The sequence below is a fragment of the Allorhizobium undicola ORS 992 = ATCC 700741 genome (assembly GCF_000621665.1).
Classification (GTDB): domain Bacteria; phylum Pseudomonadota; class Alphaproteobacteria; order Rhizobiales; family Rhizobiaceae; genus Allorhizobium; species Allorhizobium undicola.
The window spans coordinates 172,022-228,900 of the sequence record NZ_JHXQ01000002.1; the positions used below are offsets into that span (position 1 = coordinate 172,022).

Here is a 56,879-nt window from a genome sequence, read left to right on the forward strand (position 1 = left end):
GATTGCCTGCCGAGCGCCATACCTTCCATAATCGAACCCGCCTTGCCTGCAATGACGAGTGCGGCGGCTGCATTGCAGAGCGAGACATCGCGATAAGCGTTTTGCGCGCCATCGAGAACCGCCCGCAGCGCCCTGGCGTTATATTCGCCGTCACCACCCTTGAGGGCGGAAAGGTCAACTTGCTCGACGCCAAAATCGGCGGGCTGCAACGCGAACTGACGGATGGTTCCGTTTTCAAGTGCCGCCACCTGCGTCGTGCCGGTCGTGGTGATTTCATCAAGGCCATTGCCATGCACCACCCAAACCGTTTCGCTACCGAGATCGCGCAGGGTTTCCGCCAGCGGCAGCACCCATTCCGGCGCATAGACGCCAAGAAGCTGTCTCTTGACCCCCGCCGGATTGGCCAGCGGGCCAAGCAGATTGAAGATGGTGCGTGTTCCAAGCTCGACGCGGGCAGGGCCTACATGGCGCATGGCGGAATGATGCAACTGCGCGAACATGAAGCCCACGCCCGCTTCGCGAATGCAACGGGCAATGGTGGCGGGATCGATATCGAGCTTGACCCCAAGCGCGGTCAGGCTGTCGGCCGCGCCGGATTTGGAGCTGAGCGCCTTGTTGCCGTGCTTGGCAACCGTTACCCCGGCGCCCGCGACGATCAGCGAGGCGAGCGTGGAGATATTATAGGTGCCGGTGCCATCGCCGCCTGTGCCCACAATGTCCACGGCATTGGCGGGCGCATCCACCGGCAGCATTTTTGCGCGCATCACGCTGACGGCGCCGACAATTTCCGGCACGATTTCGCCGCGCATCCGCAATGCCATGAGAAAGCCGCCGATCTGCGCGGGCGTTGCCTCGCCCGACATCAGGATTTCGAAGGCCGCAGCCGCTTCATCGCGGCTCAGCGCCTCGCGATTGGCGACCTTGGCGATGAATGGCTTCAACCCGTTCATGAGTGTCTCCTCAGCGCACCATGGCTTGCTGCGCAAGGGTCTGGTTGATCGTCACGCCGTAATTGGCCTGCAACTGGCTGACCATCTGGTCCAGAATATCGTCGCCAGCGGCATTTGCCAGTGCCGTGATCTGCCGGTCGTCCTCGCTCAGCACGTCGGTGGAGGTGGGCTGGGTCTGCACATCCGTTACCTTCATGAGGATCTGGGTCATGGGGTCGGCACCGGTGGAAACGGCCACGAGACCGGCTGGCCCCTTGAAGGCCGCTATAACGCCCGTTTGCCCGAGAATCGGGTCATCTGCCTCACGCTTCAGGCCCGTCTTGGTTTCGACGCTGATCGACAGCGCCTTGGCGATGTCCTGAAGGCTCTTGCCGCCTTCCGCATCCTTTTTCAGCAATTCCGCCTTGGCGCCCAGCGCCTGCTTCTGCTGTTCGCCGGTCCAGTCCTTCAGCGCCTTGTCTTTCACCTCTGCAAGCGTGCGGTCGCGGGCCTGTTCGATATTGGTCACGTCCAGCCACACATAGCCGTTGGTGCCGATCGTGAGGGGCAGGGCCTCGCCACCCACATCGGTGTCGAAGACCGTTTTCAGCAAGTCGGCCTTCTGCGGCAGGTTGGCAATTTCATTGCCCGCCTTGTCATTGCCCTGCCGGTCGGCGCCATCCACCTTGACGAGCTTCAGATTGAGTTTTCCGGCCACCTCCTCAAGGCTGGAGCCGGAAGCGCGCATATCCTCGAACTGGTCATGGACATTATTGAGATCCTGAAGTGCCGCGGAAGCAGCAAGATCGGCACGGATCTGGTCCTTCACCTCGTCAAGCGTCTTCAGCCGCTCGGGTTTGATATTGGTCACGCGCAGGAGAACCGGGCCGAAGGCGCCTTCGACCACCGGCGTCACGTCGCCATCCTTCGCAACAGCAAAGGCTGCATCGGCCACTTTCTGATCCGGCAACTCATCCTTCTTGAAGTCGCCCAGCAGCACGTCGGTGGCGCTCTTGCCCTGATCGGCAATGAGCTGATCGAAGGTCTTGCCGTTCTTCAGGCTCTGGGCGGCAGCTTCCGCCAGTTCGCGGGTCTGGAAGGTCAATTGTTCCAGCGTGCGGCTACCCGGTACGGCAAAGTGCGACTTTTTGGCCTCATATTCCTTGGCCACCTGATCGTCGGTGATTGCGGCGGTGTTGGCAATGTCCGAAGGCTCAAGCTTCACATAGGAAAAGGCGCGATATTCGGGCGCACGGTAGCGGCTCTTGACCCCTTCGAACCATTGCGCAAGGGCGGCATCGTCCGGCGCCTTCACAGGGTCGATATTGGCCGTGGTCAGGATGAGGTAATCGATGCTGCGGCTTTCCTGGCGGTAGAGCTTGAGGGCATCGACCAGTACTTTCGGAGCGGTAAATCCCTCGGCCGTCGCGTCAACGATCTGGCTGCGGACCGCCACGCGCGAGCGTTCGGTTATGTAGTCCTGCTCGCGAATGCCGGAATTGCGCAGGCGCGACGAGAAGAGCTGACGGTCGAACTGACCGTTCGTGTTCTTGAAGGCCGGGTCGTCGGCAATCAGCTTTGCGAGGCGATCCTGCGACAGGCCGAGCTTCATGTCGTCGGCAAGCTGGTCAAGTGCGGACCCGGCGACGAGCTGCGCATAGACCTGCGATTCGATGCCGAGAGAGCGAGCCTGTTCGCTGGTGAGCTGGGTTCCGAAACGGCGGCTGAGGTCGGAAACCTGCCGCTGATAGGCCAGCCGGAACTCGTTGACCTTCACGGATTGATTGCCGACCTTGATGACGGCATCGGACGTATCCTGGATGATGGAATGAGAAACGCCCCAGATGGCAAAGGACGCGACAAGGAGAAGAAGAAGCCCTTTGACGACCCATGTGTGGGCAGCTTTTCTCATATGAACCAGCATCGGAACAAAAACCTCTAGCAACATGCAAAATGGAGCCCTGCAAACTGGCGTTCGCAGGACGGATGCCGTTCCTTAAAGCAAAGTCTCGCCGAATTGAAGGCGTTATGCTGAAGCTTGCTGAAAATGACGCCTTTCATCGCCACACGATGGCGGCAACGCATCCTCATCGCTGGCAAGGGGCAGGACGAGGGGAATAAAAAAGCCCGGCGCGTTTGCCGGGCCGGGCTTTTCTGAAAAGTCTATGCCGAGCGAATCAGCGGCTGCCAACCGGAACGTAATCGCGCTTGGGCGCGCCGGTATAGAGCTGGCGCGGACGGCCGATGCGCTGCTGCGGGTCTTCGATCATTTCGTTCCACTGGGCAATCCAGCCGACGGTACGGGCCAGCGCGAACAGCACGGTGAACATTTCCGTGGGGAAGCCGAGCGCGCGCAGCGTGATACCGGAATAGAAGTCTACGTTGGGGTAAAGCTTCTTTTCCTTGAAATAGCTGTCGCTGAGGGCGATGCGTTCCAGTTCGAGCGCGACCTTCATCAGCGGGTCGTCCTGACGGCCGGTGGCTTCCAGAACCTCGTACATGGTCTTCTGCATGATCTTGGCGCGCGGGTCGTAATTCTTGTAGACGCGGTGGCCGAAGCCCATCAGGCGGAACGGATCGTTCTTGTCCTTGGCGCGGGCGATGTATTCCGGAATCCGATCCACGGAGCCGATTTCGGTCAGCATGTTCAGCGCGGCTTCATTGGCGCCGCCATGCGCGGGACCCCACAGGCAGGCAATACCGGCGGCAATGCAGGCGAAGGGGTTGGCGCCGGAGGAACCGGCCAGACGAACCGTGGACGTGGAAGCGTTCTGCTCGTGATCGGCGTGCAGAATGAAGATGCGGTCCATTGCGCGGGAAAGAACAGGATTGACCTTGTAATCCTCGCAGGGAACGGCAAAGCACATGTGCAGGAAGTTGGAGGCGTAATCCAGATTGTTCTTCGGATAAACGAAGGGCTGGCCAATGTGATATTTATAGGCCATTGCCGCAATGGTCGGCATCTTGGCGATCATGCGCAGGCTGGCCACCATGCGCTGATGCGGATCAGTAATGTCCGTGGAGTCGTGGTAGAAAGCCGAAAGCGCGCCAACCGTGCCGACCATGACAGCCATGGGGTGGGCGTCGCGGCGATAGCCGGAGAAGAACTTGCTCATCTGCTCATGCACCATGGTGTGATGCGTGACGCGATAATCGAAATCCTTCTTCTGTGCAGCGGTGGGCAGTTCGCCGTAAAGCAGGAGATAGCATACTTCGAGGAAGTCGCCCTTTTCGGCCAGTTGCTCGATCGGGTAGCCGCGATGCAGCAGCACGCCTTCGTCGCCGTCGATATAGGTGATCTTCGATTCGCAGGATGCCGTGGAGGTGAAGCCCGGATCGTAGGTGAACTTTCCGGTGTGCTTGTACAGCGCGGCAATATCGATGACGTCAGGGCCGATTGTACCGGATCGGACGGCAAGCTCGGCTGCCGTTTCTCCAATCTTCAGATTTGCGCTTTGGTCCGTCATGCTGATCCTCCGGATATAAGGCGGGAAGACGTGGCATTTCGCCTCGTCTCGGTTTTTTCTGTTGGAATAGCTATATGATGCAGAAGTTAATGCCAAGCTATCCGCACGATAAAGTGTGCATTGCAATATTTCCTCACTTGCACATCTGACATGCAGAAAAACATGAACTGGATGCCAAATTCGGCATGGCGCCTGCATCCATGGATTGTTAAGGGTTTTTCCGTGGGAAGCGTCAAGCGGGAATGACGGGCCGGGATCATGCGGGAAAAGCTGGAGTGGGTGCCCTTTTTTCCTGATGATGCAGGCGGCACTCCCGATGGCGCCACCAGAGGGGAGATACCCTCTAAAGTAGATATGCCTGAATTTAAGGCATTTTCGCAGGATGAGGACGGCAATCCCGCCCCGGTACTACCGGACAGGCTGGCGTGGCTGGCCGGTGTGCGGCGCAATCTGGCCGCTCTGGTGGAAGACGAGCTGGCCCATGGGCGAGCCTTTCTGGCGGCGCCGGTTCTGATCGGTTCGGGGGCGGCGTTCTGGTTTTCACTTGCCACAGACCCGCCATTTCCATGGGTTCTGGGCCTTATGGCTGCTTTTGTCGGGCTCTGGCTGCTGGTCCGGCATCATTTTGTAATCGGGCCACTCATGGCGGGCGCCGCCCTTTTTCTGTGCGGCATGGGGCTGGCCGATGTTGAAACCACGAGACAGGCAACGATTCTTCTGGACCGTCCCGTGACCACCGAAATCAGCGGGCGCGTGGTTTCGGTGGAGCCAAACAAGCAGGGAAATCAAAGATATGTGATTGCGCTGGAGGGAACAAACAGGCCAATGCTTTCGCGTATGCCGCAGCAGGTGGCGCTTCTGGCGCGTGGCAAGGGTGAGCCGCTTTTACCGGGTGATGGCATAAGCGGGCGCGCGCGTCTCAGTCCGCCATCCGGGCCCGCCCTGCCGGGATTGAACGATTTTGCCTTTGCCTCCTTTTACGATGGCATCGGCGCGATAGGATATTTCTACACGCCGCCGCAACGCATCGCCGTGACGACACGTGCAAAAACACTGTTTGAAACAGCGTCGGACGCCTTCGGGGAGGCAACGGAGAACCTCCGGGATACGATCTCGAACCGTATTCGCGCCCTTGTGCCCGGCGATGCCGGTGCCTTTGCCGTGGCGATCGTCACCGGCGAACGGCGCGGGCTTTCCGATCAGGCCAATAGCGATCTTCGCGTTTCGGGGCTTGCGCATATCATTTCCATCTCAGGCCTGCATATGGCGCTGGCGGGCGGTCTTTGCTTCGTGGGCCTGCGTCGTGGCTTCAGCCTCGTGCCGGGGCTTGCCGAACGCATCGCGACCAAGAAGATCGCCGCCGCAGGCGCTATTTTGACCACCACGGCCTATTTTCTCATTTCAGGCTACGATGTCGCCGCCCAGCGATCCTATCTGATGATGGTCATCCTGCTGTCGGCGGCTCTGTTCGACAGGCCGGTTTTCAGCCTGCGCAATACGGCCTTCGCCGCGCTTCTCGTCATTTGCCTTTCGCCGTCACAGGTTCTGGGACCAAGCCTGCAAATGTCCTTTGCCGCGACCTTTGCGCTGATTGCCGGTTTCGATCTCTGGCGGCGGCGTCCGCCCATGCCGGGCTGGCTGGAAGGAATTGCCGTTCCGGGAGTTCTGAAGACCTTCGCCAAGGCCGTGGCGGCAAGCCTCATGACCTCGGCGCTGGGCGGTTTTTCAACGGCGATATTTTCCGCCGCCCATTTTCACCGCTTCGGCCTGCACGGGCTGGAGGCCAACCTCATGGCCGCGCCCATCATTTCCATGCTCGTCATGCCTGCTGGCATGATCGGCATGTTGCTTATGCCGTTGGGTCTGGATGCCTGGGCAATCCGGCTGATGGGGTGGGGGGTGCAGGCCGTTTTGTGGATTGGTCATCTGGTGGCGGGCTGGGGCAATGGCTTGAGCTTCGGGCGCTTCGACTGGTGGTTTCTTCCGGTGTCCACGGCGGGATTGCTGCTTCTGACCCTGCTGAAAACGCGGCTGCGGCTTTTGGGGGTGGTGCTGATGGTGGCCGCCATCACCCACGAGGCGACACGCCCGGCCGACCCGGAGCCTGATCTGCTGGTATCGGAAGATGGCCGCTTCGTCGCGCTGCTGGAGAGGCAGGTCACGGGGGAGTTGATTGCCATCGTCAACCGGCGCAAACCGCCCTCCTTTCTTTTCAATCAATGGAGTTCCGCGCTGGATATTGCCCATTCCGGGCAGCCGGTGATCGTGGAAAAGCAGGCGCGGTCCGAAGCGGATCGAAAAAGCCTGCCGCCTGAGCGCGCCGAGGCGGAAATGCGCAATGCCATTGTCAGCGCGAAGGCCAATCCCACGGTGTTTTATTGCCAGTTGGGCGAATTCTGCGCCATGGCTGTCCGTGACTGGCTGGTGGTTACGGTGGAGCGGCGCGACTTTCTCTCCGCCGCCTGCGCATCCGCCGGTCTGGTCATTGCCGCCGTTCCAAGGCCGCAGGCAGGGTGCGATACGCAAAGGCCGGTGATCGATCTGGAAAGCCTGCGCCGGGGCGGCTCCATGGAGATTACGCTCGGCGATGCGGATAAAGCGGATTTTCACCTGAAAGCCACCTTTTCCGGCGAAAATCGCCCGTGGATCCGCCATCGCTATTATGATTGGCGCAGCCGTAGCTTTACCTTGCCTGAAGCCCGGCAGGAACGCGCTTCCGACGCAGAAGATGAGGGTAATGACGACGATGGTTCCCTGTAGAGCATTTTCAGGAAAAGTGGAATCCGGTTTTCCGTCCGAAAATGCGTAAAAACAGATAGGTAGAAGGCGCAAGGACCGCTTGACGCCGGCCCGGATCAATCTTGCGCGCGGTTTATCAGCAGCACCGGAATGGCAAGGCGACGGGCCGCCTCTATCTTGCCATAGCCAGCAGCGCCGCCTGAATTGCGGCAAACCAGATGCGTAATGCCGTGACGCTGCATCAGCGCCATCTCACTATCCGGGTCCGGGCTGGGTTTGCCAATCGCAAGCTCGTATTTGGCAAAGGGCAGGGGTGCGAGCGGCGCATCGACCATGCGCAAAAGAAACCGGCAATCGCTGCGGCGGGAAAAAACATCGATATGCTGGCGGCCAAGGGCCAGGAAGGCCGTTGCGCCGGATGGCAGGGCGTTGACCGCTGCCTCAAGAGATTGGCAGGGGCGCCAGTCATCTCCCGGCTCCTGCTGCCAGACGGGTCGTTCCAGACGCATGAGAGGCAGGCGCAGTCGCGCGCAAGCCTCTGTGGCGTGGGCGGATATGGTGCGTGCGAAGGGATGGGTGGCGTCGTAAACCTGCGTGATTCCCTCTGCTTCGAAATAGGCGATCATGCCTTCGACACCGCCGAAGCCGCCTGTTCGAACCTCTCCCTCAAGCGAGGCAGGGTCTGCGGTGCGGCCCGCCAGCGAGGTAATCACCCGCAATCCGCCTTCACCCGCAAGGCGGGCGGCAAGGGCGGCGGCCTCTGCCGTGCCGCCGAGAATGAGGACGGTTTCACGCGCTGCGGGCAAGGATTACGCCCTTCCGGTCGGTAACGATGATTTCCACGGCAACGGGTGCGCCGCGCAGCGTCTCAAGCGCGGTTTCGCGGGCGCGCCTTGCAATGGGGCCTGCAAGGTCTATGCCCTGTTCATGCGCGATTTCAAACACTTCCAGCGCGGTGTTCGCGTTCAGGATGCGGTGTTCTAGCGTGGATGTGCGGGTGGGAAACAGGCTGGCGAGGAAGCTGTTGTCAATCTGGCTGCGGGCGGAATGGAGGTCGAGCGCGCCCTGGGCCAGCTTGGTCATCTTGGCAAAGCCGCCGGCAATCGTCAGGCGCGGCAGGGGATGGTGCCGCAGATATTTCAGCAGGCCACCGGCAAAGTCGCCCATGTCCAGCAGCGCTTCTTCCGGCAGGCCATAGAGCGCCTGCGCGGCCTTTTCCGATGTGGAGCCGGTTGCGCCGAGAACGTGCTCGAGCCCCATTGCCCGCGCCACATCGATGCCCCGGTGAATGGAATGGATCCAGGCGGCGCAGGAAAACGGATGCACAATGCCTGTGGTGCCAAGAATGGACAGGCCGCCGACAATGCCCAGACGCGGGTTCCAGGTGCGGGCAGCAATGGCTTCGCCGCCGGGAATGGAGATTTCCACCTCTATGTCGGCGATCCGACCCCGGCTTTCGGCGATTGCCGTCAGTTCGGCGCACATCATCTGCCGGGGTACGGGGTTGATTGCCGCCTCGCCAATGGCAAGCGGCAGTCCCGGACGGGTGACTGTGCCGACGCCTTGCCCGGCGGTGAAGCGAATGCCGCTGCCGGGCGGACCATGGCGCAGGCGGGCAATGACCGTGGCGCCATGGGTGACGTCCGGATCGTCGCCCGCATCCTTGATGATTCCGGCGCTGGCCTCGTCTGCCAGAAGCTTTTCCATCGCCAGCGCAAAGGCAGGCGCCTCACCGCCCGGCAGGCGAATGCTGACAGGATCGGGAAACTCCCCCGTCAGCAGCGCGATATAAGCGGCCTTGGCAGCGGCGGTTGCGCAAGCGCCTGTGGTCCAGCCGTTGCGCAGCGGACCTTTCGGCTTTCGCCCGCCTTGCGGGTCTGCTTTTTGCGGCATCTGCGTCGATGGATCGGTCATTGCAACCTTATAGAACATCTCCCGGAAAACTGCGTAGGGGTTTTCCATCGCCAAAGGTGTAAAAATGGAAATGCGGGGCATTTCCCCGTTTCCGTAGAGGCGGGAAACTGTCTATACAGCGAGGATCATGACAGGTGACGTCTTGCAGCATCTTCCTTCTCTTGAGCCGGGCCATGTCTGGCTGGCTGGCGCCGGGCCGGGCGATCCGGGCCTGTTGACGCTGCTTTCCCTCAGAGGGCTACAGCAGGCCGATGTCATCGTGCATGACGCCCTGGTGGACGATGCCTGCCTGTCATTCGCAAATCCGGCGGCGGTGCTGGAATATGCGGGCAAGCGCGGCGGCAAGCCTTCTGCCCGCCAGCGGGATATATCGCTCCGGCTGGTCGAGCTGGCGAAATCCGGCAAGCGCGTGCTGCGGCTGAAGGGGGGCGACCCCTTCGTGTTCGGCCGTGGCGGTGAGGAGGCGTTGATGCTGATCGAGCATCATGTGCCCTTCCGCATCATTCCCGGCATCACGGCGGGCATTGGCGGGCTTGCCTATGCGGGCATCCCCGCAACGCATCGTGACATCAACCACGCCGTGACATTCCTGACCGGCCATGATGCCTCCGGAAAAGTGCCGGACCGGCTGGATTGGGCTGCCATTGCCAAGGGTTCGCCGGTCATCGTCATGTATATGGCCATGAAGCATCTTTCGCATATCCGCCAGCAATTGCTGCTTGCGGGGCGTAGCGCGGCAGAGCCCTTGGCCTTCATTTGTGATGCCGCAACGCCGCGCCAGCGCGTGCTGGAAACGACGCTGGGCGATGCCGAAACCGCTCTTGCGCGTTCGGAGCTTGAGCCGCCCGCCATTATCGTGCTGGGCGAGGTGGTGCGTTTACGGCCGTCGCTGGACTGGCTGGGCGCGCTTGGCGGCAGAACGCTGCTGCCGGATCCCTTTGGCGCACAGCCGCAAGGAGCCAGCGCATGAGCGGGCTGATGATTGCAGCGCCTCATTCCGGCGCAGGCAAGACCACGGTAACACTGGGCCTGTTGCGCGCGCTCAGGCAGACGGGCATTCCGCTTGCGCCGGGCAAGGCCGGGCCGGATTATATAGACCCTGCGTTCCACGCTGCCGCCAGTGGCGAAACCTGCCTGAATTTCGATGCCTGGGCCATGCGTTCACCGCTGCTTCTGGCCAATGCCAGCCTGCATCGCGGCGGCGGCAGGTTGCTGGTTGTCGAGGCCATGATGGGGCTTTTCGACGGCGCTGCCGATGGCAGCGGATCGGCGGCGGATCTGGCGCAATTGCTCGGGCTTTCCGTTGTTCTCGTCGTCGATTGCGCCAGCATGTCGCATTCAGTGGCGGCACTGGTCAAGGGCTTTGCCGATTTTCGCCCCGGTCTTCTGGTGGCGGGCGTCATTCTCAACCGGGTTGGCAGCGCAAGGCATGAAGCCATGCTGCGACAGGCCCTCGATGCCATTGGCATGACCGTCTTCGGCGTTCTTGGCCGTGATGACGCGCTTGCCCTGCCGCGCCGTCATCTCGGTCTCGTACAGGCGGCGGAACATGCCGAACTGGAGCGCTTTATCGACCATGCTGCCGCAAAGGTTGCGGCGGGCTGCGATCTGCCGGAACTGGTCAAGGCGGCGAAACTCATGCCCGACCCCGCGGCCGAAGCGGATTTCCCGCGCTTGGCCCCGCCCGGACAGCAGGTGGCCGTGGCGCGGGATGGGGCCTTTGCCTTCTGCTACGATCATATGCTGATGGACTGGAAACGGCGCGGGGCAGAGATCACCGTGTTTTCGCCGCTTCGAAACGAGGCCCCGGCAGCCGATGCCGATGCCATTTACCTGCCCGGCGGCTATCCGGAGCTTCATGCGGAAACGCTTGCCCATGCCGAAAGCTTCAAGGCCGCCATGCGGGAGGCGGCTTCTCGCTCGAAGCGGATTTTCGGCGAATGCGGCGGCTATATGGTGCTGGGAGAAGCGCTGGTGGATGCCGCAGGGCAGGGGCATGAGATGCTTGGCCTTTTGCCGCTTGTCACCAGTTTCGCGGTTAAGAAGCGCCATCTCGGCTACCGGCGGCTTGCCCCTTTGCAGAGCGATTTTTTCCCGGCACCCATGACGGCCCACGAGTTTCATTACTCCACCGTCCAGTACGAAGGGCAGGCGGACAGGCTGTTCAGCGCAGAAGATGCGCTTGGGGAAAAACTCGGAAATGTAGGGCTGCGACGCGGTTCGGTTGCTGGCTCCTACATGCATCTCATCGATCTGGCGGGAGATGGCGCATGAGCGGCAGCGGCATTGCGCATGGTGGCGGGCTTGCCGCCGCCGCTCTCCTTCATGGAGGCCGGGTCGAGGATTGGCTGGATCTTTCAACGGGTATAAACCCCTGCCCACCCGCTCTTGGCGCAATCGATCCCCGCGCCTGGCACCGCTTGCCCGACCGCGAGCGGGAAGATGCCGCCCGCCATGCCGCCCGGAGCTTTTATGGTTGTGGGGCAAATATCCCGCTTCCGGTTCCCGGCACGCAGGCGGCTATCCAGCTTTTGCCGCAACTCCTGGAAAAGGGTGCCCGCGCCGCCATTCTCTCGCCAACCTATGGCGAATATGCCCGCTGCCTTGCGCGGGCAGGCCATGATGTCGATGCCGTGGCCGGGCTGGATGAGATTGGGCCAAAGCACGGCCTTGCCGTGATCGTCAATCCAAACAACCCGACGGGACGGAAAATCCCGGCCACCAGCCTGCTGGCCTTGGCTGAGCGCATGGCCGCGACCGGCGGTTTGCTGGTGGTGGATGAAGCCTTTGCCGATGCCGAGCCGGAATTTTCCCTGGCCAGCCACGCCGCAACACAGCCCAACCTCCTGATCTTTCGCTCCTTCGGCAAGTTTTTCGGACTTGCGGGGCTTCGTCTCGGATTTGTAATTGCAGGCCCTGCCATTGTGCAAGCCATGTCCGAAGCCTTGGGGCCGTGGCCGGTTTCCGGCCCGGCGCTCAGCGTGGCAATCGATCTGTTCGCTCGCGGTGGAAGCCTCGTTGCCGCAAGGATTGCCGAGAGGCGAAAAGCCCTTCAAGCCGTTCTCGACAGGCATGACATGACGGTGATCGGCGGCACGGCGCTTTTTGCGCTGGTGGAAGACGAAAGGGCGCAAGCTCTGCAAGAGCATCTCTGCCGCGCCCATATTCTTACGCGGGCCTTTGATTATGCGCCGCATTGGTTGCGGATCGGTCTTGCGCCGGACGAGGCGGGGGATGACCGGTTCGACGCTGCATTGGCGGCGTGGAAAGCCCTTGCATGACGGAGCAACTTCTCCTGCTTCTTGCCGCATTGCTGCTGGATCGGGCCGTGGGCGACCCACCCTGGCTCTGGGCCCGCCTGCCGCATCCGGTCGTGCTGTTTGGCAAGGCGATCAGCCTTTGCGATCGCCTGTGGAACAGGCCGATGACACTGTCCGACGGACACGAACATTCTCGGCGGCAAAGGCGGCGAAACACTTTGAGGGGCGTTTTCGCAATCACTGTTCTGCTTGCGTTGGCGCTGGCCGTCGGGGCGGTTCTGCATTGGGTCTTCAGGCTTGCCGGACCACCGGGCCTTGTGCTGGAAGTGGTGCTGACGGCTATTTTTCTTGCGCAGAAAAGCCTGCTGGATCATGTCTCGGCGGTGGCCGTGGCGCTGCGTCGGAACGGGATTTCGGGTGGGCGTTACGCGGTTTCCATGATTGTCGGGCGCGATACAAGTGCACTGGACGAGGCGGGAATTTGCCGCGCAGCCCTTGAGAGCCTTTCAGAGAATTTTGCCGATGGCGTCGTTGCGCCCGCCTTGTGGTATGGCCTTTTGGGGCTGCCCGGCATCATGGCTTACAAGATGCTGAACACGGCCGATTCAATGATCGGCCACAAGAATGAAAAGTACCAGGACTTCGGCTGGGCAGCGGCCCGGCTGGATGATCTGGCGAACTGGCCCGCAGCACGGCTTTCCGGCTGGCTGATCGTGCTCGCTGCCGCCGTAAACGATGGACGGCAGGCGGCGGCCCGAACGCTTGCCGTGATGCTGGCGGATCACGGCCTGCACCGCTCTCCCAATTCCGGCTGGCCGGAGGCTGCCTGCGCGGGCGCCCTTGATGTGGCGCTGGCCGGTCCGCGTGTCTACAATGGTGAGCGCGTGAACGAACCCATGATGAACGCCGCAGGCCGCCGAGACATTTCCGCCGGGCATGTCGTCCGTGGCCTGATGCTGATCGACCGGGCCTTTCAAGGCTTGATTGCCGCCACGCTGATTGCGGTCTTTCTGCTGGCCGCAGGTTGACTTCGCGCGCTTGCGCACCATTCTGCGCTCAAGAGACAATGCGTTGAGTCTGAGCGGGGGCATGATGAGTGAGATCGAGGAAGAGCTGCGCCCCAAGGACCAGACGGAAGACGAGCGCGACGACATTTATGACGAGGATGGCTCCGTTCGAAACGACTTCCTGTCGCTCGTCTGTGCCGCCATTGCCGATCGCGATGTGCTTTATCTGCGCAATCACGTTGCCAAGCTGCATGAATCCGAACTCGGCCATCTGATCCAAGCTATTCAGCCGGATCAGCGTCTTGCGCTGGTGCGTCTGCTGGGCGACGATTTCGACATGACGGCCCTGACCGAGGTGGATGAAGCCATCCGCCTCCAGATCGTCGAGCAGATGCCGAACGAGCAGATCGCGGCTGCCATCGGCGAACTCGATTCCGACGATGCCGTCTACATTCTCGAAGATCTGGACAAGGAAGACCGGGAAGAAATTCTCGCCCAGCTTCCCTTTACGGAGCGTGTGCGCCTGCGCCGGGCGCTGGATTATCCCGAAAGCTCGGCTGGCCGGCGTATGCAGACGGAATTCGTCGCCGTGCCACCCTTCTGGACTGTGGGCCAGACCATTGATTACATGCGCGACGAGGAGGAACTGCCGGAAAGTTTCACGCAGATTTTCGTCATCGATCCGACCTTCCGGCTGCTGGGCGCCGTTGATCTCGATCGCATTCTGCGCACCAAGCGCACGATGAAGATCGAAACCATCATGCGCGAAACCAACCACCCCATTCCGGCGCAAATGGACCAGGAAGAGGCCGCCCAGCTTTTCGAGCAATACGACCTTCTCTCCGCCGCCGTGGTGGACGAGAGCGACCGGCTGGTCGGGGTGCTGACCATCGACGATGTGGTGGACGTTATTCAGGAAGAGGCGGAAGAAGACATCATGCGCCTGGGCGGCGTGGGTGACGAAGAGCTTTCCGACACCATTCCGGAAACGTCGCGCTCGCGCGTGCCATGGCTTCTGGTCAATCTGCTGACCGCATTTCTGGCGGCTTCGGTCATCTCGCTGTTCGAGGCCACCATCGAGCAGATCGTGGCGCTGGCCGTTCTCATGCCCATTGTTGCAGGCATGGGCGGCAATGCCGGATCGCAAACCATGACCGTGACAGTGCGCGCGCTCGCCACCCGCAATCTCGACATTCACAACGCCTTTCGCGTGGTGCGCCGTGAGGTGGGGGTCGGCCTGCTCAACGGGTTGATCTTCGGCGTGTTGATCGGCGTTGTCGCCGGTCTGTGGTTTCACGACGCCAATATCGGCGGCATCATCGCCACCGCCATGCTGATCAACATGCTGGCTGCGGCGCTGGCGGGCATCATGATCCCGCTGCTGCTTGACCGGTTCAATATCGACCCGGCGGTTGCGTCTGCGGTTTTCGTCACGACCGTTACGGATATAACCGGATTCTTCTCCTTCCTCGGGCTGGCAACCTGGTGGTTCGCCATCTCCTGACGTGCTTGAGGTGCCCTGCCTTATCGGCAGAAAGCCGCCTCTGGCCGGCTTTCTTCCACGCTGTGCTGCTATCAAACTTCTCTTTTCATGCATTTGTGTATGGAAGGCCGATTTCGCAAATGGCGGGTCGAAATTGACTTTTACGTCAAGGTCAATAAAATAGCGAAAAACAGAGGCATTCCGGCATTGAAGAAGTTTTACAGCATCACGGAGCTTACGCGCGAATTTGGCGTCTCCACCCGCACCCTTCGGTTCTACGAGGATGAGGGGTTGCTGAATCCTGAGCGCCGCGGCCGCACCCGGCTTTACCGCGCGGCGGACCGGCGCCTGCTACAGGAAATATTGCGCGGACGGCGCATTGGCTTCACCATAGCCGAAATTCGCGAAATCGTCCATGTTTACAAGGAGCCGCCCGGAGAGATCGGTCAGCTGAAGCTGATGATGAAGCGCATCGATGAAAAACGCGAAGAGCTTCGCCAGAAGCGCAAGGACATTGAGGAAACCTTGAGTGAACTGGATCAGGCCGAGGAAGCCTGTCTTACGCGCCTTGTCGAGATTGGCGTGGGTAGCTAAAATATTTCGCGCAAAAGCGTGAAGCGGTTTTCCGTTCGCAACTGCGAAGATGCAAAGCATCAAGTCTTTCCGTACTCCACGGAAATACGGAAAGACCTTCAATAAAACAGGCATTTGCAAACGCAACCTTGCGCTCACCCTGCCATGCTTGCTGATCGATCAGATCCAGCGTCGGGTTCTGCGGCAATACCGTTCGAAATCGACGCCGAACCGCAACAGCAGATGCATCTCCTCCTTTCGGATGGCAATCGAGGTGGTGACAAGAGCCGTCAACGGGGCGGCAAGCAACATCCACTCATTGCCAAAAATCAAGGCGCCGCCAATCATCAGCAGCGTATAGCTTAGGTAAATCGGATTTCGGGTATAACGGTAAGGCCCCTCAGTCACCAGACGCCGCGCGCAGCGGTCCAGTCTCACCGGGGTATCGAGGCCAATCATCGTATTGACGGCCCAGAGATCCAGCGCCACCGCAAGCGTGGCGATCAGGCAGCCCGCAATCACGGGGAACAGCCCCTGCAATTGCAGCAGGGTGCCGGGTGCGATATATTGCTCCATAACGACGGACGCCATGCAGGCGCCGCCATAGACAAGCGGAAGCCATGGATATTTCAACGAGGGTCTTCGATAGGCGTTCATGGCAAATTGTCCCCAGCCCGGCCATGGTCGATGGCAGGGCACCCAATGGTCGATTGGCGCTTACGAACACAAACCACCGACAGTCTTCGAAAGCGCTGGCTTGCAAAGCGCAGCTTCAAGCAGAAAACCGCAGACACTTTTCCTGAAGGCGCTTTACTCGCTGGCGATTGTACATTCCCGCGCCAGCTTCAGGACCCTTTCATCTTGCGCTGGCAAGATTGCGCCAGACTGTAGCGGTGCAAGCAATTGCTGCTGCTGGAGTTTTTGCAGGGTACAGGCGCAAAATCGCGTGCAAAACGCTGCATCGGTTCCGCCAGCGACACAGGATCGTTCGCAACTATTGCCATAGCTGATGGCGGGATCCGGGGCAGGGGCAGGCGCGATGAGAGAGGCAAGATAGACGAGTGAAATCAGCACGGGCTGATGGATGAGATAAAAGGCCAGACTGTGGCGACCGGCCCATTGCAACAGGTTTGGACCGCCTGGAAACCTTGCAAGCTTATGCAACAGTCCGGTCGAAACCATAACCCTTGCCGCAGCCATGCCCAACAGCACGGGCGCGAACCACGGAATGAGCGGCACGTAATCATTCGAACGCGGCAGAGATTGGGAGAGGCCAAGCCACCACAGCCACGGCGGATCGAAAAGGCTGGAATGGCCGTAAGCGCCAAGCAACAGACAGGCGATTGCCGCAAGCACCGTGACCGCCACAGGCAACCTGAGGAAGGCAAGACCCAGAATGCTCATCAGCGCGATGGCGTGCAATATGCCAAAGAATATCCAGCCAGCACCCATGACAAAATAGGTTGCCAGCGAAATAAGCAGCGCCGCCGCCGCAATCTGCCCTAGCCGGACCCGGAAGGATTTCCATTTGATGCGGCTGCCATGCGCGAGAACAAGGCCGACGCCAACCAGAAAGAGAAATGTGGAGGCAATGGCGCGCGCGTAATATTTTAGTGGCCCGGAAACGGCAGTTCCTTCAGGCAGATACCCAAAGAACTCAAGATCCCAGGTGAAGTGATAGGATGCCATGGCCAGAAGGGCGAGGCCCCGCAGGCTATCCACTATCAAGATACGCGGGCGTTGCGCCGATGCATTTTCATCGCTCACTGAATGATGTCCTGTCTGGTTTCGTTATGGCCGCGGGATCGTCAAGGGGCCACGTCGCCAGCAGCAGCCCGCGCCTCGGAGAAGAATTGCCGATGAAGCAGCACGAGGAAGATGAAGCCCGTCATCAGCATGAACATGTAGGCGTTCAGGAACCAGCCGAGATAGCCGATCGACATGAAGATGGCGCGCAGCCCGGCATTGAAGTGCTTGCCCGCAATGATATTCATGGAGATCACACGCTCCGTTCTGCTTGCCGCTCCCTGCGGATCAAGCTCCACCTCTTGCGACATCGGCAATCCGCCAAAGAGAATGGTGCAGTAGTTGAACAGCCGGTAGGACCAGCCGAACTTGAAAAACGCATAGCCGAAAATGGCGATCAGCCCGCAAACCTTCAATTCAAAGGCGGCGCGGCCTCCCGTACCGATCAGTGGCAGGTCACGCAGAACGGCATCCACTTTTTCCGTCGCTCCCAGCATGGCGAAGCAGCCGCCAATGGCGATGATGGAGGTGGAGGCGAAAAAGGCGGTTCCGTTTTGCAGTCCAGCGAGAATTTGCGTGTCGATCATGCGCAGGTCGCGCTTCAGGGCATTGAACATCCAGGCGCGGCGGTGCTGCTGCATGACCCGGCTCAAGCTCACCCGGTTGCGAAAAAGATACCCGCCGCTGATCAGCGCGAAGCCGAACCAGCTGAACACGAAAAATGCCAAGGCAACGAAATCAAGGGGCGTGAGGGACGATAGGGTCACGGACGTCCTGTCTTTTCTGGCTCGCTTAGAGCGTTTCATTGTTTCACGGAAACCACAGTACACGACGCTACGGTTTTGCGTGTGGTTTACCCCCCTCTGTCCTGCCGGACATCTCCCCCTCAAGGGGGGAGATCGGCAAGATCAAGGCCCTGACTAAATTCCTGAAAAAGGCCGTCATCGCCAATACTCTTTGAAGGATGGCGCTTTGTCCGTATTGCAATCTCCCCCCTTGAGGGGGAGATGCCTGGCAAGGCAGAGGGGGGTAGGTAACGCCAAATTCCTCAGCGTCGTGTACTGTGCACGGAAACATTGAACCGCTCTGACTATTTGTTTTTAAGCATTTTCAGTCGGAAAACCGGCTTCCACTTTTCCTGAAAATGCCCCAAGGTTTTGGGACCGGCAACAGCCGCCACTCTTCAGAAGCAAACTGATTCCGGCAGCAAGAATACCTCATTTCTGCCTGTGGCGGGACGATCTTTTCTCACCCTGACAACGCTTTCATGACAAGGCACCGCTTGAGATGCGCCAGCGAATGTTTTATTGAGCTTGCAGTGCATATCGGGGGATATTGCACTGATCCGCAGGAATTTCCGGCGGGGGACGAGGCAGCGCGGCTTTTTGCTGCGCTGCCTTTTGTTTTCTCACTCCCTGCCCACGGCGACAGGCGGGAGGAGAGGAGGAGAATGTCGCACTCCGCGAAGACAATGGCGGTGGTTCGGCGGGCATAAGCAGCGTTTTGCGGCATTCTCCCTTGAGTGTGTCGCTCTGGCGCGGGACGGATTTTCATGTTTCTTTCTGTATTCGATGTTTTCAAGATCGGTATCGGCCCTTCGAGTTCGCACACCATGGGACCGATGACGGCGGCTGGGCGCTTCCTTTCGCTGATCCTGTCCGATGAATGGCCAAGGCCTGCTTCGGCGCGCGTGTTCCAGTTAAAGGTCAGCCTGCACGGCTCTCTGGCCTTCACCGGCGTCGGCCATGCAACCGATCGTGCCGTTATTCTGGGGCTGACCGGCGTCCTTCCCGATACAGTCGATCCTGACGGCATGGATGCCACGGTGGAGACGGTGATGAAAAGCGGAGAGGTCTGTCCCCCCGGCCATCCGGCCTATCGTTTCCAGCCCGCCACCGATCTCGTCCTCGACAAGAAAACGCCGCTTCCCGGCCACGCCAACGGGATGCGATTTTCCGCGCTGGACGCAGACGGCCGTGTCCTTCTGTCGCGTATCTATTATTCGATCGGCGGCGGCTTCGTCGTCACCGACACCGAGCTTGAGGCCATGCAGGCCAGGAAGAAAGCGGAACAGACGGCGTCGGTCAAAATACCCTATCCTTTCTCGACAGCCCGGCAAATGCTGGCCATGGCATCGGCGTCCGGCCTGTCCATTGCCCAGATGAAACGGGCGAATGAAGAGGCGGTGTTGAGCCGCGAGGCGCTGAATGCCGGTCTCGATCGCTTGTGGGAGGTGATGAGCGGCTGCATTGATCGGGGCTTGCGTGTCGAGGGTCAGTTGCCGGGCGGGCTCAAGGTCAAGCGACGCGCCAAGGCTATTCATGACAAGTTGCAGGAGGAGTGGCGCTCCAACCGCTTCAACCCCGTGCTGGCCAATGACTGGCTCTCGGTCTATGCCATGGCCGTCAATGAGGAAAACGCCGCCGGAGGGCGCGTGGTAACTGCGCCGACCAATGGCGCGGCGGGTGTGGTGCCGGCCAGCATTCGCTACTACCTGCATTTTCATCCGGATGCCGATCAGGACGGCGTTCGTGATTATCTGCTGACGGCTGCGGCAATCGGCGGCATTATCAAGCACAATGCATCGATTTCCGGAGCGGAGGTCGGCTGTCAGGGCGAGGTGGGCTCTGCCGCCGCCATGGCTGCTGCGGGGCTCGCCGCCGTGATGGGCGGGACGCCGGAACAGGTGGAAAATGCCGCTGAAATCGCCCTTGAACATCATCTCGGCATGACCTGCGACCCCATTGCCGGGCTTGTTCAGGTGCCCTGCATCGAGCGCAATGCCGTGGGCGCGGTCAAGGCGGTAACGGCGGCATCGCTGGCCATCAAGGGGGATGGCAGCCACTTCGTCCCACTCGACGCCTGCGTGGAAACCATGCGGCAGACAGGCAGCGACATGAGCGAGAAATACAAGGAAACCTCGCTGGGTGGTCTTGCGGTCAACGTGGTGGAATGTTGAAAAGGCGTTGACGGCAAGCCATCTTGACGCCAGCGCGCAAAGGTCTATCTCGTTTTTCCATGGCTCTTCATCTCATCAAACTCTGCGTCGGTGCAGACAGTCTCGACGATCTTCGCCAATGGGTGGCGGACCGTTCCATGGTGGCCATGGCAGCGGGCCTTCAGCCGCATAGTTCGCATGTGACGCGCATGGTGCCCAAGCGGCTGGAAGAACTGCTGGATGGCGGCTCGCTTTACTGGATCATCAAGGGACAGGTGACAGCCCGACAACGCCTGATGGATGTCGTGTCCTTTACCGGCGGAGATGGAATCACGCGCTGCGAACTCATTCTCGGCCCGGAGGTGATCGAAACCACGCCCGCCCCCCGCCGCCCATTCCAGGGCTGGCGATACCTCGAAGACAAGGATGCCCCGCGCGACCTTTCCGCCTCAGGCGCCAATCTTGAGACCATGCCCGATGATCTGAAGCGCGAACTGGCCGAACTGGGCTTGCTTTAAAGCATTTTCAGGAAAAGTGGGCACCGGTTTTCCGTCCGAAAATGCAGCAAGGTTGGACATCCGGCCTTGAATAAGCGGGATGCAAAAGACCAGATCAAAGAAGTCTGGCGTCGATTTTTATGACGGCCTTGCGGATTGGTTCGCTGCCATCGACCTCGCAACAGGGACGGTGGAATTCTCCGGGAAAAAACACGATGAATTCATTGGCGGCAAGCGTGACGAAGTTTTCGGACGCCTGACCCGGATAGAATGCGATGTCATGGTTCGTCAACCGGTCTTCGACCGGTTGCAGGTCGGGATTGGGGGAGGAAAAGCCGTAAGCCTCCCGGCCCTTGAGCAGAATCTGGATGTCGATATAGCGCCGGTGGGCTTCCGGGCGAAGGTCGTTTGCCGGTCTCGTGGGCATTTCCTGAATGAGGACGAATATGTCATCGCCCTCGATCGGATGGCGCCCGATTGCAAGAGAGTCGAGATCCAGCGTCAGTGTGCGCTCGATGGCGTGCCGCAGCGCCTCGGGCAGCGTTTTCCTGAACATGGGCCAATGGGCGAGCGAGCCGACAATCATGATAGATCCACACCAAGATAAAAATTATGCAGGCCGAATCCGTGCCCGAATGCCCATGAGCCGCGCGCGGGCGGCCCATGGGGGGAGAGGAAAGCCATCCTGCTTCCACATCATTGATTACAGGCTGGCGATCCGTTGGCGGAAGTGCTCCGTACCGGCGACGATTTTGTCGAGAACGGCATCCAGCGCCCAGAAACGTTCGCGAATGTCGTAATCGATGACGCGGCAGCGAATGCTGCCGAAGGTGCCGATGCGCTGATGGTAGAGCTTGGCGAGCGCCGGGTATCCAAGCGATTCCGATACCGCAGAAAGAACCAGAAACGTCGCAAGTTCTTCGGCCAGTTGCGGATGGTTTTTACCCTCACGCCAGAGCCAGTTGTAAAGATCGGGGTGGAAATTGGTGAAGACGCCGTTGAAACCGGGCACGCCCGCCTGCATGGCGTTCCAGGCGATTGCAGCGTTTGCATTGAGGATCTTCAGCGGGGTGCCTTCCGTCAGCTTCAAGCGGCGCTTTACGGTGTCCAGATCGCAGCTCACATCCTTCAGCATGATGAAGCGGCCGCTATTTGCGCAGTAAGACAGTTCCTCGTCGCTCAACAGGCGGCGGTACGGGGCAGGGCATTCATAAAGGCCGAGCGGCAGATCCTGCGGCAGGGCGGCAAGAATGGCGTCCAATGTCGCCTTGAAGGCGCCGGTTCCCTGATTCTTCGGATCGAGATGATTGGTCACGAGGATGAGGGCGTCGGCCCCGACACGGCTCATGGCGTGCAATTCCTCAAGCTGGGCGTCGAGATCGTCGCTGATATGGCCGGATACCACGACCGGGATGCGGCCTGCCGTCTTTTCGACAACGAAGCGCCCAAGCTGCACGCGCTCTTCCAGAGACAGGAACATCATCTCGCTGGATTGGCAGACGGCAAACAAGGCGCTCGATCCGTGGGCAATATACCACTCTATCAGGCGTTCCAGACCGGGATAGTCGATCTGCCCGTTGTCGAGAAAGGGGGTCAGCATGACGGGAATGACGCCCTGAATGGCGGGAGCTTGGCTGGTCATCATCAGTATCCGTTTTCGATTTGAGTATTGCCCTCCGGGCAAGCCCGGAAGGCTGCATATTTTTGTCGGGCTCAGGCCTGTTCCATCGGCTCACGCACCAGCAGGAAGTAGCTGGCGGCGCCGAGGAAGGCGATGGCCGCACCCGTCAGCAAGGCCGGGACGAAGGAAGAATATTGCGCGATGAAACCCGTTGCGATCGGCGCCAGAGAGCCGCCAAGGAAACCGCCGAAATTCTGGAGCGAGCCAAGCGAGGCCACGCGGTTTTTAGGCGCCACTGCTGTTACCAGTGCCCAGGAGCAGGCCGAAGCGGCATTGGTAAGGAAGATCACCACGGAAATGCAGAACACGGCAATGTTGTTATCCTGCACCAGTGCGGCTGGCACGGTAAAGGCGGCCATGCCCAACATGGCGATCACGACAGGCACACGGCGGCCGCGAACCGGAGATGCCTCGGTTCTCTTGATGATCTTGTCGGAAAGCCAGCCGGCAACCAGGCAGCCAATGAAACCGCAAAAGAACGGTACCGACGCCATGAAACCCGTGCGGGAAAGCGACATGTGCCGTTCATTGACCAGATAGGCAGGCAGCCAGCTCAGATAGACCCAGTTGAGATAGACATTGCCGAAATAGCCAATGATCATGCCCCAGGTGGCGCGATAGGAAAACAGCTTGCCCCAATCGCCCAACGTCACTTTCTGCTGGGCCTCTTCTGCCTCGGAGGTAAGGTAGGCCTTTTCCTCGGCGCTCAGCCCCATATTCGCAGGATCCTTGTAGAGCATGAACCAGAGGCAGGCCATGACCAGACCGGCAGCGCCGGTGATGATGAACACCCAGCGCCAGTCGAGGACGATCAGCAACTGGGTTAGAAGCAGGGGCGCAATAGCCGTGCCAAGCGGCGAGGCCGAATTGAAGATGCCCGTTGGAACACCGCGCTTGCTGACCGGAAACCAGTTGCTGACGACACGCGCTGCCGAGGGAAACTGCGGAGCCTCGCCAACGCCAAGCCCGATACGGCTCAGGACGAACTGGGCAAAAAACGTCACCAGACCACCGGCAGCCTGCGCCAGCGACCAGAAGACAAGGCCGTAGCCCAGCAACCGGCGTGGGCCGAACCGGTCCACCATGGCGCCGACCGGCAACTGTGCCAGCGCATAGCTCCAGGAGAAGGCGGAGAGGAGAAGGCCCATTTCGCCCAGTGACAGGCCCATGTCCTCGGCGATGCGATGATTGGCAACCGCCAATGTGCCGCGATCCATATAGTTGATGACACCGGCCACGACCAAAAGGCAAAGCGAGGTAATCTGCATTCGCCGGATGCGGGGTGGCGCCTTTGAGGGTTCCGCCGCTGCGGGCATGGTCTGCGAACTGGAAATGCTGCTCATCTATCTCCTCCGTAAACGTAATTACCGTCAGGAGCGTTCTGTCCCGACTTTTTATTGGGTCGGCAGAGGAGAGGCGCGCGCCCCGTGAAGGCAATCGCAAGCTCCTCCTTGCAACCGGTATGTAAGCGCTTACATGCTCTGCTTTGCCAAGAGTGTCAACGCAGAATCTCAGTCATGGGGCAATCTGACCCGCGCAATTTCGATGCTGGCTTTCCGTTTCCATGCCGCCCTCTTGCAGCATCGATATGTGTCCTTCACGCCGACGCACAGGCAGACATGCCGGAGTGACTTGTTCTTGCGGGGCATTTGCCGCAAAAAGCCCATCACTGCATCCGAGGTTTCGGCTGTAGCGTGACGTCTGGTTCTCTGAACGGAAATGACATGACGGAAAAACCTGATGAGCCTGCCACGCAGGCCCGGCGCGTGCGGGAAGGCAGCGGCAGGGCGCGGCTGGAGGAAGTTGCACGCCGTGCCGGCGTGTCCACCGCAACGGTGTCTCGCGCCTTCAATATGCCGGAGCGGGTTTCGCCGGAAACGCGGGACAGGATTTTTTCCACGGCGAAAGCCCTGGGCTGGGTTCCCAATGCTGCGGGCCGCGCGCTTGCCTCAAACCGCACTCATATCGCTGGTGTTATTATCCCGACGCTCGATAACGAAATTTTCTCGCATCAGGTCGGCGCGATGCAGCGCGTCTTTGCCGAACACGGACTGAACCTGTTGATCGCCTGTTCCAATTATGATCCGGACCTCAGCTTCAGGCAGGCCAAGGCGATGATAGAAACTGGTGTCGAGGCGCTGGCGCTGGCGGGAGAAACCCATCCGCAGGCACTTTATGACAAGCTGGACGCGCTGCGCATTCCCTATGTTCTGACCTATGCCTACCGGAAAGACGCCCCCCATGCCATGATCGGCTTTGACAATGAGGCAGCCTTCATCCAGATCACAGATTATCTTCTGAACCTCGGCCATCGGCGCTTTGCCGTCGTCATGCAGCCGAGCGACAATAATGATCGTGTTCTGGCCCGTTTGCGCGGCATCGATAGTGCGCTGTCGCGGGCCGGGCTGAAATTGGCGCAGCACCATTTCTTTACCGGCAAGGCCAGTCTGGATTTTGGAATAAGGGCGGCGCGTCAGCTTGCCGCAGAGGCGCCGGAAACACGTCCGACAGCCATTGTTTGCGGCAATGATACGCTGGCGTTGGGCGTGCATATTGGTCTGACGCAGGCAGGAGCGCGTATTCCGGGCGATTTTTCCATCACGGGCTTCGACGACATCGAACTCGCCTCCAAAATCTCCCCCGCCCTGACGACGATGTTTGTCGATAACAAGGAAATAGGCACCATTGCCGCCCGGCAGCTTGTGCTCTGTCTGGGCAAGGAAAATACGCGGCCCGCCTCTCACCAGATCATGGCCGCGTTGCGTGCGAGGCAGACCACCGACGGGCCAGCCTGACCCTTACCCCTGACCCAGGCATTTCACCAGGTTGGCGGCAAGGTTGCGCATGAGGGTTGGGTAAAGGTCGGGGCCGTCCTTGATGTCGGCGCCCAGCGGATCGAGGGTGCCGGTGCGGGCATCCGTGCCTTCGGCAACCACGGCGATGAGCTTGGGCGGAAATTGCGGTTCGGCGAAGATGCAGGCAGCGGAGAGGCTCTTCACCTTGCCGTGAACCTGGGCGACACGCTCTGCGCCGGGCGCCACATCCGGGCTGACCGTGATCGATCCGGCGACCGCCACCTGATAGTGATGCTCGAAATATTGATAGGCATCGTGGAAGACGATGAAGGGCTTGTCCTTTACCGGGCCAAGACTGGTCTTCAATTCGCTATCCAGCGCGTCCATGCGCTGCTCGAAACCCTTGAGGTTTTTGTCATAGAGGGCGGCATTGGCGGGATCCTTGGCCGCGAGCTTTGCCGCAACGGTCCGGGCGATGGCCCGCGCATTGTCCGGATCGAGCCAGAGATGCATGTCCATTCCTTCATGTTCATGTGCATCCTGATGGGCGTGCTCGTCATGGCCATGCGCGCCCGCATGGTCTTTATGGTCCCCGCCCTCATGGTCATGGTCGTGGGCATCGAATGCCCCGCCTTCTCGCAGCGGCAGACGTATCACGCCTTGTGCCGTAGAAAGCTCGACGACCTCTGCGTGGCCGGATAGCGCATCGAGCGGCTTTTCCAGAAAGCTTTCAAGTCCCGGTCCAACCCAGAAAACAAGGTCTGCCTTTTCCAGTTGCCGCGCCTTGGAGGGTTTGAGGCTGTAGGCGTGCGGAGAACCGGCGCCTTCCACCAGAAGATCGGGCGAGCCCGCCCCCTCCATGATGGCGGCGACAATGGAATGCACCGGCTTGACCGAGGCAACCACCTTGGGAGCCGCCACCCCTAGAGCCGGTGTGACGAGGCAGAGGAGACTGGCGAGAAGGGTGTGTTTCAAGGTCTTCATCCGGGCATGTCCTTCGCATTTGCAACACCGGCCACACATTCTTGCCTGCCCAGGGGCAACCTGTTCAGGAAAAAATGGCAACAGACCGTGCTGGCGGGGTCTGGTATAAGCGTGTAACGTTATTACATTAGTTGCGTAACCCTATAACGTGTGCCATAGGCTCATGCAAGCTCATTTCCTGAAAGGCCAGATCCACTTGTCGTCCCCAGTCCGCTCGCCCCTTGTGACGCTTCGCAATGCCGGCATCGAAAGGGATGGCCGATGGCTGGTGCGCGGTGTCGATCTCTCCGTTCATCGGGGTGAAATCATCACGCTCATCGGGCCCAACGGGTCTGGAAAATCCACCACGGCCAAGCTTGCCATCGGTATCCTGAAGGCGGACGAGGGCGCGGCTGAACGGCTTTCGGGGGTGCGGATCGGCTACGTTCCGCAAAAGCTGGCGATTGACCGCACGATGCCGCTGACCGTGCGGCGGATGATGCAGCTCACCGCACGGCTGGACGATGCGGCGATTGCCGATGCACTTGCGGCGGTCGGGGTGCCGCATCTTTCCGGGGCGGAGGTGCACAATCTTTCCGGCGGCGAATTCCAGCGTGCGCTTCTGGCCCGCGCCATTGCGCTCAAGCCTGACCTGCTGGTGCTGGATGAGCCGGTGCAAGGCGTGGATTTTGCCGGAGAGATCGCCCTTTACGAGTTGATTTCAAGGATACGCCGGGAAAGCGGCTGTGGTGTGCTGCTGATTTCCCATGATCTCCATCTGGTCATGGCCGAGACGGATACGGTGGTCTGTCTCAACGGACATGTCTGCTGTCGCGGCACGCCGCAAAGCGTCAGCGCCAGTGCCGAATATCAGCGCCTTTTTGGTGCGGCCGCCGCCAATATGCTCGCTGTCTACAATCATCGCCATGACCATACCCATCTGCCGGATGGCCGGGTTCTGCACAGTGACGGTTCGGTTACGGATCATTGCCATCCGGGCGATGGCCATCACCACCATGGCGACCCGCACGATCACCGCCACGACCATGCCGCCGGGCATGGGAACAAGGAGCATCGCCATGGATGATTTCTTCCTGAGGGCGCTTCTTGCGGGCATCGGGCTGGCGCTGACGGTCGGGCCGCTCGGCTGTTTCATCATCTGGCGGCGTATGGCCTATTTTGGCGACACCATGGCCCATTCGTCGCTTCTGGGTGTGGCGCTTGCGCTGATGTTTTCCATCAATATCACCGTCAGCGTCTTTGCCGTGGCGGCACTGGTGTCGGTGCTGCTGCTGGTGCTGCAACGGCGCAAGGGCCTTTCCGCCGATTCGCTTCTTGGCATTCTCAGCCATTCGACGCTTGCGATCGGCCTTGTTCTGGTCGCCTTCATGACATGGATTCGCATCGATCTCATGTCCTATCTGTTCGGCGACATTCTGGCCGTTACCTCGCAGGATGTTCTCGTGGTCTGGCTGGGCGGTGCCTTCGTCATTGCCGTTCTTTGCCTGTTGTGGCGCCCGCTTCTGGCGGCAACGGTCAGCGAAGATATTGCCGAAGCCGAAGGGCTGAAGCCGGAGCGCGCACGGTTTATTTTCATGTTGCTCCTGGCGCTGGTCATTGCCATTGCCATGAAGATCGTCGGCATTCTGCTGATGACGGCGCTGCTGATTATTCCGGCGGCAACAGCAAGGCGCTTTGCCGCAACGCCGGAAACCATGGCGCTTCTGGCCTCGGTGATCGGCGCGGGGGCCGTTATTGGCGGGCTTTACGGTTCGCTCAGCTATGATACACCATCGGGACCCTCCATCGTCGTCGCGGCGCTGGTCCTTTTCCTGCTCAGCCTGCTGCCGCTCCGGGGCAGCCGTGCCCTGAAAGGATGAAGATATGTCTACACAGCAACTTACCCGCAATCAGACACTCGTCTATCAGGCGCTGGAAAAGGCAGATGGGCCGCTTTCGGCCTATTCCATTCTTGATAAACTGCGTGACCATGGCTTTCGCGCACCGCTGCAAGTCTATCGCGCTCTCGAAAAGCTGCTGGAATTCGGGCTGGTGCATCGGCTGGAAAGCCTGAACGCCTTCGTGGCCTGCGCGCATCCGCAACATGATTGCTGCAACCACGGCACGGTCGCCTTTGCCATTTGCGAGCGATGCGGCCATGTGCGTGAATTTCATGATCACAGCATCGATCATCGTCTGGAGGACTGGGCAAAGGCACAGGGTTTCAAGGCGGAAAAAACCACCATCGAGATTCGCGGCCTATGTGCGCAATGCCGTGTCTGACGGGCCCGATAACGGGGCAGGGAATGTGCGCTTGAAAAATGCGCGGAATCGTTTTCAATTCCAATGATGTGATTTTCAAATCAATCTTATTATGTCCATAAAGCCCTGGCTCGAAAGCTGAAGACCAGAGCGATAAAAGGGCGCGCGGCGATTGCTTCGGTTTTACGGGAGTGGAAAGATGGGACGCACCCATCCGCAACCAGAGGAGTGTAAAGGGGAGAGTATGAAAAAGGTCTATGAGAACGCCCAGGCGGCGCTTGATGGAGTTTTATTCGACGGCATGTTTATTGCCGCAGGTGGCTTTGGCCTTTGCGGCATTCCCGAATTGCTGATTTCGGCCCTGCGGGACTCTGGTGTCAAGGAACTGACCATTGCCTCGAACAATTGCGGCGTCGATGATTTCGGCCTGGGCGTATTGCTCAAGACCCGCCAGATCAAGAAAATGATCTCTTCCTATGTCGGCGAAAACGCCGAATTCATGCGGCAATATCTCAGTGGCGAGCTGGAGCTGGAATTCAACCCGCAAGGCACGCTGGCTGAGCGTATGCGGGCAGGGGGTGCCGGTATTGCCGGCTTCTATACCCGCACCGGCGTCGGAACCGTTGTCGCGGAAGGCAAGGAGCTGAAGACCTTCAACGGCGAGACCTATGTGCTGGAAACGGGCATCGTTGCCGATCTTTCCATCGTCAAGGCGTGGAAGGCAGATACGACCGGCAATCTGATCTTCCGCAAGACGGCGCGCAACTTCAACCCGCCTGCCGCCACCTGCGGCAAGATCTGCGTGGCCGAGGTGGAGGAGATCGTTCCTGCCGGAAGTCTCGATCCGGATCACATTCACCTGCCCGGCATTTACGTGCATCGCCTCATTCAGGGCGAGCATGAAAAGCGCATCGAGCAGCGCACCACACGGGCAAAGGCATAAGGCGGGGAGAAACGGCATGGCTTGGGACAGAAACCAGATGGCAGCGCGTGCTGCCCGCGAACTTGAAGATGGAACCTATGTCAATCTTGGCATCGGCATTCCCACACTGGTTGCCAACTACATTCCCGAAGGCGTTCACGTCACGCTGCAATCGGAGAATGGTCTGCTCGGCATCGGACCCTTTCCCACCGAGGACGAGATCGATGCCGATCTCATCAATGCGGGCAAGCAGACGGTGACGGCACTGCCTCACTCGGCCTTTTTCGACTCCGCGCAGAGCTTTGCGATGATCCGCGGCGGCAAAATCGCCATGGCCATTCTGGGCGCCATGGAGGTTGCCGAAAACGGCGATCTGGCAAACTGGATGATTCCCGGCAAGCTGGTAAAAGGCATGGGCGGCGCCATGGATCTCGTGGCAGGCGTAAAGCGCGTGGTCGTCGTTATGGATCACACCAACAAGGCGGGCGAATCAAAGGTGTTGAAAGCCTGCACCCTGCCACTGACAGGCAAGGGCGTGGTGGATCGCATCATCACCAATCTCGGCGTTCTCGACGTGGTGGAGGGCGGCTTGAAGCTGATCGAGGTGGCGGAAGGCGTGTCGGAAGCCGAAATCCGCGCCGCCACCGAGGCGACAATCGTAAACTGAAGGCGTTTTGCGCCCTTTGATCCTGTCGCGTAATTAATATAGAAGGCCGGGAATAATCCCGGCCTTTGTCTTTGCTGAGGTATTGGCGCAGTGGCCGCGAGGCTTTCGGCAAGGCGGAAACAATTTGCCTTTCGAAACAGCAATCGAAAGCTAAACCATATCAAGAAAGAAGTGTCACAGATGACTGAAAAAAAAGAAAAATCTCATCTGTCCTTACCCGTCTTCGCCGTCGCCCCAATGATCGACTGGACGGATACGCATTGTCGCCGTTTTCACAGGCTGCTCAGCGGTCATGCCTTGCTCTATACGGAAATGGTGGTGGCCGACGCCATTATTCACGGCAAGCGGAACAAGCTGCTGGATTTTCACGAAAGCGAGCATCCGCTGGCGCTTCAGCTTGGCGGTTCGGATCCTGTGAAGCTGGTAGAGGCGGTGCGCATTGCGTCGGATTGGGGTTATGACGAAATCAACCTGAATGTCGGCTGCCCCTCTGACCGCGTTCAGGCCGGAACATTCGGCGCATGTCTCATGCGTGAACCGCAGACCGTGGAGGCCTGTGTGACGGCGATGAAGAAGGTTTCGCCGGTGCCAGTAACCGTCAAATGCCGGATTGGCGTGGACGAGCAGGAGCCGGAAGCCGTGCTTCCCGATTTTATCGACCGCATGGTTGGCGCTGGCGTGGATGGCATATGGATCCATGCGCGCAAAGCGTGGCTTCAGGGATTGAGCCCCAAGGAAAACCGCGAAATTCCGCCGCTCGATTATCCGCTGGTTCATCGCATGAAAGCGCGTCATCCAAAGGTCTTCATGGGGATAAATGGCGGCATCACCACGCTGGAAGAGGCCAGGGCCCATCTGGCCGTCATGGATGGCGTGATGCTTGGGCGGGCGGCTTATCATAATGCCACGCTGCTGACCGGCGTCGATCATGCGATTTATGGAGATCCGGCTGAGGCTGTGGATTGGAGCACCATCTGCCAGGCGATGATGGAGCACGCGGCCCGCCATATCGCCGACGGCGGCAGGCTGGTGCATCTCACCCGCCACATGGTGGGGCTCTTTCAAGGTTTTGCCGGTGCTCGCCGCTTTCGCCAGATTTTGTCGGCGGATGCGACAAGGCCGGGCGCGGGGCCGGAAATTATTACCGCTGCTTTCGCTGAGGTCGATGTGGCGGCGGGGCCAGTTCGCGCGGCATAGACTGTTCGCTTGGAAAAAGGCAGGATCGGCTTTGTGTCCTGAAACCTGGCATAATGTAAAAAAGCGCCGATCTGAGAGAGTCAGATCGGCGCTTTTTATGTCTTACACGTCATTTCCCAAGCGCGCAGAGTGCCGGGAAGTGACGGTAAAATCAGGCGGCGCGGATGTTCACAGCCTTCGGGCCCTTGCCCATGCGATCCGGCTCGGTGTCGAACGTAACCTGCTGGCCGTCCTTGAGGGTCTGGAGGCCGGCAGCCTGAAGAGCGGAAATGTGGACGAATACGTCCTTAGCGCCGCCTTCCGGGGTGATGAAGCCGAAGCCCTTGTCCTGGTTGAAGAATTTTACGGTGCCTTTGGTGGCCATGGGATGAAGTCCTTCCCTTGAGTTTCATAAAGCGCGCCGCCCTGAGCGCAGCGCATGGATCGCCCGCAAAAAGGGGCGGATCGGAAGTCCGATAACGGGGAAAGAACATCTACACCCGGTGGTATAGCCACCATGACCACAGTCTTGCGGTCCTACACGATCAGTCCAGTCTCCGGGATCATAATGCCCGAACGCGGCGATTCATACAGGAAGAGGTTTGTTCCGGCAAGCGCAACATGCGATTTCACTGTGCCGAACTGCGACGCCGAAGAGCTTGAAGCGCTATCACAAGATGTTGAATAGGCTTCATCATTTCAAAATAACCAGAAAATCCGCCCTTGTGGGTGAAACCTGTCGCGAGGATGAACGTTACCCTCAGCGGAAATTCATGGAGCCGGATTTAAGCCGGTTTCAAGGTGAGGATGGTTGCGCGAATCGCGCAAGCACCTCTCCGGATGGTTGTTCCAGCAGCCGGGTGCGCAGTCCGCCGCCACGGCTGAAATCGAAACCACGAACCGAATACGGTTCAGGAGGAAACATGAAGAAGTTTATCGCTGCTTGCCTCATCGGTCTGGGCTGCATTGCCGCCACGGCCGCTCCCAGTGCCGCCCAGGGCGTGTCCGTGACGGTTTCGGATGGCCAGTATTATCGCCATGGTCCTGCCTACCGACATCATCACCATGAAGAGCGCCGCGCCTGGCGCCAAACCCGCACGCGTTGCTGGACCAAGACTGAACGCTACCGTCATCGTGGCGAGGTCGTCATTCGCAAGACCCGTGTCTGCCGCTAATCTGAACTCATCCTTGAAAGATTCCCCTGTCCATAGCAGGGGAATCGCATATTAGAATAAAATATTGATCGTATGGTGTAAATTGATCCATTGATCCCTGGAATGGAGGGTTCGTATCTTTGGCTCGATTCCGGATCCGCGTGCTATAAATATCTATTATCACTCAACAGTGTCGGTTCACTGCTGTGGGTTTGAGCGGACTCAGCAAGCGCAGTGACAAAGCCCCGTCCCTGCAACTGGTGAACATTTGGGCAGCGGATCAGCTCAAGACCATCGGAAAAGCACCTGAGCACTTCCGGTGAACACGGGTTCACTTGGAATGCTCTAACTCCTTGTTTCGGCGCATTTCCGGATGCAAAACCGACTACACTTTTGCCGGAAATGCATCAAGGGGAGATATCCGGCAGAGCAGAGAGGGGCAAACTGGCGCAAAGCCATTGCGTCGTATACTGCACCGTCTGTTTTAACGGGAACGATATCGTCAAACATCCTGCTGCTGTTCTAGCGCCTTGGCGTCTTGCCACAACTCTTCCATGCGTGCGAGTGTAGCGCCTTCGAGCGCTTCACCGTTTCGCTCAAGATTTTCTTCTATATGCCGGAATCGTCTGCGGAATTTTGTGTTCGTGCCGCGCAGCGCCTGTTCGGGATCCGCCTTGACATGGCGACCGATATTGACGAGTGCGAAAATCAGGTCTCCAAGCTCGTCCTTTATGCGCTCGTGCTTCTTTTCAGCCAGTGCCTCGCGCAATTCGGCGATTTCCTCTTCGATCTTGTCGAGAATAGGTTCCGCCGCATTCCAATCGAAGCCGACTTTTGCCGCTTGCTCCTGAAGTTTGAGTGCTTCGGTGAGGGCTGGAAAACTGCGCTGCACCTGGCCCAGCAGACCGTGCTTGTCATCGCGCGCAATGCCGCGCGCGGCGCGGCGGGCGGTGCGCTCGCGTTTTTCCTGCTGTTTGATCGCGTCCCATTGTGCCTTGACCGTTTCGGGCGTGTCGGCCTCGGAGCGGTCAAACACATGCGGATGGCGGCGGATCATCTTGGCTGTGATTGCCTCCACCACATCGCCAAAGCTGAACAGGCCCTGCTCCTCGGCCATTTGCGCATGGAACACCACTTGCAGCAGAAGATCGCCCAGTTCCTCGCAAAGATCGTCGGGATCGTTGCGCTCTATGGCATCGGCAACCTCATAGGCCTCCTCGATCGTGTAGGGCTTGATGCTCTCGAAGGTCTGTTGCACGTCCCAGGGGCAGCCGGTTTCGGGCTGGCGCAGCGCGGCCATGATTTCGATCAGCCGTCCAATATCTTTCGAAGGCTTCATTTGCCTTTCGCCCTTTCTCAATTGAGGGGTATGTCGTTGTCGCTCTTGCCGGATTGGTAGCGGGCGGAAAGATCGCCATATCGGGCACGAATGCGCTCTGCCTGCACCATCAACGCCTGTCTTTCACTGTCATCGGCCAGTTCGATCATGTCGTTGAGCCAGAAGCTGTGCCAGAAGGCGTTTTGCTTGCGATAGCCGCCGGGTTCCAACCCGAAAACCTCTTTCAGAATTTTCAGGTCATGAGGAATGGCAAAAGCATCCCGGCTGTCTTCATGGCTGAAGAAAAAGTAGAAATTATCGAAGCCTGCCCAGGTGATTGCCGACATGCACATGGTGCAAGGTTCATGGGTAGAGAGAAAAATCAGGTCGGAAGGCCTGGGGCGATCTGCCATTTCGTAGAATCGCTTCAGCGTATGCACTTCGCCGTGCCATAGCGGGTTTTCCAGCTCGTTGTTGGTTTCTGCCAGCACAAGAGACAGGTCCGACTTCCTGAGAAGCGCCGCACCGAAGATCTTGTTTCCGGCGGCGACACCCTGTTCCGTCAGGGGTATAATGTCCTTTTCCATGACCTCGAGAAGGCGGGCAGTCAGGCTTGTTTCGCTCACGGGGCGGGCTCCTTGTCGTGGATGTTTCTTTTAACCGCGCCAGTGGCCGGATTGCAAACGACGACGTTCAAAGGATGGGTGGCTTTTGCTCATTGGGGCGGTGTACGAGCAAAGAAATGCGCGCCATCGCCAGCCTTCGCATTTCTGTTTCTTTTAAAATCATGCTTTACTGACGATACTTATGTCAAAGAGGTGCGATTTGGTGTTGCAGGATCAGGACAAATTGTCGGTATTTCCGGCCTTCTTTCGCGTCGTGGGCGCGAAGGTTGCTGTGTTTGGCGATGGCGATGAGGCTTATGCCAAGGCGCGCCTGCTGCGCAATACCTGTGCCGAAATCACCGCTTTCGCCCCTGCGCCTGAGGCTGACTATGCCGCCTTCCTGTCGCGCGAGGCCATTGCAATCGATTCGCGGCCTTTCTGTCCCGAGCTGCTTGAGGGCTGCTCACTGGTCTTTGGTGCCACCGGCGACAATGCGAAGGATCGCGCCATCGTCGAAGCGGCACGGGCGTTGAAGATCCCGGCCAATGCCGTGGATCAGCCTGATTACTGCGATTTCTATACGCCAGCCCTGGTCAATCGTGCGCCTGTGGCTGTGGCCATCGGCACGGAAGGGGTGGGGCCGGTATTGGCCCAGATGATCCGCGCCGACGTTGATCGCCTCCTGCCGCCTTCGCTGGGCAGGCTTGGTCGGCTTGCCAATTCCTACCGGGCGGCGGTTGAAAAGCTGGTGCCACGCGGTGCCCCCCGCAGGCTTTATTGGCGGTCTTTTTTCAAGGGCAAGGTTGCCGATGCCGTGGAAGCGGGCGACGTAAGTGCTGCCCGCCGTGAAGCGACCCGGCTCTTGAAAGGCGTTGTCGCGGAAAAGCAGGAAGGCCGGATTTTTCTGGTGGGCGCTGGGCCGGGGGCCGAAGATTTGCTGACATTGCGGGCCCATCGCTTGATGATGGAAGCCGATGTCATCGTGTATGATGCTTTGGTGCCGCAGGCGGTTGTCGATATGGGGCGGCGTGATGCCGAGCGCATTTCTGTGGGCAAGCGCAAGGGCTGTCATTCCAAATCGCAAAGCGAGATCAATGCCCTTCTGGTCGAGTTGGGCCAGGCCGGCAAGCGGGTGGTGCGGCTGAAATCCGGTGATCCGCTGGTGTTCGGGCGGGCCGGTGAAGAGATGTCTGTGCTGCGCGATGCGGGCATTGCCTATGAGATCGTGCCGGGCATCACGTCGGCGCTCGCTGCGGCGGCGGATTTTGAATTGCCGCTGACGCTGCGCGGCGTTTCGTCCTCGCTGGTCTTCACCACCGGCCATGATCTGCATGGCGATGTTTTGCCGGATTGGGCGCGTCTTGCTCTTTCCGGCGCAACGGTTGCGGTTTATATGGGCCGCAGTGTCGCGGCGTCGGTGGCGGAGCGTTTGATGCAGGGCGGGCTTGCGCCCGATACCACGGTTGCCGTGGTGGAAAATGCCGGTCGCGCCAGCCGCACGCTGCTGCATGGCACGCTGGAGGAACTGCCGGGGCTCGAGCATCGCGAAGAGCTTAAAGGGCCCGTAATGGTCATTATCGGCGATGCGGTGGCGGGCGCGAATTTTGCCTTGTCGCAGCCGCTTCGCATGGCGGCGAATGCCGCCCAGGAAACAGTGAGGGTTTAACCATGGCTCAGAAAGTCTTGACTGCCAATCGCCTGCTCGATGGCATCGCCGTCTGGCTGGACGCCTCCGGCAACTGGACCGAAAATCTTCAGGACGCCTTCGTGGCCCGCCATGCGGAGGCCGTGGCGGCGCTGGAAGAGACCGGCAAGCGCGCCTTTGCCGACAATCTCGTGGTTGATGTGAATGTCGTGGATGTCGAGGAGAAGGATGGCAAGCTGTGGCCGCAGCGCCTGCGTGAACGCATCCGCGCCCTTGGCCCCACCATTGCCTATGCTGACGGATATGGCGCTGCCGATTCCGCTTTCGTTTCTGCCTGAGGATTAGCATGTATCGTTACGATGAGTTCGACCACGCCTTCGTTTCTGCCCGCGTGGAGCAGTTCCGCGATCAGGTAACGCGCCGTCTCGCCGGGGAGCTGGCTGAAGATGCCTTCAAGCCGCTGCGGTTGATGAATGGCGTTTACCTGCAATTGCACGCCTATATGCTGCGGGTGGCCATTCCCTATGGCACGCTGAACGCCCGGCAGATGCGGATGCTGGCGCATGTCGCGCGCAGATATGACCGTGGCTATGGCCACTTCACGACGCGCCAGAACATCCAGTATAACTGGCCAGCGCTGAAGGATACGCCGGATATTCTCGCCGATCTCGCAAGCGTTGAAATGCACGCGATCCAGACGTCGGGTAACTGTATTCGTAACGTTACGGCAGACCATTTTGCCGGTGCAGCCCGCGATGAAGCCGCCGATCCGCGCCCTTACGCGGAAATTCTGCGGCAATGGTCGTCCGTGCATCCGGAGTTTTCCTTCCTTCCGCGCAAGTTCAAGATTGCCGTGACGGGTGCGCCGCATGACCGCGCCGCCATTCAGGTGCATGACATCGGCCTGCAATTGAAAAAGGATGATGCCGGCAAGCTCGGCTTTGCGGTTTATGTTGGCGGCGGCCAGGGCCGCACGCCGATGATTGCCAAGAAGATTCGCGATTTCCTGCCGGAAGAGGATCTTCTGTCCTATGTCACCGCCATCGTCCGCGTTTATAACCTGCATGGCCGCCGCGACAACAAGTACAAGGCACGTATCAAGATCCTCGTGCATGAAACCGGCACGGAGGAACTGACGCGGCAGGTGGAAGCTGAATTTGCCGAGTTGAAGGACAGCGTGTTGAAGCTGCCCGATGCCGATATTCGCGCCATCGAAAGCTATTTCGCGCCGCCGGAACTTAGGGCACGGCCTGAAGGCTGGGAATTGCTGGCAAAGGCCAGGAAGGCTGATGCCGATTTTGCCACATGGGTAGATCAGAACGTCCAGCCGCACAAACACCCCGATTATGGCATGGTGACGATTTCGCTCAAGCCGATCGGCGGCATTCCGGGCGATGCGTCGGATGTGCAGATGGAACTCGTGGCGGATCTTGCCGAGCGTTATGCTTTCGATGAAATCCGGGTCAGCCACGAGCAGAACCTCATTCTGCCGCATGTCGCGATGGCCGATCTCTATGCGCTTTATGAAAACCTCAAGACCGCCAATCTGGTGACGGCCAATTCCAACCTGATCACGGACATCATTGCCTGTCCGGGGCTTGATTATTGCGCGCTGGCCAATGCCCGTTCCATTCCGGTGGCGCAGGCCATTTCGGAGCGCTTCGGTTCGCAGGCCCGTCAGGCGGAAATCGGTGAGCTGAAAATCAAGATTTCCGGCTGCATCAATGCCTGCGGCCATCACCATGTCGGCCATATCGGCCTGCTGGGTGTGGAAAAGAAGGGTGCGGAACTCTATCAGATCACGCTTGGCGGGTCGGGCGATGAAAACTCCTCCATCGGGGAAATCATCGGCCGTGGTTTCGAGCCGGAAAAGGTAACGGATGCCGTGGAGACGGTGGTCGATACCTATCTCGGCCTGCGCCTGAACCCGGAAGAAACCTTCCTGCAAGCCTATCGCCGCGTCGGGCCGAAGCCCTTCAAGGACGCGCTTTATGGCGCCGCTGCCGAAGCCGCCTGAGGACAAGAGAATGACCCGTATCTGGAAAGAAAGCGGCTTTGCCGGGGATGACAACTGGATTATCGAGACCGACGAGGTGAAGGCTGCCGAAGGGCAAAGGCCGCTTCTGCCACTCGATGAATTCCTGACCGCCGTGGCCGAAACCAATGAGGTCGGCCTCGGCGTTCTCATCAAGCCCGCCGATGACGTGACGAAACTTCATCCGCATCTCGACCGGATCGAACTGGTCGCAGTGCAGTTTCCTGCTTTTAACGATGGACGCGGCTTCAGCCATGCCTCGCTGCTGCGGGAGCGTCTCGGTTTTGCCGGTGAAGTGCGCGCCGTGGGCGACGTGCTGATCGATCAGGTGCCTTTGATGCTGCGCACCGGCTTCAGCAGTTTTGCCGTCACCAATGCGGTTGCGATCGAGCGGCTGGAAGAAGGCCGCCTGCCGGGTATTGCCAATCATTACCAGCCGACGGCGCGTGCGGCGGCGGAAGTGGAAGGCTATAGCTGGCGCCGCCGCACGGTGGCCGGATGAACATATTGATGTCCGTGGATCTCTGTCCGTAACGAAACGGGTTTTCGGCCCCGCGTTCGATATGTGCCGGTTGCGAGGCTGGCCTGTCGTGCACGGGGTTTTTCTCGGCGCTTGTTGGATATATAGCTGCCGGGGAAAAGTGGCCGAAGACCGATATGCAAGGTTAGAACTTCGATGAACGCTCCTGTGAAGACCGATCAAGCCGAACTCATCGTGCCGGAAGGCGTTTACGCCGAAACGGTGCTGAGCGTGACGCATTATACGGATCGCCTTTTCCGATTCCGCATGACCCGGCCGCAAGGTTTCCGCTTCCGCTCCGGCGAGTTTGCGATGATCGGCCTGATGGTCGAGGGAAAGCCGATTTACCGCGCCTATTCCATTGCCAGCCCCGCCTGGGACGAAGAGCTGGAATTTTTCTCCATCAAGGTGCCGAACGGGCCGCTGACCCAACATTTGCAGCGAATCCAACCCGGCGACAAGGTGCTGATGCGCAAAAAGCCCACCGGCACGCTGGTGCTGGATGCACTGGTGCCCGGCAGGCGCCTCTACATGTTCTCGACCGGCACGGGCATTGCGCCCTTCGCCAGCCTGATCCGCGATCCGGAAACCTATGAGAAGTTCGAGGAAGTCATCCTCACCCATACCTGCCGTGAGGTGTCCGAGCTGAAATACGGCTTCGATCTCGTTAACGAGATCAAGCAGGACGAGATGCTGAGCGAAATCGTTGGCGACAAGCTGAAGCATTACGCCACCGTGACGCGAGAGGATTACCCCTTCCAGGGCCGCATCACCGACCTGATGGCCAATGGCAAGCTTTACGCCGATCTCGGCGTGCCGCCGCTCGATCCGTCGATTGACCGTGGCATGATCTGCGGCTCGGCAGCCATGCTGAAGGACACCAAGGAACTGCTGGAAAAGGCCGGCCTGACCGAAGGCGCCAACAACAAACCGGCAGAATTCGTCATCGAACGTGCCTTCGTAGGCTGATCTGATTTTATACCAATAGAAAAAAGGCCCGGAACGCGATCGTTCCGGGCCTTTTCTTTTCAGTCGGTCAAAATCCTCAGGCCGGGCGGACCAGAATGTGCTTCTTCTTTCCAAGCGAGAGCTTGATGACGCCGTCTGCCGTCACGTCGCCTGTGCCAATCGTGGCCCGCTCGTCGGATATGGGCTTGTCGTTGATCTTTACGGCACCGCCCTGCACATGGCGGCGGGCTTCTCCGTTGGAGGCGGCAAGACCTGCGCGCACGATCAGCGCCAGAAGGCCGAGGCCTGCGTCAAGTTCGCCTGCGGCCACCTCGATGGACGGCAGGTTGTTTGCCAATGCGCCTTCCTCGAAGGTCTTGCGGGCGGTTTCGGCGGCTTGTTCGGCGGCGGCGCGGCCGTGCAGGATGGAGGTGACTTCCGTTGCGAGGATTTTCTTTGCCTCGTTGATTTCCGACCCGCCGAGTGCGGCAAGGCGGGCAATCTCGTCCATCGGCATTTTGGTGAAGAGCTTGAGGAAGCGCTCGACATCGGCGTCCTCGGTATTGCGCCAATATTGCCAGAAATCATAGACGGGCAGCAGGTCGGCGTTCAACCACACGGCGCCGGAGGCGCTTTTGCCCATTTTCTGGCCAGATGAGGTGGTCAGCAGCGGCGCGGTCAGCGCGTAAAGCTGCGGCGTTTCCATGCGATGGCCAAGGTCGATGCCGTTGATGATGTTGCCCCATTGGTCCGAGCCGCCCATTTGCAGGCGGCAGCCATAGCGCTTGTTCAACTCCACGAAGTCATAGGCCTGAAGGATCATGTAGTTGAATTCCAGGAAGGAAAGCGATTGTTCGCGATCCAGGCGCGTCTTGACGCTGTCGAAGGACAGCATCCGGTTGACCGAGAAAAAGCGGCCAACATCGCGCAGGAATTCCAGATAGTTGAGCGAACGCAGCCATTCCGCATTGTTCAGCATCAGGGCGCCGCCCTTGGGGCCGTTGTCATAATCGAGATAGTGCGAGAAGCAGCGCTTGATCGAGGCGATGTTTTCCTCGATGGTTTCGACGGTCATCAGCTTGCGGGCTTCTTCCTTGAAGGAGGGATCGCCAACCATGCCCGTGCCGCCGCCCATCAGCGAGATCGGCTGGTGGCCGGTCTGCTGGAACCAGTGCAACATCATGATCTGCATCAGGTGGCCGACATGCAGGCTGGAAGCCGTCGGGTCATAGCCGATATAGGCTGTCACGCTTTCCTTCGAGAGGAGGTCGTCAAGCCCGGTTTCATCGGACATCTGGTGAATGAACCCACGCTCGGAAAGAATGTTCAGGAAATCGGACTTGAACTTGGCCATGACGCACACGCCTTCTGGTATTTTGGATTTTCCGGGCGGCTTTAGCATTGTTTTTTCACTTGTGCATCCATTTCATGGCATGGCGCCGAACTTGCCGATGCGCAGGCATTTTCAATGCCCGTCGCAATCTGGCATCAATCGGCAGAGGCATTCTGGAGAATCGCATGACCGAACTTTTGCGCGCCATTGGCCTGATGAGCGGCACCTCGCTGGACGGGGTGGATGTGGCGCTTCTGGCAACGGATGGGCAGGCCAGCGTCACGCGAGGGCCATCCATGGCCTTTCCTTACGATAAGGCCATGCGGGAGGCGCTGAAACAGGGGCTTGCAGACGCAAAGGCCATTGAAAAACGGCATGAGCGTCCGGGGGGGCTTGCGGCGCTGGAGCGGGCGCAGACGCTTTTTCACGCCGCCGCCGTTGCCGCCTTTCTGAAGGAAACCGGCATATTGCCGCAGGATGTTCATGTCATCGGCTTTCATGGCCAGACGGTGCTGCACAGGCCGCACAAGGCGCTGACCGTGCAGATTGGCGATGGCCCGCTTCTGGCGCGGGAAACGGGTATCGACGTGGTCTATGACATGCGCGCCAATGACATGATGCATGGCGGGCAGGGTGCGCCATTGGTGCCGGTCTACCATGCGGCGCTGGCGGAATGGCTGGGAAGGGATGCCTTTCCTGTTTGCTTCGTCAATATTGGGGGCATTTCCAACCTGACGGCCATCGACAGGCACGGCGAAATCGCCGCCTATGACAGCGGTCCCGGCAATGCGCTGATCGATCAATGGGTGGAGGCCCATACGGGCGAGGCCTTCGACGCAGGCGGAGGGATTGCTGCGCGCGGCGCGGTGCGGGAAGCTTTGGTGGCGCGCTATCTGGGCCATCCCTTCTTCACCGCCAATCAGCGCCTGTCGCTGGATCGCAATGATTTTTCCCCGCCTGCGAAGGGTGAAGCAAGTCTGGAAGACGGGGCGCGCAGCCTTGCCCATGTGACGGCCGCGGCAATCTTCGCCTCCGCCCGGCATTTGCCGGAAAGGCCCCGCAGCTATGTGGTCTGTGGCGGCGGGCGGCACAATCGCGTCATCATGGCGGATATGGCCGGGCTTGCTGCAAAGGATGGCGCAACCGTCGTTAATGCCGACGATCTCGGGCTGAACGGCGATTCGATGGAGGCTGAAGCCTGGGCCTATCTGGCCGTGCGCTCGCTGAAGGGCCTGCCACTGACCTTTCCCGGAACGACCGGCGTGGTGAAGCCCATAAGCGGTGGTGTACTGGCGAAGGCGAAATAGAAAAAGCCGCCCGCAGGCGGCTTTGACATTGCTGAGAGCATAATCCGACCGAGTGAAACGAGGATCGACAAGATTATGCTTCAAAAATACGATGTTAGAGCGCCGATCTGATTCAGTCAGGTCGAAAAGCGTTCTAATCAGCGCAGCCGCTTTGCAGCGGGTTCTTGAGGACATGAGCACCGGGAGCGCAGAAAATTACGGTTTGCAGCCCGCTCAAGGGCGAATGTCCACACACCCTAATCAGCGCAGCCGCTTTGCGGCGGGTTCCGGCACAAGATCGCCGTCCAGACGACGGTCCAGATAGTCTTCGCATTCGGCCATCAACGTTTCCACCTGACCGTTGAAGAAGTGGTTTGCGCCGGGAATGGTCTTCTGGGTGATGAGAATGCCCTTTTGGGTCTTCAACTTGTCCACAAGGCCCTGAACATCCTTTTCGGGCGCAACCTTGTCGCTGTCGCCGTGAATGATGAGGCCGGAGGACGGGCAGGGCGCCAGGAAGGAGAAATCATAGGTGTTAGGCTGCGGCGCAATCGACATGAAGCCTTCGATTTCCGGACGGCGCATCAGAAGCTGCATTCCGATCCATGCGCCGAAGGAGTAGCCAGCCACCCAACAGCTCTTGGAATCAGGATGCAGGCTCTGAACCCAGTCCAGCGCGGAGGCCGCATCCGAAAGCTCGCCCGCGCCATGGTCGAATTCGCCCTGGCTGCGGCCAATGCCGCGGAAATTGAAGCGCAAGGTGGTGAAGCCACGCTTCTGGAACATGTAGAAGAGCTGGTAGACGATCTGGTTGTTCATCGTGCCGCCGAACTGCGGGTGCGGATGAAGAATGATCGCGATGGGGGCACTTTTCTCCTTGGAGGGCTGATAACGGCCTTCAAGACGACCCGCAGGTCCGTTGAAGATGACTTCGGGCATGGATACTCCGATCTTTACCTTCTTTTTGCCGATATGCGCGCCTGCCCAATAGAGATGACTTGACGGGTGCGCTCAGCTTTTCTACAAGTTTAGAACAATTCAAAATCGAGTGGCAGGCCACCCTGTGGTCCGTGTCATAGGGCATACGGGCCGGAAATTTCAAGAAAAATGCGCTTTTTCTTGAGGTTCGGGGCAAAACATTTCGGGATCGACACACATCATGGCCAGGAGCCGCATCTACCTTGACTGGAATGCGACGGCGCCTCTGCTGCAAGAGGCGCGCGATGCCGTGATGCTGGCGCTCGATAGTGTGGGCAATCCCTCGTCCGTTCATGCGGAAGGGCGCGCGGCGCGGGCCATGGTGGAAAAGGCCCGCCGTCAGGTGGCCTCGCTTGTGGGCGCGCAGCCCGCGCATGTGGTTTTCACGGGCTCTGCCACCGAGGCTGCCAATCTCGCTCTGTCGCCTTCCTATCGCATGGGGCGTTCGCCGCTCACCATCGGCCGGCTTTATGTATCGGCAATCGAGCATCCGGCGGTGCGGCTCGGCGGGCGCTTTGCGGCCGGGCAGGTCAGTGAAATTGCCGTAACGCCGTCCGGGCAAATTGATCTTGCCGCTCTTGAGGCAGCGCTTGCCGCCCATCCTGACGAGGACGGACTGCCGATGGTGGCAGTGATGCTGGCCAATAACGAGACCGGCATTATCCAGCCGGTGGCGGACGTTGCCAGACGGGTGCGGGCGAAGGGCGGCCTGCTGCTTGTGGATGCCGTGCAGGCGGTGGGCCGTATGCCGGTGAATATCGCCGCGCTGGACGCTGATTTTCTCATTCTATCCGGCCATAAGCTGGGTGGCCCGAAGGGCATAGGCGCCTTGGTGAGCCGAGGCGAAACGCTGATGCCTCAGCCTCTCATTCGCGGTGGCGGGCAGGAAAAGGGTCATCGTGGCGGCACCGAAAACCTTCCGGGCATCGTTGGGCTGGGCGCGGCCTGCGAATTTGCGGAAAAAGATTTGACTGAACGCAATTTTCGAATTGCCGCCTTGCGCGAAAAACTGGAAGAAGGCATTCGAAAAGCCGCGCCGGATGTGGTGATCCACGGGGCGGGTGTGGACAGAATAGCGAATACCAGTTTTTTCAGCCTGCCCGGACTGAAAGCGGAAACCGGACAGATTGCCTTCGACCTTGAGGGGATTGCGCTTTCGGCGGGGGCGGCCTGTTCGTCCGGCAAGGTCGGTCAAAGCCATGTGCTGACGGCGATGGGGCTGGATGCCGCGCTTGGCGGGCTGCGATTGTCGATCGGTGCGGCAACGACGGAAGAAGAAATCGGCCATGCCATCGAAGCCTTTGCGCGCATTGCGGCGCGGCGGCGGGTGGCAGGGCAGGCGGCGTGAAATTTATCCGCAAATCCCTCCAAATCGGGGGTGATCGGGGTGAATTTTCGGCCGGGGAAACTACATAAGGGGCAATCCCCAAGACAGATCATGCATTGCGGACAAAGTTTGCAATGCGGAGTTTACAAGCTGCCGGACCTTGGACCCGGCGAGATTGGAGAACGAGAATGGCTGCCGTACAGGAAACGATCGATCAGGTTCGCCAGATCGACGTCGATCAGTACAAATATGGTTTCGAGACGACCATCGAAGTCGATAAGGCTCCGAAGGGGCTTTCCGAAGAAATCGTCCGTTTCATTTCCGCCAAGAAGCGTGAGCCTGAATGGATGCTGGAATGGCGTCTGGACGCCTATCGCCGTTGGCTGACCATGGAAGAGCCGACCTGGGCGCGCGTCGATTATCCGAAGATCGACTTCAACGACATTTATTACTATGCCGCGCCGAAAACGGCGGAAGGCCCGAAGTCGCTGGATGACGTCGATCCGGAACTGCTCAAGGTTTACGAAAAGCTCGGCATTCCGCTGAAAGAGCAGGAAATCCTTGCCGGTGTGCAATCCTCCAAGATTGCCGTCGATGCGGTTTTCGATTCCGTTTCGGTCGTTACGACGTTCAAGGAGGAGCTGAAGAAGGCGGGCGTGATCTTCATGTCCATTTCCGAAGCCGTTCGCGAACATCCCGAACTGGTGCAGAAATATCTGGGTTCGGTGGTTCCGACCACGGACAATTATTACGCCACGCTGAACTCCGCAGTATTTACCGATGGGTCTTTCGTGTTCGTACCCAAGGGCGTTCGCTGCCCCATGGAATTGTCCACCTATTTCCGCATCAATGAGAAGAATACCGGCCAGTTCGAGCGCACGCTGATCATCGCGGAAGAGGGCGCTTACGTTTCCTATCTGGAAGGCTGCACCGCGCCCCAGCGCGACGAGAACCAGCTTCACGCCGCCGTTGTCGAGCTGGTGGCGCTGGACGATGCGGAAATCAAATATTCCACCGTGCAGAACTGGTATCCGGGCGACAAGGAAGGCAAGGGCGGCATTTACAATTTTGTCACCAAGCGTGGCGATTGCCGTGGCGCCCGCTCGAAGATTTCCTGGACGCAGGTCGAAACCGGTTCCGCCATCACCTGGAAATATCCGTCCTGCATTCTGCGCGGCGATGACAGCCGTGGCGAATTCTACTCGATCGCCGTTTCCAACGGTCATCAGCAGGTGGATAGTGGCACCAAGATGATCCATCTCGGCAAGAACACGTCGAGCCGCATTATCTCCAAGGGGATTTCGGCAGGTGTTTCGCAAAACACCTATCGCGGTCAGGTTTCCATGCATCGCAAGGCGGCCAATGCGCGCAACTTCACCAATTGCGACTCGTTGCTGATCGGCGACAAGTGCGGCGCCCATACCGTGCCCTATATCGAAGTGAAGAACTCGACCGCCAAGGTGGAACACGAGGCCACGACCTCGAAGATTTCCGAGGACCAGAAGTTCTACGCCATGCAGCGCGGCATTCCGGAAGAGGAAGCCATCGCACTCATCGTCAACGGCTTCGTGCGCGACGTTATCCAGCAATTGCCGATGGAATTTGCCGTTGAAGCGCAGAAGCTGATCAATATCAGCCTCGAGGGCTCGGTCGGCTGATTTCAGGCCGACCTTACCAATTCAATTTCGCGCTGCGGCGCTGACCCATTCGTCCGAAAGGATTGTCACATGCTTGAAATCAAGAACCTGCACGCCCGGATCGCCGAAGACGGCACCGAGATCATTCGCGGCCTGAACCTCACCGTCAAGGCGGGCGAAGTTGCCGCCATCATGGGGCCGAACGGCTCCGGTAAATCGACGCTTTCCTACATTCTCTCCGGCCGGGAAGATTATGAGGTTACGGAAGGCGAGATCCTTTTCAACGGCGAAAACATTCTGGAGCTTGATCCGGCAGAACGCGCGGCAAAGGGCGTGTTTCTGGCCTTCCAGTATCCCGTGGAAATTCCCGGCGTTGCCACCATGCAGTTCCTGAAGGTGGCCATGAACGAGCAGCGCAAGGCGCGCGGTGAGGAAGAGCTTTCCACGCCGGACTTCATGCGCCGTGTGAAGGAAGCAGCTGGCGAGCTGAAGATCAACCCGGACATGCTGAAGCGGCCGCTGAATGTCGGCTTTTCTGGCGGTGAAAAGAAGCGCGCTGAAATTCTGCAAATGGCGCTGCTGGAGCCGAAGCTCTGCATTCTCGACGAGACCGATTCCGGCCTCGACATCGATGCGCTCAAGATCGTTGCCGATGGCGTGAATGCCTTGAAGCGTCCGGATCGGGCCACCATCGTCATCACCCACTACCAGCGCCTGCTGGATTACATCGTGCCGGATACGGTTCACGTTCTCTATAAGGGGCAGATCGTCAAGACCGGCGACAAGAACCTTGCGCTGGAACTGGAAGCCAATGGCTATGCCGACATCACTGGCCAGGCGGCCTGAGCGCGGCAGGGACAAGGAGCTTTGACATGAACATGCAAGCGGCCAATCGGTCCACTGCGGCCGAGGCGCAGCTCATCGAGGCCTATGAAGCGCAGCTTGGCGAATTGCCGGGCGATGGCGCGGTTCTCGGTGCGCGCGACATTCTTTTCGATAATTTGAAAAAGACCGGACTGCCCTCCCGTCGTATCGAAAGCTGGCATTACACCGATCTGCGCACCCTGCTGAAAGCCATTCCCGCCTCCGTTCAAAAGGATGCAAAGGGCGGCGCGCCGCTCATCGAGGGCGGCAAGGTGATCGAGTTGCGTCAGGGCGTCTCCATCGAGCGCGAGGGGCCGGAAGGCGTCAGCATTCGCCGGTATCAGGACAGCCTGCTGGACGGTTCTGCTGCGCCGGGTCTTGTGGCGCGCGGCGCTGATGACGCCATTGGCCGGTTGAACGGAAGCTTTGTTCGCGACGGCTATTCGATCGACGTGCAGGCTGCGACGGAAATGGAAAGTCCGATCGAAATCCAGGCGGTTCACGCCGGTGGACAGTCACACATCCGCCTGCCGGCCCGTTTTGGGGCTGGATCCAGGGCTGCCATCATCGAGCGTCATGTCAATGTCGCCGAGGCTGACGGGCTTGTGTCCAGTGTCAGCGAACTGACTCTGGAAGACGATGCCGACGTTTTGTGGATCATCGTGCAGCAGCAGGGCAAGGGCGATACCCATCTGGCCCAGGTCAAGGCCAGCCTTGGCGCGAATTCACGGCTCAAGCTGTTCATCGTCAATGCCGGCGGCAAGCTGGTGCGTCAGGAAATCCACGTGGTGACGGCGGGTGAGGGTGCAGATTTCACCCTTCGCGGCGTGAACCTTCTGGGCGGCGACAGCCATACCGACATCACCATGACACTCGGCCATGACGTGCCGCACACCACCTCGACGGAAATCATCCGCAACGTGGTGTTCGACAAGGCGCGCGGCGTGTTCCAGGGTCAGATCCGCGTGGCCCCCGATGCGCAGAAGACCGATGCCCGCATGGCCTGCAACACGCTGCTGATGTCCGACGACGCGGAATTTTCAGTGAAGCCGGAGCTCGAGATCTTTGCCGACGACGTACAATGCGCCCATGGCGCAACCGTTGCCGATATTTTGAAAACCCACCTCTATTATCTCATGTCGCGCGGCATTCCGGAAAAGAAGGCGCGTGGCCTGCTGATCAACGCCTTCGTGGCCGAGATTGTCGAGGAACTGGAAGACGAGGCGCTGGTTGAAGCTCTGGAAGGGGTGATCTCCAACTGGCTTGAGCATCATGGCTGATCAGGCAAAGTCCCGTGGCGGATATGATGTGGAGGCGGTGCGGCGGGATTTTCCCATCCTGTCGCGCAGCGTCCATGGCAATAAGCCGTTGATCTATCTGGATAACGGAGCGTCCGCGCAGAAGCCGCAGGTGGTGATCGATGCCGTGAGCCACGCCTATTCGCATGAATATGCGAATGTCCATCGCGGTCTGCATTTCCTCTCCAATGCCGCGACGGACGCTTATGAGGCGGCGCGTGAAAAGGTGCGGCGATTTCTCAACGCTCCCTCCGTCGATGAGGTGGTGTTTACCAAGTCCTCCACCGAAGCCATCAATACCGTGGCCTATGGTTATGGCATGAAGGAGATCGGCGAGGGGGACGAGATCCTCCTCACCATCATGGAACACCACTCCAATATCGTGCCCTGGCATTTTATCCGTGAGCGCAAGGGCGCGAAACTGGTCTGGGTGCCGGTGGACGACAATGGTGTTTTCCATGTCGAGGAGTTCGAGAAGCGCCTGAGCGATCGCACGAAGCTGATTGCGATAACGCATATGTCCAATGCGCTCGGCACCGTGGTTCCGGTAAAAGAAATTTGCCGCATCGCGCGGGAACGTGGCATTCCCGTGCTGGTCGATGGCAGCCAGGGCGCCGTGCATATGCCGGTGGATGTGCGCGACATTGGCTGCGACTGGTATGTCATGACCGGCCACAAGCTCTATGGCCCGTCGGGCATTGGCGTGCTTTACGGGCGCATGGATCGGCTGCGCGAGATGCAGCCCTTCATGGGCGGCGGCGAGATGATCGTGGATGTCACCGAAGACATGGTGACATATAACGACCCGCCGCATCGGTTTGAAGCGGGAACGCCGCCCATTGTCCAGGCAATCGGTCTTGGCTATGCTCTCGATTACATGGAAAAGCTGGGCCGCGATGCCATAGCCGCGCATGAGGCGGACCTTACGGCCTATGCCCGTGAAAGGTTGAGTGCGATCAACTCGCTGCGGATCATTGGCGATGCGCCGGGCAAGGGGGCTATCTTCTCCTTCGAGCTCATGGGTATCCATGCGCATGACATTTCCATGGTTATCGACCGGCGTGGCGTTGCCGTACGTGCCGGTACGCATTGCGCCCAACCCCTTCTGCACCGTTTTGGCGTGACATCCACTTGCCGCGCCTCGTTTGCCCTTTACAATACGCGCGAAGAAGTGGATGCGCTGGCAGAGGCGCTCGTCTATGCCAGAGACTTCTTCGGCTGAGGAAAGACCATGAGCGTGAGTGAAAACGAACAGAAGCCGGATGTCCGCGAGGGCATCGTGCAGTCCAGCATTCCGCAGGAGGAACTGGCGCGGCTTTCGGATGACATCGTGGCGGCTTTGAAAACCGTCTATGATCCGGAAATTCCTGCCGATATTTTTGAGCTTGGCCTGATCTACAAGATCGACATCGAAGATGACCGCATGGTCAAGATCGTCATGACGCTGACGGCGCCAGGCTGCCCCGTGGCCGGCGAAATGCCAAGTTGGGTGCAAAACGCGGTGGGAGCCGTCGAGGGCGTTTCCGGCGTTGACGTCGAAATGACCTTCGACCCGCCATGGACGCCTGACCGCATGTCGGAAGAGGCGCAGGTGGCCGTCGGCTGGTATTGACCGCAGGCCGCTTGCAGTCCCGATCACCGGGAATTACATATCCTGAAGAAAGCGCCGGACCTTGAACCCGGTGGCGAAAAGGAGACTGACATGGGATTCGCCGTGATGACCATGACCGACGTGGCCGCAAACCGCGTCAAGGAAATTGTCGAGGGTTCCGGTGCGGATGCCAAAGGCATTCGCGTTGGTGTGAAAAAAGGCGGCTGTGCGGGCATGGAATATACCATTGACCTCGTCACTGACCCCAACCCGAAGGACGACCATATCGAGCGGGACGGCGCGCATGTGTGGATCGATCCGGCCGCCATTCTCTATCTGCTCGGCACGCAAATCGATTTTGAAACCACGACCTTGCGCTCCGGCTTCACCTTCCGCAACCCCAACCAGACATCGGCCTGCGGTTGCGGCGAGTCGGTGGAGTTGAAGGCCGCCGACCTCGCCGAACTGGCAAAGGCCAAAGAGATAGCGGCCAATTGAGGCGCTTGCAGCGCGCATCTGCCTAGAGCATTTCCAGCAAAAGTGTAGTCGGTTTTGCGTCCGGAATTGCTCTAATTGAGGGCGAATTTCCACATACCTGCTGTAAATTTTCGTTTTTACGCATTTCCTGATGGAATAGCCGTATCCATTTTTCTCCGGACGGCTGAACGAAAGTCAGCCATCGCGGTCGATCCGTGATGTATGGCGGGTATCGGGCATGATGGCGTAGACGATCAGAGATATTGCAATGCAGCCGGACACATACCAGTAGAACCAGCTTTCATGGCCCGCTTGCTTGAACCACAGCGCCACATATTCGGCCGTGCCACCAAAAATCGAGACGGTGAGGGCGTAGGGCAGGCCGACGCCAAGCGCTCTTATGGAGGTGGGAAACAGTTCCGCTTTCACCACGGCATTGATCGCCGTATAGCCTGAGACAATGGCCAGCGCCAGAATGATGATGATTGCCGCCTCAAGCGCCGAAGCTGCATGGCTGAGAGTCGTCAAAAGAGGGACAGTGCAGAGCGTTCCCAACACCCCGAAGGCCAGCAAGACGGGGCGACGCCCGACCTTGTCGGAGATGGCGCCGACGACCGGTTGCAGGCACATATAGACGAAAAGCGCACCGGCGGACACCAGCGTCGAATCCGTCTTTGTCAGACCCACCGTGTTGACAAGGAATTTCTGCATATAGGTGGTGTAAGTGTAGAAGGCGACGGTTCCGCCAAGCGTCAGGCCGATGACGATCAGAACTTCCCTGGGATAATTCATCAATTCCCGTAGCGGGTTGATCCTCGCCTCGGTCGCGTTGCGGGTAAACTGCTCGGTTTCCACCATGCCTCTGCGCAAAAACAGTGCGATGATGGCAAGCGCGGCGCCAATGATAAAGGGGATGCGCCAGCCCCAGCTTTCCAGTTCCTGCGGCGTCAACAGCACCTGTTGCAGCAGAAGCAGCACGAGAATGGCCGAAAGCTGACCCATGATCAGCGTGACATATTGAAAGCTGGAATAGAAGCCGCGCCGTTCCCTCGTGGCCATTTCCGACAGATAGGTGGCGCTCGTTCCATATTCGCCGCCCAGGCTGAGGCCCTGCAACATGCGGGCAATCATAAGAATGACGGGCGCGGCATAGCCGATGGTCGCAAAGCCGGGTGTTATCGCCACCATCAACGAGCCAAAACACATGAGGAGGACGGATAGCGTCAAGGCCTCCTTGCGGCCACGCCGGTCGGCATAGGCGCCAAAAAACCAGCCGCCAATGGGCCGCATGATGAAGCCGACAGCAAATATACCGGCCGCATTCAAAAGCTGTGCCGTTGGGGAGGAATTCGGAAAGAAGCTTTGGGCGAAATAAAGCGAGAAGGCCGAATAAACGTAGAAATCATAATATTCGACGAGGTTGCCGATCGATCCGCTGAAAATCGATTTCAGGCGTTTGGCCATGTCGGCATAGGTCTCGCCGTCGTCTCTATGAATCTGTGGGGCCTTTGTCATGCTTCCTCCCTCGGACCATGCTGCGTGAGTCCGTTGAAGGTACAATCCAGAATTTTAGTGTGAATGGCAAACGAGAACGGGAAATTTTTGACGAACGTCTGTTGCGTCCTTAAAATATGCGGAATAAATTGATTAACGACGAATATATTGCTGAATTTTCCTCATTTTGCCGTAAGAAATGAAGTATGGACCAGATCGACAGACGGATTATCGAGATCCTGGTTGATGATTCGCGCCGCTCGCTTGCCGAAATCGGCGAGGGCGTCGGCCTGTCACCCTCCTCGGTCAACGACCGTGTGAAGCGGCTGGTGCAGCAGGGCGTGGTGAAGCGGTTTACCGTGGAGGTGGATCATGGAAAGCTCGGGCTTCCAATCACCGCCTTCATCTTCGTGCAATTGCATTCAGAGGCCTCGGAAGAGGGGTTTCGTGCCTTTTCGGGCAGCCATGCGGCGGTGGAGGAGTGCCACCATCTGACGGGTGGCTGGTCCTATCTGCTGAAGTTGCGGCTCAGGGATCTTCAGGAAATCGAAACCTTCCTGTTGGAAATCAAAAGCCATCGCTTTCTCGCAAGAAGTGAAACCATGATTTCCCTTTCCGCGATCGCGGAAAAAACCTGCACCGGAACGGAGACCCCATGATCCTGCTTCTGCTCGTTAAGGGTTTCCTGCTGGGCTTTGCAGTGGCTGCACCCATTGGACCCATTGGCACGCTCTGCATCAACCGAACCATGGAGCGTGGATTCTGGTATGGGGTGTCCGCAGGCCTTGGGGCGGCCATTGGCGATATGGTTTTTGCCGTCATCGCCGCTGCTGGTTTTGCCGCCACGCAGCATGTGCTGGAAACCATCTCGCTCCCGCTGAAAATCATCGGCGGACTGCTCATTCTGGTCATGGGTATCCGCATTTACAAGGTGCGTCCGGTGGTCGCCGCCGCACGTGTCGATGCCGCGGACCTGATCAAGACAACAATCTCGACCTTTCTGTTGACGATCACCAATCCGGCCACGATCTTTGGTTTTGCCGTTCTGTTTGCCGGGGCAGGGCTGGCGGAGACGAAAGGTGTCAGCCCCTTCTTTCTCGTGGCCGGCGTGTTTCTGGGCTCGCTTGCCTGGTGGTTCCTGTTATGCGGCACCGTAAGCTGGCTGCACCGGCGCCTGCCCGATCACTTCACGGCCTGGGTTTCACGTGTTTCGGCGGTCTTTCTCATCGGCTTTGGCCTTGTCACGCTGTCGCTGGCAGCCCGGCAATACTGGGCGTGATGAAGCATACCGTCCTGGAGAGATCAGTCGTCCTTCTTCATGGTCATCAGCACGTCCCATAGATCGGCGCCGGTTTCGAAAACCTTGGCATTGGCCTTGAAGCTGTTTTCAGCCGAAATCAGGTCCACCATTTCCATAGTCGGGTCCACCGTGGATTGGTCCGGGGTTGCCGGTTCTTCCGTGGTCTGAACCGTGGTGGCGGCCACGCCGGAAGGGGTGGAGGAAAGCGCGGTATCCAGCCGTTTATAGCCGGGCGTGTCGATATTGGCGATGTTCTGCGCGGTGTTGTACACGCGCTTTTGCTGCGCCAGCAGGCCCGAAGTTGCCGTATTCAAAATTGCCGAGATACTCATCCGCTCTCTCCCGTTCGAGAGCGGAGGAATATCAAGTTTGCCTTACGGAAGCCTGAAAAGTCAGGGTAAAGCAAGCACTTCAGGGGATGTGCGGCTGTCTCACGCTGAAACAGCCGCACACCACGTCATTCCGCAGCTTCGGCGTATTCGCTCATGGGCGGGCAGGTGCAAACCAGATTGCGGTCGCCATAGACATTGTCCACGCGGTTGACCGGCGACCAGTATTTGTCCACCCGAAACGCCCCCGGCGGATAGCAGGCTTCTTCGCGGCTATAGGGTCTGTCCCATTCGCCGACGAGGTCCTCTACGGTATGGGGGGCGTTTTTCAGCGGGTTGTTGACCTTGTCCATCCGCCCGTCCTCAATGGCGCGGGCTTCTTCGCGGATTGCCAGCATCGCTTCGCAAAAGCGGTCGAGTTCGGCTTTGGTTTCCGATTCCGTCGGTTCGATCATCAGCGTGCCAGCCACCGGCCAGCTCATGGTCGGGGCGTGGAAGCCGCAATCGATCAGCCGCTTGGCTACATCGTCCACGCTCACACCGGCGCTTTCATTCAGCGGGCGGGTATCGATGATGCATTCATGCGCCACCCGTCCGGCCTTGGAGGTGTAAAGCACCTCATAGGCGCCCTTCAGCCGTGCAGCGATATAGTTAGCATTGAGAATTGCCACCTTGGTCGCCTGCGTCAGGCCTTCGCCGCCCATCATCAGGCAGTAGGACCAACTGATCGGCAGAATGGAAGGCGAGCCGTAAGGCCCGGCGGATACGGCGCCCGGACGGCCATCGGTGGTCACATGGCCGGGCAGATAGCCGGCCAGATGCGCCTTGACGCCGATCGGCCCCATGCCCGGACCACCGCCACCATGCGGGATGCAGAAGGTCTTGTGCAGGTTGAGGTGGCTGACATCCGAGCCGATGTCGCCGGGGCGCGAGAGGCCGACCATGGCGTTCATGTTCGCGCCATCCAGATAGACCTGGCCGCCATGCTGATGGGTAATGGCGCAGATTTCCCGCACCGTTTCCTCAAACACGCCATGGGTGGAGGGATAGGTAATCATGCAGCAGGAGAGGTTGGCCGCATATTGCTCGGCCTTGGCGCGGAAATCATCGAGATCCACATCGCCATTATCGCGGGATTTCACCGGCACCACCGTCATGCCCACCATCTGCGCCGAGGCAGGGTTGGTGCCATGCGCGGAGGTCGGGATGAGGCAAACATGGCGATGCGCCTCGCCCCGCGCAATATGATAATTGCGGATGGTGAGAAGCCCCGCATATTCCCCTTGCGCACCGGAATTGGGCTGCATGGAAATCGCGTCGTAGCCGGTCACGGCGCAGAGCTTTTCGGAAAGGTCATCGATCATTTCCTTGTAGCCCAAGGCCTGATCGGCTGGCGCGAAGGGATGCATGTCGGAAAATTCCGGCCAGGTGATGGGCAGCATTTCCGCCGTTGCATTCAGCTTCATCGTGCAGGAGCCAAGCGGGATCATCGCCCGGTCCAGCGCCAGATCACGGTCCGACAAGCGGCGGATATAGCGGGTCATCTCGCTTTCCGCCCGGTTCATGTGAAATATCGGATGCGTCAGGTAATCGCTTGTTCTCAGGAGATTTTTCGGCAACCGGTATTCGGGCGCGAAATCCTCCACCTGGAAATTGCCGCCAAAGGCGCGCCACACCGCTTCAAGCGTCGCAGGCCGGGTGCGCTCATCCAGCGACATGCCGATTTTCGTGGCGCCGACCTTGCGGAGATTGACGCCCTCGGCAACGGCCGCCCTGACGATGAGGCCCTGCATGTGGCCGACTTCGACGGTGATGGTGTCGAAGAAGTTTTCCGGTTCGATGGTGTAGCCAAGCTTTTCCAGGCCCTTGGCCATGAGCACGGTCTTTTGATGGACCTGCTGGGCAATGGCCTTGAGCCCCTGCGGGCCGTGGAACACGGCATACATGGAGGCCATCACCGCCAGCAGTACCTGCGCGGTGCAGATGTTGGAGGTGGCTTTTTCGCGGCGGATATGCTGTTCGCGGGTCTGAAGCGACAGGCGATAGGCGCGGTTGCCGCGCGCATCGACGGAAACGCCGACAAGACGTCCCGGCATGGAGCGCTTGATTGCGTCCCGGACCGCCATATAGGCCGCGTGCGGGCCACCATAGCCCATGGGCACGCCAAAGCGCTGGGTGGAGCCGATAGCGATGTCCGCCCCCATTTCTCCCGGAGACTTCAGCAATAGCAGCGCCAGCGGATCGGCGGCCACGGCAGCAATCGCCTGCGCATTATGAAGCGCATCGATCAGCGGCGTGAAATCATGCACATGGCCGTTGGTGCCGGGATACTGGAAGATCGCACCGAAAACCTCGCCGGGGTTGAGATCGGTGAAGGGATTGCCGACGATCACCTTCCAGCCCAGCGGCTCGGCGCGGGTCTGGATGACGGCAATGGTCTGCGGGTGGCATGCGGCATCGACGAAGAAGGCTTTCGATTTCGCCTTGGCCACGCGCTCGGCCATGGCCATGGCCTCGGCGGCGGCGGTGCCTTCATCCAGCAGCGAGGCATTGGCCACATCGAGGCCGGTCAGGTCGCAAACCATGGTCTGGAAGTTCAACAGCGCTTCCAGACGGCCTTGCGAAATCTCGGGCTGGTAGGGCGTATAGGCCGTGTACCAGGCCGGATTTTCCAGAATGTTGCGCTGGATGACCGGCGGCGTGATGGTGCCGTAATAGCCCTGACCGATCAGCGAGGTCAGAACCTTGTTCTTGTTGGCCGTTTCGCGCAGCTTGTCTAGCGCCTCGCGCTCCGTCATGGCCGCGCCCCAGGTGAGAGGCACGGGCTGGCGGATGGAGGCGGGGACCGTGGCGTCGATCAGCGCATCGAGGCTGTTATAGCCCACCACCTTCAGCATTTCTGCCATTTCGCTGGGCGAGGGGCCGATATGCCGCCGGTTGGCGAAATCATAGGGCTGGTAGTCGGTAAAGTGAAATTCGGTGGTCATGCGATCAGCTCGTTATAGGCGGCTTCATCGAGAAGGCTTCCGGCATCGGCGGGGTTGGCGAGCTTCAGCTTGTAGAACCAGCCCTCGCCGCGCGGGTCGGAATTGACCAGCGACGGATCATCGACAATCGCCTGATTGATTTCGACCACTTCGCCTTCCAGCGGACAATAGACGTCGGATGCCGCCTTGACGCTTTCAACGGTGGCGGAGGCTGCATCCTTGGCAAAGCTGGCGCCCACTTCGGGCAGCTCCACGAACACCAGATCGCCAAGCTGGCCAGCGGCGTGGGCCGTGATGCCAACCGTGGCAACATCGCCCTCGATCTTCAACCATTCATGTTCAGGGGTGAATTTCAGCATGGGTCTCTCCGGAGGATCAGCGTTTGTAGGTGGGAGTGATGAAAGGAAGTGTCGCAACGGTCACGGGCAGATATTTGCCGCGCACCTCTGCAAAAATCTGTGTGCCGGGGGCGGCATGGCTAATCGGCACATAGCCCATGGCGACCGGGCCTTCGGCCGTCGGCCCGAAGCCGCCGGAGGTGACTTCACCGATCTCGGTCCTGCCCTCTGCATCGGCGTAGAGCTTGGCGTGGCCGCGCACCGGGGCCTTGCCTTCCGGCTTCAGCCCCACGCGGCGGCGGGCAGTGCCGTTCTGCAATTCACGCAGAATGCGCTCGGCGCCCGGAAAGCCGCCTTCGCGCTCGCCCCCGGTGCGGCGGGCTTTCTGAATGGCCC

General features: G+C 59.4%; 54 protein-coding genes (2 of these 54 running past the window's edge). 32 read left to right on the forward strand and 22 right to left on the reverse strand.

Features of this window, described 5'->3' with window-relative positions:
• From trpD to gltA, 3 genes are all read right to left on the reverse strand, one after another.
• On the reverse strand, positions 1–950 hold the 5' portion of the coding sequence (trpD, locus tag T424_RS0102895) for an anthranilate phosphoribosyltransferase (protein WP_027486386.1). 73 nt of this gene lie to the left of the window's left edge; the window shows 950 of its 1,023 coding nt (coding positions 1–950); it begins with the start codon at positions 948–950; the stop codon falls past the left edge of the window.
• Between the two features lie 10 nt (positions 951–960).
• On the reverse strand, positions 961–2,853 hold the full coding sequence (locus tag T424_RS0102900) for a peptidylprolyl isomerase (protein ID WP_027486387.1): 1,893 nt from the start codon (positions 2,851–2,853) through the stop codon (positions 961–963).
• Positions 2,854–3,106: 253 nt separating this feature from the next.
• The gene (gene gltA, locus T424_RS0102905) at positions 3,107–4,396 is read right to left on the reverse strand and encodes a citrate synthase (protein WP_027486388.1); all 1,290 of its coding nucleotides are present in this window, start codon (positions 4,394–4,396) and stop codon (positions 3,107–3,109) included.
• Between the two features lie 354 nt (positions 4,397–4,750).
• On the opposite strand from gltA, the gene T424_RS20035 reads away from it, so the two are divergent.
• On the forward strand, positions 4,751–7,156 hold the full coding sequence (locus T424_RS20035) for a ComEC/Rec2 family competence protein (protein ID WP_051558748.1): 2,406 nt from the start codon (positions 4,751–4,753) through the stop codon (positions 7,154–7,156).
• A gap of 95 nt (positions 7,157–7,251) precedes the next feature.
• Here the strand turns inward: T424_RS20035 and T424_RS0102915 are convergent, their stop codons facing one another.
• On the reverse strand, positions 7,252–7,941 hold the full coding sequence (locus T424_RS0102915; protein WP_027486389.1) for a cobalt-precorrin-6A reductase: 690 nt from the start codon (positions 7,939–7,941) through the stop codon (positions 7,252–7,254).
• Positions 7,925–9,028 (reverse strand): cobalt-precorrin-5B (C(1))-methyltransferase, encoded by a 1,104-nt coding sequence (locus T424_RS0102920; RefSeq protein ID WP_027486390.1) that lies wholly within the window; start codon positions 9,026–9,028, stop codon positions 7,925–7,927. Before T424_RS0102920 ends, T424_RS0102915 begins: the two co-directional genes overlap by 17 nt.
• 148 nt (positions 9,029–9,176) lie before the next feature.
• On the opposite strand from T424_RS0102920, the gene cobA reads away from it, so the two are divergent.
• From cobA to T424_RS0102950, 6 genes are all read left to right on the forward strand, one after another.
• Entirely contained in the window at positions 9,177–10,019 is an 843-nt protein-coding gene (gene cobA, locus T424_RS0102925) for a uroporphyrinogen-III C-methyltransferase (RefSeq protein WP_027486391.1), read from the forward strand.
• Positions 10,016–11,323, forward strand: a complete 1,308-nt coding sequence (locus tag T424_RS0102930; RefSeq protein WP_027486392.1) for a cobyrinate a,c-diamide synthase — start codon at positions 10,016–10,018, stop codon at positions 11,321–11,323. Before cobA ends, T424_RS0102930 begins: the two co-directional genes overlap by 4 nt.
• Positions 11,320–12,330, forward strand: a complete 1,011-nt coding sequence (gene cobD / locus T424_RS0102935; protein WP_027486393.1) for a threonine-phosphate decarboxylase CobD — start codon at positions 11,320–11,322, stop codon at positions 12,328–12,330. Before T424_RS0102930 ends, cobD begins: the two co-directional genes overlap by 4 nt.
• Positions 12,327–13,337, forward strand: coding sequence for an adenosylcobinamide-phosphate synthase CbiB (gene cbiB, locus T424_RS0102940; protein ID WP_027486394.1), 1,011 nt, complete (start codon positions 12,327–12,329; stop codon positions 13,335–13,337). The genes cobD and cbiB overlap by 4 nt, the downstream gene beginning before the upstream one ends.
• 64 nt (positions 13,338–13,401) lie before the next feature.
• A complete protein-coding gene (mgtE, locus tag T424_RS0102945; protein WP_027486395.1) occupies positions 13,402–14,820 on the forward strand; it encodes a magnesium transporter in 1,419 nt (472 codons plus the stop codon).
• A 186-nt stretch (positions 14,821–15,006) separates the two neighbouring features.
• Positions 15,007–15,393 carry a MerR family transcriptional regulator gene (locus T424_RS0102950; protein ID WP_027486396.1) on the forward strand — a complete coding sequence of 129 codons (387 nt, stop codon included), beginning with the start codon at positions 15,007–15,009 and terminating at the stop codon, positions 15,391–15,393.
• 159 nt (positions 15,394–15,552) lie between these two features.
• Here the strand turns inward: T424_RS0102950 and T424_RS0102955 are convergent, their stop codons facing one another.
• The 3 genes from T424_RS0102955 to T424_RS0102965 form a co-directional block, all read right to left on the reverse strand.
• Positions 15,553–16,029 carry a methyltransferase family protein gene (locus T424_RS0102955; protein WP_027486397.1) on the reverse strand — a complete coding sequence of 159 codons (477 nt, stop codon included), beginning with the start codon at positions 16,027–16,029 and terminating at the stop codon, positions 15,553–15,555.
• A 153-nt stretch (positions 16,030–16,182) separates the two neighbouring features.
• Positions 16,183–17,139, reverse strand: coding sequence for a DUF1624 domain-containing protein (locus T424_RS0102960; RefSeq protein ID WP_027486398.1), 957 nt, complete (start codon positions 17,137–17,139; stop codon positions 16,183–16,185).
• 41 nt (positions 17,140–17,180) lie between these two features.
• Entirely contained in the window at positions 17,181–17,885 is a 705-nt protein-coding gene (locus tag T424_RS0102965) for a DUF599 domain-containing protein (RefSeq protein WP_027486399.1), read from the reverse strand.
• 785 nt (positions 17,886–18,670) lie between these two features.
• Here T424_RS0102965 and T424_RS0102975 point away from each other — a divergent pair.
• Positions 18,671–20,077, forward strand: coding sequence for an L-serine ammonia-lyase (locus tag T424_RS0102975; RefSeq protein WP_027486400.1), 1,407 nt, complete (start codon positions 18,671–18,673; stop codon positions 20,075–20,077).
• Positions 20,078–20,136: 59 nt separating this feature from the next.
• Positions 20,137–20,574, forward strand: coding sequence for a DUF1489 family protein (locus T424_RS0102980; protein WP_027486401.1), 438 nt, complete (start codon positions 20,137–20,139; stop codon positions 20,572–20,574).
• Between the two features lie 94 nt (positions 20,575–20,668).
• On the opposite strand, the gene T424_RS0102985 is transcribed toward T424_RS0102980, so the two are convergent.
• From T424_RS0102985 to T424_RS0102995, 3 genes are all read right to left on the reverse strand, one after another.
• A complete protein-coding gene (locus T424_RS0102985; RefSeq protein ID WP_027486402.1) occupies positions 20,669–21,139 on the reverse strand; it encodes a YhcH/YjgK/YiaL family protein in 471 nt (156 codons plus the stop codon).
• A gap of 117 nt (positions 21,140–21,256) precedes the next feature.
• Entirely contained in the window at positions 21,257–22,198 is a 942-nt protein-coding gene (locus T424_RS0102990; RefSeq protein ID WP_027486403.1) for a dihydrodipicolinate synthase family protein, read from the reverse strand.
• A gap of 68 nt (positions 22,199–22,266) precedes the next feature.
• Complete coding sequence (locus T424_RS0102995) at positions 22,267–23,550, reverse strand: MFS transporter (protein ID WP_027486404.1); 1,284 nt, start codon at positions 23,548–23,550, stop codon at positions 22,267–22,269.
• A gap of 408 nt (positions 23,551–23,958) precedes the next feature.
• Here T424_RS0102995 and T424_RS0103000 point away from each other — a divergent pair, with 408 nt between their 5' ends.
• Positions 23,959–25,029 (forward strand): LacI family DNA-binding transcriptional regulator, encoded by a 1,071-nt coding sequence (locus T424_RS0103000; protein ID WP_027486405.1) that lies wholly within the window; start codon positions 23,959–23,961, stop codon positions 25,027–25,029.
• 3 nt (positions 25,030–25,032) lie between these two features.
• Here the strand turns inward: T424_RS0103000 and znuA are convergent, their stop codons facing one another.
• On the reverse strand, positions 25,033–26,013 hold the full coding sequence (znuA, locus tag T424_RS0103005) for a zinc ABC transporter substrate-binding protein ZnuA (RefSeq protein WP_027486406.1): 981 nt from the start codon (positions 26,011–26,013) through the stop codon (positions 25,033–25,035).
• A 163-nt stretch (positions 26,014–26,176) separates the two neighbouring features.
• Here znuA and T424_RS20045 point away from each other — a divergent pair, with 163 nt between their 5' ends.
• The 6 genes from T424_RS20045 (at position 26,177) to dusA (ending at position 31,040) form a co-directional block, all read left to right on the forward strand.
• Positions 26,177–27,079: an ATP-binding cassette domain-containing protein gene (locus tag T424_RS20045; protein ID WP_051558751.1), complete on the forward strand. Its 903-nt coding sequence runs from the start codon at positions 26,177–26,179 to the stop codon at positions 27,077–27,079.
• A complete protein-coding gene (znuB, locus tag T424_RS0103015; protein ID WP_027486407.1) occupies positions 27,051–27,872 on the forward strand; it encodes a zinc ABC transporter permease subunit ZnuB in 822 nt (273 codons plus the stop codon). Before T424_RS20045 ends, znuB begins: the two co-directional genes overlap by 29 nt.
• Positions 27,873–27,876: 4 nt before the next feature.
• On the forward strand, positions 27,877–28,275 hold the full coding sequence (locus tag T424_RS0103020) for a Fur family transcriptional regulator (RefSeq protein ID WP_027486408.1): 399 nt from the start codon (positions 27,877–27,879) through the stop codon (positions 28,273–28,275).
• Between the two features lie 223 nt (positions 28,276–28,498).
• A complete protein-coding gene (locus T424_RS0103025) occupies positions 28,499–29,197 on the forward strand; it encodes a CoA transferase subunit A (RefSeq protein ID WP_027486409.1) in 699 nt (232 codons plus the stop codon).
• A gap of 16 nt (positions 29,198–29,213) precedes the next feature.
• Positions 29,214–29,843: a 3-oxoacid CoA-transferase subunit B gene (locus tag T424_RS0103030; protein WP_027486410.1), complete on the forward strand. Its 630-nt coding sequence runs from the start codon at positions 29,214–29,216 to the stop codon at positions 29,841–29,843.
• Between the two features lie 180 nt (positions 29,844–30,023).
• On the forward strand, positions 30,024–31,040 hold the full coding sequence (gene dusA, locus T424_RS0103035) for a tRNA dihydrouridine(20/20a) synthase DusA (RefSeq protein WP_084268368.1): 1,017 nt from the start codon (positions 30,024–30,026) through the stop codon (positions 31,038–31,040).
• Positions 31,041–31,191: 151 nt separating this feature from the next.
• Here dusA and T424_RS0103040 read toward each other — a convergent pair whose 3' ends face one another.
• The gene (locus tag T424_RS0103040) at positions 31,192–31,404 is read right to left on the reverse strand and encodes a cold-shock protein (protein WP_027486412.1); all 213 of its coding nucleotides are present in this window, start codon (positions 31,402–31,404) and stop codon (positions 31,192–31,194) included.
• A 538-nt stretch (positions 31,405–31,942) separates the two neighbouring features.
• On the opposite strand from T424_RS0103040, the gene T424_RS0103045 reads away from it, so the two are divergent.
• Positions 31,943–32,194: a hypothetical protein gene (locus T424_RS0103045; protein WP_027486413.1), complete on the forward strand. Its 252-nt coding sequence runs from the start codon at positions 31,943–31,945 to the stop codon at positions 32,192–32,194.
• A gap of 481 nt (positions 32,195–32,675) precedes the next feature.
• Here the strand turns inward: T424_RS0103045 and mazG are convergent, their stop codons facing one another.
• Together mazG and T424_RS0103055 are read right to left on the reverse strand one after the other, a co-directional pair.
• Entirely contained in the window at positions 32,676–33,512 is an 837-nt protein-coding gene (gene mazG, locus T424_RS0103050) for a nucleoside triphosphate pyrophosphohydrolase (protein ID WP_027486414.1), read from the reverse strand.
• Positions 33,513–33,529: 17 nt separating this feature from the next.
• Positions 33,530–34,078 carry a nucleoside deaminase gene (locus tag T424_RS0103055; protein WP_407921374.1) on the reverse strand — a complete coding sequence of 183 codons (549 nt, stop codon included), beginning with the start codon at positions 34,076–34,078 and terminating at the stop codon, positions 33,530–33,532.
• A gap of 220 nt (positions 34,079–34,298) precedes the next feature.
• On the opposite strand from T424_RS0103055, the gene cysG reads away from it, so the two are divergent.
• The 5 genes from cysG (at position 34,299) to T424_RS0103080 (ending at position 39,265) form a co-directional block, all read left to right on the forward strand.
• Positions 34,299–35,762: a siroheme synthase CysG gene (cysG, locus tag T424_RS20050; RefSeq protein ID WP_051558752.1), complete on the forward strand. Its 1,464-nt coding sequence runs from the start codon at positions 34,299–34,301 to the stop codon at positions 35,760–35,762.
• Positions 35,763–35,764: 2 nt separating this feature from the next.
• Positions 35,765–36,079: a DUF2849 domain-containing protein gene (locus tag T424_RS0103065; protein ID WP_027486416.1), complete on the forward strand. Its 315-nt coding sequence runs from the start codon at positions 35,765–35,767 to the stop codon at positions 36,077–36,079.
• An 8-nt stretch (positions 36,080–36,087) separates the two neighbouring features.
• Positions 36,088–37,758 (forward strand): nitrite/sulfite reductase, encoded by a 1,671-nt coding sequence (locus T424_RS0103070; RefSeq protein ID WP_027486417.1) that lies wholly within the window; start codon positions 36,088–36,090, stop codon positions 37,756–37,758.
• A 10-nt stretch (positions 37,759–37,768) separates the two neighbouring features.
• On the forward strand, positions 37,769–38,278 hold the full coding sequence (locus T424_RS0103075) for a DUF934 domain-containing protein (RefSeq protein WP_027486418.1): 510 nt from the start codon (positions 37,769–37,771) through the stop codon (positions 38,276–38,278).
• Between the two features lie 174 nt (positions 38,279–38,452).
• Positions 38,453–39,265: a ferredoxin--NADP reductase gene (locus tag T424_RS0103080; RefSeq protein ID WP_027486419.1), complete on the forward strand. Its 813-nt coding sequence runs from the start codon at positions 38,453–38,455 to the stop codon at positions 39,263–39,265.
• Between the two features lie 76 nt (positions 39,266–39,341).
• On the opposite strand, the gene tyrS is transcribed toward T424_RS0103080, so the two are convergent.
• Entirely contained in the window at positions 39,342–40,598 is a 1,257-nt protein-coding gene (gene tyrS, locus T424_RS0103085; protein ID WP_027486420.1) for a tyrosine--tRNA ligase, read from the reverse strand.
• A gap of 164 nt (positions 40,599–40,762) precedes the next feature.
• Here tyrS and T424_RS0103090 point away from each other — a divergent pair, with 164 nt between their 5' ends.
• Complete coding sequence (locus T424_RS0103090; protein ID WP_027486421.1) at positions 40,763–41,884, forward strand: anhydro-N-acetylmuramic acid kinase; 1,122 nt, start codon at positions 40,763–40,765, stop codon at positions 41,882–41,884.
• Positions 41,885–42,124: 240 nt separating this feature from the next.
• Here the strand turns inward: T424_RS0103090 and T424_RS0103095 are convergent, their stop codons facing one another.
• Complete coding sequence (locus tag T424_RS0103095; protein WP_027486422.1) at positions 42,125–42,802, reverse strand: alpha/beta hydrolase; 678 nt, start codon at positions 42,800–42,802, stop codon at positions 42,125–42,127.
• Positions 42,803–43,022: 220 nt separating this feature from the next.
• Here T424_RS0103095 and T424_RS0103100 point away from each other — a divergent pair, with 220 nt between their 5' ends.
• From T424_RS0103100 to sufA, 7 genes are all read left to right on the forward strand, one after another.
• On the forward strand, positions 43,023–44,189 hold the full coding sequence (locus T424_RS0103100; RefSeq protein ID WP_027486423.1) for a cysteine desulfurase family protein: 1,167 nt from the start codon (positions 43,023–43,025) through the stop codon (positions 44,187–44,189).
• A gap of 167 nt (positions 44,190–44,356) precedes the next feature.
• Positions 44,357–45,826, forward strand: coding sequence for a Fe-S cluster assembly protein SufB (gene sufB, locus T424_RS0103105; protein ID WP_027486424.1), 1,470 nt, complete (start codon positions 44,357–44,359; stop codon positions 45,824–45,826).
• Between the two features lie 69 nt (positions 45,827–45,895).
• Entirely contained in the window at positions 45,896–46,651 is a 756-nt protein-coding gene (gene sufC, locus T424_RS0103110) for a Fe-S cluster assembly ATPase SufC (protein ID WP_027486425.1), read from the forward strand.
• A gap of 26 nt (positions 46,652–46,677) precedes the next feature.
• A complete protein-coding gene (sufD, locus tag T424_RS0103115) occupies positions 46,678–47,949 on the forward strand; it encodes a Fe-S cluster assembly protein SufD (protein ID WP_027486426.1) in 1,272 nt (423 codons plus the stop codon).
• Complete coding sequence (locus T424_RS0103120; RefSeq protein ID WP_027486427.1) at positions 47,942–49,189, forward strand: cysteine desulfurase; 1,248 nt, start codon at positions 47,942–47,944, stop codon at positions 49,187–49,189. The genes sufD and T424_RS0103120 overlap by 8 nt, the downstream gene beginning before the upstream one ends.
• A gap of 9 nt (positions 49,190–49,198) precedes the next feature.
• Positions 49,199–49,579, forward strand: a complete 381-nt coding sequence (locus tag T424_RS0103125) for an SUF system Fe-S cluster assembly protein (RefSeq protein WP_027486428.1) — start codon at positions 49,199–49,201, stop codon at positions 49,577–49,579.
• Positions 49,580–49,669: 90 nt separating this feature from the next.
• The gene (gene sufA, locus T424_RS0103130; RefSeq protein WP_027486429.1) at positions 49,670–50,056 is read left to right on the forward strand and encodes a Fe-S cluster assembly scaffold SufA; all 387 of its coding nucleotides are present in this window, start codon (positions 49,670–49,672) and stop codon (positions 50,054–50,056) included.
• A 174-nt stretch (positions 50,057–50,230) separates the two neighbouring features.
• Here sufA and T424_RS0103135 read toward each other — a convergent pair whose 3' ends face one another.
• The gene (locus T424_RS0103135; protein ID WP_027486430.1) at positions 50,231–51,550 is read right to left on the reverse strand and encodes an MFS transporter; all 1,320 of its coding nucleotides are present in this window, start codon (positions 51,548–51,550) and stop codon (positions 50,231–50,233) included.
• Positions 51,551–51,735: 185 nt separating this feature from the next.
• On the opposite strand from T424_RS0103135, the gene T424_RS0103140 reads away from it, so the two are divergent.
• Positions 51,736–52,188, forward strand: a complete 453-nt coding sequence (locus T424_RS0103140; RefSeq protein WP_027486431.1) for an Lrp/AsnC family transcriptional regulator — start codon at positions 51,736–51,738, stop codon at positions 52,186–52,188.
• The gene (locus T424_RS0103145) at positions 52,185–52,808 is read left to right on the forward strand and encodes a LysE family translocator (protein ID WP_027486432.1); all 624 of its coding nucleotides are present in this window, start codon (positions 52,185–52,187) and stop codon (positions 52,806–52,808) included. The genes T424_RS0103140 and T424_RS0103145 overlap by 4 nt, the downstream gene beginning before the upstream one ends.
• A gap of 23 nt (positions 52,809–52,831) precedes the next feature.
• On the opposite strand, the gene T424_RS0103150 is transcribed toward T424_RS0103145, so the two are convergent.
• The 4 genes from T424_RS0103150 to gcvT form a co-directional block, all read right to left on the reverse strand.
• Entirely contained in the window at positions 52,832–53,161 is a 330-nt protein-coding gene (locus tag T424_RS0103150) for a flagellar basal body rod protein FlgC (RefSeq protein WP_027486433.1), read from the reverse strand.
• Positions 53,162–53,286: 125 nt separating this feature from the next.
• Complete coding sequence (gene gcvP, locus T424_RS0103155; protein ID WP_027486434.1) at positions 53,287–56,145, reverse strand: aminomethyl-transferring glycine dehydrogenase; 2,859 nt, start codon at positions 56,143–56,145, stop codon at positions 53,287–53,289.
• Positions 56,142–56,504 (reverse strand): glycine cleavage system protein GcvH, encoded by a 363-nt coding sequence (gcvH, locus tag T424_RS0103160; RefSeq protein WP_027486435.1) that lies wholly within the window; start codon positions 56,502–56,504, stop codon positions 56,142–56,144. Before gcvH ends, gcvP begins: the two co-directional genes overlap by 4 nt.
• A gap of 16 nt (positions 56,505–56,520) precedes the next feature.
• On the reverse strand, positions 56,521–56,879 hold the end of the coding sequence (gene gcvT, locus T424_RS0103165; protein ID WP_027486436.1) for a glycine cleavage system aminomethyltransferase GcvT. The gene runs 781 nt beyond the window's last position; 359 of the gene's 1,140 nt are visible here — the last part of the coding sequence; its start codon lies beyond the right edge, outside the window; the stop codon is at positions 56,521–56,523.

Bases quoted from the DNA above. Each gene is read 5' to 3' on its own strand.
- T424_RS0102980 (WP_027486401.1), top strand. From the start codon at position 20,137: ATGGCTCTTCATCTCATCAAACTCTGCGTCGGTGCAGACAGTCTCGAC.
- T424_RS0102955 (WP_027486397.1), bottom strand. From the start codon at position 16,029: ATGAACGCCTATCGAAGACCCTCGTTGAAATATCCATGGCTTCCGCTT.
- znuA (WP_027486406.1), bottom strand. From the start codon at position 26,013: ATGAAGACCTTGAAACACACCCTTCTCGCCAGTCTCCTCTGCCTCGTC.
- T424_RS0103140 (WP_027486431.1), top strand. From the start codon at position 51,736: ATGGACCAGATCGACAGACGGATTATCGAGATCCTGGTTGATGATTCG.
- T424_RS0103145 (WP_027486432.1), top strand. From the start codon at position 52,185: ATGATCCTGCTTCTGCTCGTTAAGGGTTTCCTGCTGGGCTTTGCAGTG.
- tyrS (WP_027486420.1), bottom strand. From the start codon at position 40,598: ATGGCCAAGTTCAAGTCCGATTTCCTGAACATTCTTTCCGAGCGTGGG.
- T424_RS0103135 (WP_027486430.1), bottom strand. From the start codon at position 51,550: ATGACAAAGGCCCCACAGATTCATAGAGACGACGGCGAGACCTATGCC.
- T424_RS0103090 (WP_027486421.1), top strand. From the start codon at position 40,763: ATGACCGAACTTTTGCGCGCCATTGGCCTGATGAGCGGCACCTCGCTG.
- dusA (WP_084268368.1), top strand. From the start codon at position 30,024: ATGACTGAAAAAAAAGAAAAATCTCATCTGTCCTTACCCGTCTTCGCC.
- T424_RS0102985 (WP_027486402.1), bottom strand. From the start codon at position 21,139: ATGATTGTCGGCTCGCTCGCCCATTGGCCCATGTTCAGGAAAACGCTG.
- T424_RS0103030 (WP_027486410.1), top strand. From the start codon at position 29,214: ATGGCTTGGGACAGAAACCAGATGGCAGCGCGTGCTGCCCGCGAACTT.
- mgtE (WP_027486395.1), top strand. From the start codon at position 13,402: ATGAGTGAGATCGAGGAAGAGCTGCGCCCCAAGGACCAGACGGAAGAC.
- T424_RS0103125 (WP_027486428.1), top strand. From the start codon at position 49,199: ATGAGCGTGAGTGAAAACGAACAGAAGCCGGATGTCCGCGAGGGCATC.
- gcvP (WP_027486434.1), bottom strand. From the start codon at position 56,145: ATGACCACCGAATTTCACTTTACCGACTACCAGCCCTATGATTTCGCC.
- sufA (WP_027486429.1), top strand. From the start codon at position 49,670: ATGGGATTCGCCGTGATGACCATGACCGACGTGGCCGCAAACCGCGTC.
- T424_RS0103100 (WP_027486423.1), top strand. From the start codon at position 43,023: ATGGCCAGGAGCCGCATCTACCTTGACTGGAATGCGACGGCGCCTCTG.
- gltA (WP_027486388.1), bottom strand. From the start codon at position 4,396: ATGACGGACCAAAGCGCAAATCTGAAGATTGGAGAAACGGCAGCCGAG.
- T424_RS0102975 (WP_027486400.1), top strand. From the start codon at position 18,671: ATGTTTCTTTCTGTATTCGATGTTTTCAAGATCGGTATCGGCCCTTCG.
- T424_RS0103120 (WP_027486427.1), top strand. From the start codon at position 47,942: ATGGCTGATCAGGCAAAGTCCCGTGGCGGATATGATGTGGAGGCGGTG.
- T424_RS0103075 (WP_027486418.1), top strand. From the start codon at position 37,769: ATGACCCGTATCTGGAAAGAAAGCGGCTTTGCCGGGGATGACAACTGG.
- T424_RS0103000 (WP_027486405.1), top strand. From the start codon at position 23,959: ATGACGGAAAAACCTGATGAGCCTGCCACGCAGGCCCGGCGCGTGCGG.
- T424_RS0103020 (WP_027486408.1), top strand. From the start codon at position 27,877: ATGTCTACACAGCAACTTACCCGCAATCAGACACTCGTCTATCAGGCG.
- T424_RS0102920 (WP_027486390.1), bottom strand. From the start codon at position 9,028: ATGCCGCAAAAAGCAGACCCGCAAGGCGGGCGAAAGCCGAAAGGTCCG.
- cbiB (WP_027486394.1), top strand. From the start codon at position 12,327: ATGACGGAGCAACTTCTCCTGCTTCTTGCCGCATTGCTGCTGGATCGG.
- T424_RS20045 (WP_051558751.1), top strand. From the start codon at position 26,177: ATGCAAGCTCATTTCCTGAAAGGCCAGATCCACTTGTCGTCCCCAGTC.
- T424_RS0103095 (WP_027486422.1), bottom strand. From the start codon at position 42,802: ATGCCCGAAGTCATCTTCAACGGACCTGCGGGTCGTCTTGAAGGCCGT.
- T424_RS0103025 (WP_027486409.1), top strand. From the start codon at position 28,499: ATGAAAAAGGTCTATGAGAACGCCCAGGCGGCGCTTGATGGAGTTTTA.
- cobD (WP_027486393.1), top strand. From the start codon at position 11,320: ATGAGCGGCAGCGGCATTGCGCATGGTGGCGGGCTTGCCGCCGCCGCT.
- T424_RS0103070 (WP_027486417.1), top strand. From the start codon at position 36,088: ATGTATCGTTACGATGAGTTCGACCACGCCTTCGTTTCTGCCCGCGTG.
- sufD (WP_027486426.1), top strand. From the start codon at position 46,678: ATGAACATGCAAGCGGCCAATCGGTCCACTGCGGCCGAGGCGCAGCTC.
- T424_RS20035 (WP_051558748.1), top strand. From the start codon at position 4,751: ATGCCTGAATTTAAGGCATTTTCGCAGGATGAGGACGGCAATCCCGCC.
- T424_RS0102930 (WP_027486392.1), top strand. From the start codon at position 10,016: ATGAGCGGGCTGATGATTGCAGCGCCTCATTCCGGCGCAGGCAAGACC.
- sufC (WP_027486425.1), top strand. From the start codon at position 45,896: ATGCTTGAAATCAAGAACCTGCACGCCCGGATCGCCGAAGACGGCACC.
- T424_RS0102900 (WP_027486387.1), bottom strand. From the start codon at position 2,853: ATGCTGGTTCATATGAGAAAAGCTGCCCACACATGGGTCGTCAAAGGG.
- T424_RS0103065 (WP_027486416.1), top strand. From the start codon at position 35,765: ATGGCTCAGAAAGTCTTGACTGCCAATCGCCTGCTCGATGGCATCGCC.
- cysG (WP_051558752.1), top strand. From the start codon at position 34,299: ATGTCAAAGAGGTGCGATTTGGTGTTGCAGGATCAGGACAAATTGTCG.
- T424_RS0102995 (WP_027486404.1), bottom strand. From the start codon at position 23,550: ATGCCCGCAGCGGCGGAACCCTCAAAGGCGCCACCCCGCATCCGGCGA.
- T424_RS0103045 (WP_027486413.1), top strand. From the start codon at position 31,943: ATGAAGAAGTTTATCGCTGCTTGCCTCATCGGTCTGGGCTGCATTGCC.
- gcvH (WP_027486435.1), bottom strand. From the start codon at position 56,504: ATGCTGAAATTCACCCCTGAACATGAATGGTTGAAGATCGAGGGCGAT.
- sufB (WP_027486424.1), top strand. From the start codon at position 44,357: ATGGCTGCCGTACAGGAAACGATCGATCAGGTTCGCCAGATCGACGTC.
- T424_RS0103150 (WP_027486433.1), bottom strand. From the start codon at position 53,161: ATGAGTATCTCGGCAATTTTGAATACGGCAACTTCGGGCCTGCTGGCG.
- cobA (WP_027486391.1), top strand. From the start codon at position 9,177: ATGACAGGTGACGTCTTGCAGCATCTTCCTTCTCTTGAGCCGGGCCAT.
- T424_RS0103040 (WP_027486412.1), bottom strand. From the start codon at position 31,404: ATGGCCACCAAAGGCACCGTAAAATTCTTCAACCAGGACAAGGGCTTC.
- T424_RS0103055 (WP_407921374.1), bottom strand. From the start codon at position 34,078: ATGGAAAAGGACATTATACCCCTGACGGAACAGGGTGTCGCCGCCGGA.
- T424_RS0103080 (WP_027486419.1), top strand. From the start codon at position 38,453: ATGAACGCTCCTGTGAAGACCGATCAAGCCGAACTCATCGTGCCGGAA.
- T424_RS0102990 (WP_027486403.1), bottom strand. From the start codon at position 22,198: ATGATGACCAGCCAAGCTCCCGCCATTCAGGGCGTCATTCCCGTCATG.
- znuB (WP_027486407.1), top strand. From the start codon at position 27,051: ATGGGAACAAGGAGCATCGCCATGGATGATTTCTTCCTGAGGGCGCTT.
- mazG (WP_027486414.1), bottom strand. From the start codon at position 33,512: ATGAAGCCTTCGAAAGATATTGGACGGCTGATCGAAATCATGGCCGCG.